Genomic DNA, 53,678 nt, shown 5'->3' with positions numbered 1-53,678 from the left:
TCATCCACTTCTGCTACACTTAGGAACTCCTTAATTTCAATCCTATCAATTATATTTATTTTCCTGCTTTTGAGGAAATTGCTTAGTATTAGTAAGTTTGTTGCAACTATCTCCATCGTTGATGCGGTCGCACTTCTATTCCTGACATTGGTTGTAAGATAGAGATTTTGATAATAAACAGGCAACTGTGTTTCTTTATCGAGAACCAAACATCCTCGTTCGCCATTGCTCATCACAAATTTTTTTATTTGATATGACATTATAATAACCCTCCGAAAACTTTACATTTAGTAATCACTACGGCTTATCTTTATTTTATCAATTTAAATTTTGCAAATTTTTTTGTTATATATGGCTTTATTTATAATGAATTTAAATATTTAAAAAAATTTCTTTCACGTGAAAGAAACAGGTACGGCTAGTAAAAGGTATCCATACCCGATATTAAGAAACCACCTTTGAATACCTATGGCGTAAGCTCTGCCTGAAAAAACGTAAAGAATTACGTTAAATATAGGTTTTGTTAAGATATAAACTTTACTAATTTGAGAATTAATCTTCAAAAAATAAGAAGGCTGTAATTTTATTTCAGGAGACATGCTTTCTTGAATTTTCGATAGTTAATTGAATCCACTCTTCCACTTCACTTTCAACGAAAGCAACTGCACGAGATCCAATTTTTACTGGTGATGGGAAACATCCTTTGCTGATTAGATGATAGATCCAGGCTTTACCATAACCGGTTCGATTGAGAACTTCAGGGAGGCGAATAAGACGGGTGTTGTGCTGATTCATAGTCGTTTCCTCTTCTTTCATTTTGATGGAAACGACTATACGAATGAATCAGCGGGAAAGAGACCGAAGCTGGGAATTCCAGAGCTAATGGAGGTTGGCCTTAGTCAGAATCAGCGATTTTCATCACGTCTGAAACTCTGATGTTTTTGAGATGGCTGTTTTTGTTGATGAACAGATGAAACTGTCGGATGAAAGGTATACTCGCGGCCTTCAGAGCAAGGGGTCTGTCTGTGTCCCGAATTTGGTGATTAAGGCGGGTCTGTTCTTCATCATCATCGTCTGTGTAAAGGAGGCGTGAAAGACGGTCTTCTGATATCCGAACATTGTGCAGCGTTGACCATACAAGGATGTCGATCATGGGAATGAGTCTGTAGTTGATGATTTTCTTAATCGTTCCATAACCAAAGCGGATCGAGTCAGTAGTGTCAGCCTCAATGCCTCTGACCTTACGCCACTGAGGTAGTGCGGCTTTCAGGGATTCAGCTATTTCCTCGTCAGTTCCATTCGCCAAGTCGATTTCGACCATGACAGTATCTCTGAACAGGCGAGGTAGGGACTCTGATACAGGGCTTTCGAGGAATTCACGGTTAACCGAGTACTCATCCCCTCCCTCCCAGAAGAAAAGTGAATTTCGTAGTCCCACAATACTGAGTTGCGCCAGTCTTTCAGTTGTTGTCAGAAAGAAGTGTGGTGGCTGGTAAAGAGTATCCTCTCTTGTGAGATAGCCGAGATGCTTTTCTGTGATGAGAAAGGGCTTTCCAGTGAAGATCCTGTCGATGTAGAGCCTTACGGCTTCTGCTTCAAATTCTTCATGATATGGTTTGAAGAACAATGTCCTTGCCAGTAATTCATGGTAGAGGTGTATAAGCGGAAGCTCTTCGAATCCGCGATATGTATCAATATCCAGCCACTTCTTCACCTCTCTCGTCTGCTCAACTGACCAGTTTTTCATAACGATCTCCAACATGCATTAGACTTAATGTATGTAGCTAACGTAATCGACATGTTAAAGGAAGACCAATGAAATGAGTTCAGATGCCATCAGGAAGTTGAACCAAGAGGTTTGTTATTTTTTGATACAGTCTGCTAACGGACTATTTTCAGGGGATTATGCCGTTACGATTTATGGTTCCTTTATAGAACCAAAGGTAAAGTCAGAAACAACAGTTATCTAGAAAATTCAATTAAATAGATATCTAGTTACAGGGACGCCAGCCCACCAAATACGTCGCCAGTGAACCAGATAGACCCGGCGATAATAGCGAAAAAGCCCACAACTTCGGTTGCGGGCTTTTTTGTTTTTGTCACATTCAGGGGGAAACCCCTTGGCCCGGGCTCCCCCGGGCCGATGCAGGCTAGTGATCCAAATAGAGGTAGTGCAGCCAGCTGGTCATGCGCAGCAGCACTTTGCGCATCACGGAGACGTGCTCGAAGTGCCCGGTATAGACCGCCGCCTGGGCGCTCACGCCGTCGGGCAGATGATCCAGATCCGGGTTGGCCGCCAGATCGATCATCACGTACACGCCTTCCCGGCCCGGCGTGGCGCTCAGGCCCTGCAGTGCGCCGCTGGCCTGGTAGCTGCCGTCCGGTATCGCCGGCAACACCCGGCTCACGGTGCCGCCATAAACCTGCCCCGGCAAGCCGTTGAACACCACTTCAGCCTGGTCCCCCTGCGCCAAGCGCAGGATGGCGTTCTGGCGGAACACTGCCACCACCTGGCGCTTTTGCTGCGGGATAAAGATCATCACCGGTTTGAACGGCAGGCGAACCGCCGCCGTGCCCGGCCGCGCCAGCACCTGCGTGACATAGCCATCGCTCGGCGCACGCACCACCGTTTGTTCCAGGTTGTAACGCGCTTCGGCTATTTGCGATTTCAGGCTGGCTATCGTGGCGTCTTCGCCGTCATAGCGCCCGGACAACCGCGCCTGTTCCTGTTGGAACTGGGCTTTCGCCGCCTGCAGCGCGGCGGATTGCGCCTGATACTGCTGCTGCGCATGGCTGACGTCCTGCTCCGAGAACGGGTTGACTGGCATCGCCGCCCCTTTCGCGTAGCGCTGGTAATCTTTACGGGCGCGCTCAAACTCCACGTTCGCCCGCTGCACGTTGGCGGCGGACTCGCTGAGTGCCGCCCGACGCGTTCTGATCTCCGCCTCTGCCCCGGCCAGATCCGCCTCCAGCTTGGTGAGCCGCGCGCGGTAGCGGCTGTCGTCGAGACGGAACAGCACCTCGCCTTTGCGCAGCAGCACGTTGGTTTTCTCCGTCACCTCAACGATCATGCCCGAGACCTGCGGCACCATCGGCACCGACACGGCAATTTTCTGCGCACGATCGCTGTACGGATGGTTGTAGTTCATCGTCAGAATCAACGCGCCGACGATAAATATTCCGCCAAGCACCGCAGTCGGCACGGTCCATTTGTTGACCGGAATGCGGAACAGTTTAAATACGCCGTAGCTCAGCGCCACGTAGCTGAGAATAATGAGCAAATCCATAGGCTACGCTCAACTTACCGTGGAGCCGGGAACCGCCGACGGCTTTTCCTGCAGACGTTGTAATTCCGCTTCGAGCAGCGCAATGCGCGCCTGCAGATCCGTTGAGGGTTCCGGCCTTTCACTCATGCCCCAGCCGCGTTCCGGCCGATAGAGCGTCGCCCAGATCCACAGCAGCGGCCAAATGGCGTGCAGCGTAAACAGGCTGACCCAGCCGGCGACGTGAATCGCATCCTGATGCGGGTGCTGGCGTTTTTTCGCCAGCAAATAGGGAATGTCATGAATAATAATGACGCCGTAGAATAATATCAGGAATACCGCGATCAGTACGCCTAAAGCAAAATAGTTAAGAAACATGTAAAGTCCTGGTTGAGAATAATGAAAATAAATAATCTCTATAGCGTGTTATATTGTCTAATGTCGTTGGCGATAGTATCGATGGCGTTCTTCACGTCGGTGACTTTCAGCTGTGCTTTCTCATTATTAAGATTTTCTCCCGAAGCCTTACGCACCACTTTAATGACCGGCTGATTGGTCGCGGCATCGATAAACTCGCCTTCCATATAGACCGCGCTCTCCATAGTACGGTGCCCGGTTACGCTTTGCGTCGCGGCGATCAGCAGCGTGATTGGCAAGACTTCATAGACCTGCAGCCCTTTCTTCTGCGTGTCGATCGCCGTGATGGCGCCGCGGAAAATCAGGGTATGCTCGCGCGGCATGTCCACCAGCGTAAAATGGGTGCCCATCGCCTGCTTAAACTGCTGGTTGGTGTAATTCAGGATATTGTCGAGCGCGCGCTGGCTCACCATCTCGCTCGGTTTCGGCCGCGGGAAATAGATCATCGGTTGATACACCAGATATTGATAACGGGAAAAATCGACGTTCTTATCCTTCCAATATAAAACGTCTTTACCGGACGCGGATTGACCTTTATTGATATCGTTATAATTGGTCAGAAAGGTCGAGTATTTTTCTTTTTCGGTCACGGCGGAAGAGCACGCGGCCAGTAATAACAGCGCGGGTAAAATAACCGCTCTTGTCACTTTCATTGACGGATTTCTCTTTATTCTTGTGGATAGCAAATAATCAAATCGAATGATACCCACCCACCCGTGATAAGTCATATGACAATGCCGCCAAAGGTGTATATCATTTTTGATATAAAAACTCATACGAGCCGGCCTGTGAAAGAGAAAGACTTCCGCATTGAAGAACTCAGGATTGTCCGCGTCATTGCCGAAACGGCGAGCGTCAGCAAAGCGGCGCAGCTATTGGATATGCCGCAGTCTAACGTGTCGCGCGCCCTCACCGCGCTGGAGCGGCGGCTCGGACTGGAGCTGTTCCTGCGCGGCCCGCGCACTCTGTCACTGACCGAGTTCGGCGAACAATTCTTGCGGCGCGCCTCGCAGTTGCTGGACGAACACAGCGATCTGCTCGATATGGCCGGCACCTATAAACGCAGCCTGAACGGCATGGTCACGCTCGGCGCGCCGATCGGCATCCACGCTTTCCTGGCCCGTTATTTACTGCCGCCGCTGCTGCATGCCGCGCCGGAATTGACGATCGATCTGGTAACCCGCAACCCCGACGAACGTGAGAAAAAGCACGGTGCGGTATTCGACAGCGACTGCGATTTGCTGATCAGCTTTTTCCAGCCGCAAAACGAAAACCTGATCGCCAGGCCGCTCACCCGTTTTCGCGTCGGGCTGTTCGCCGCACCGGATTACATCGCCCGCTCGCCGCTGGCAGCGCTGGATGAACTGCCGCAGCATCGCTGCATCACCTTGCGCATGCTGGGCGGCATCCGCAATACCTGGAGCGGCTACAGTGCACAGGGGGAGTTGGTGCAGGTCGAGATCAACGGCGCCAGCGTCTGCGATAACATTCTGCCGGCGATCGAGCTGGCCAAACAGGGCCTGGGCATCGTCTACGCCCCGTATTATTCCGTCGCCGCCGAGCTCGATGCCGGCACGCTGCTGCCCTGCCTGGCGCGCGAGCGCGGCATCGATATGCAGGCCTACCTGATCTACCGCCGGCGCGGCGTGTTGCCGCACCGCGTGCAGGTGACGATGGACAGCATCATGGAAAGCGTCAAACTGCACGCGCACCGGCTGATATAGCCAGGAAAAACCCCGCCGCAGCGGGGTTGAACGCTTCACGTCAGCGAAAAATACCTCACCGCCCCTCTTTCTCCCCCAGGAAGAAATACCACAGCGGAATGGAAAGCAGCAGGGTGAACACCAGCGTATACAGCAGCACCATCAGGCTCTGCATGATCACCATCTGGGCGCTCCAGTCACCGATCGGCAGCTGAAACTGTTCGACGGTGCCGCCGAGGATCGCCCGGCCCATCACGCAGCCGACCGCCACCGCCACGGTCGCCACCGCCGCGCGGAACTTGCGCACCTCGGCGCGGCGGGCGGTCGCTTCCGGCGTTTCGTCCCGGTGGCTTTGCCGTTGGCCGCGCCAGCGCCACACGTCCACCAGCAGCAACGCCACGAGGCTCACGCCCATTACCGGCAGGCAATAACCCAGCACCGCTGCTACCAGCAGCGTGACGGCGCGGGCAGGCAGGGAAAGCGCCAGCCAGGCGGCAACCAGCGTCTGCACCGGATGCTGCGCCCCCGCCGCCGGGCGGCGCATCCACCACATGCGGTAACCCAGCACGATCGTCAAGCACAGCCCGAGGCCAAACGCCGCCAGCAGCAGCTGATTCGGCAAGCCGAACAGAATGCCCATGTGGGCGTCGATGCCCCAGCGGGTCAGCTTGGCGATGAACGGGAAGGTGTCGAACCGCACCTGATCGATGACGGCGAAGCTTTGCGGCGCGATGGCAACCGCGTCCACCTGCGTCGGCCAGCTGCGATCCACTTCGGTCACCGTCCAGGCTTTGCCCTCGCCTTTCGGCTGGCGCAGCTCGACCTTAGCGGCGTCTATTCCGGCGGCGCGCGCGGCATGCAGCGCCCGATCCCAATCGCCGTTCAGCGCATTGCTTTGCGCGGCAGGGCCCATCTTCATGCCCGGCATCATCCCGCGGTGCTCGGCGTGCGGATCGGCCGGCGTCTGCGGCGCATCGGCCTGCAGACTGGTGTTGACCTGCGGCGTCAGCCAGCCCAGGTTGGCCCGCAGCGCGTCGATGTTGCCGCCGGCCCACTGCGACCAGGTCAGCCCGGTGGCCGAGAAGAACAGCAGCCCGGCCAGCAGCGCCACACCCAGCGTGATATGCCAATGGCGGTTAGCGGCGAAGCCCCCTTTCACCCTTTTCAGCTTGCGCTTCGGCCGCGTCGCCAACCACAGCGCCACGCCGCCCAGCGCGGCCACCCACAGCCAGGAGGCCGCCAGCTCGCTGTAGTTGCGGCCCAGATCGCCAAGCAGCAGGCTGCTGTGCAGCTTGTCCAGCCAGGTGCGCAGCGGCAACACGCCGGAGGTGCCGTACACCGTCATATCGCCCTTGATCGCCAGGGTATAGGGATCGACAAACAGCGCACGTGACTCGGAAGCGCCCAGATCGGCACTCGCGAACTGTACGCGAGTGGTGTCCATTGCGCCGGGTGCCGGACGCACGGCGTAAATGCGCGCCTCGTCACCCGCCGCACGGCGGGCAGCGGCGATCTGGTCAGCCAGCGATCTCGCCTGCCCGTGCGGCTCGGTGAAAAGCGCATCGCGATACAGCGCCTCTTCAAGTTGCGGCGTCAACACATACAGCGTGCCGGTCAGTGCAGCGACCAGAATAAAAGGAGCGACCAGCAGGCCGATATAGAAATGCAGCCGTCTGATCAGGTTCAGCATCGCGCCACGCGGCGATGCGGCAGGTGGAGTTTTGGTTATTGAAGACATGGCTTTTCTCGTTTTTCAAACTGTGCGCGCAGGCAAACCGTCCGCAGCGATACGGACGGCGTTACCCATGATCAAGCAATAGGGAAAAACGGTTGGCCGGGCGGCCCGCGCGGGCTCGGCCGCAGAGTAAGGCGCCGAAGGGGCGGAGAAACGATGCGCGGCGCGCAAGGCAGGCGCGCGATACGCGCCATCAGCCACAGCAGCGGGACGAATGCCCACAGCAGCAGCGGCACGTGGATCAGCAGCTCGCAATAGCCGCAGAAAATCATCTCCGCCGGATCCAGGCCGTGGTGGCCGGCATGTCCGGCGGCGGGCATCGCCATCGCGTGCATGTCGTGCGGCATGGCGGCTGCCGACTGCGTCATGCCGCCCATCATCGGGTGGTGCGTCAGCGATTTCGACACCACCGGCGCCACAAACAGCAACAGCACCGCCATAATGGCGATGCAGGCGGTAAAGCGTTGTTGTAGCTGGCGTGGCACTCTCATCGCGGCGGCGAATTAACCCGATCGGTGGCGAACAAGCGGCCAGTGTAACCCGCGATGCGCGATGAGGTGAACGAAAAGAAAAGTCAGGTTTGTCTTACGCGCCCCCGGCGAGGGCGATCACAGCACCCGCGTGTAAACCCGCGAGGCTTCGCCCCAGGGGTGATACCCAAGCCCGTTATAAACGAAGCCGCTGCGTTCGTAGTACCCTTCCAGATCGGTGCACAGGTGCAGCTGCGGGAAGCCCAGCCGGCGGGTTTCCTTCGCCACATGCTCAATCAGTTTGGCACCGTAGCCCCGGCCGCGCTGCGTCTCTTCTACGTAGAGCGCACACAGCCAGGGATACAATTCCCCACGGCTGATAAAGTCGTTGGTAATCAGCCCCGCACAGCCGAGGATCCGGTCATTTTCCATCAGCAGGTACCACTGCGGCAGCGGGTTGGCGGCGCCGAGGCTGCGGTTGATGGCGTCTTCATACATCATCAGCGTCTCTGCCGTGGCCCAGTGCCGCTGAAAATACGCAATGGCGCGCGGCGCCAGCTCGGGCGCTTGCCGCACCGAAATCATGTCCATCGTCATTCCCGTTATTCATGTTGTCAGCGTAGAATTATGCAGCAATATGCACGGTATGGCAGCGGCATTCCGCCGCCGTCATTCACCCCAAGGAGTCATCATGACGCAAAATATCTATGACAATCAGGCCTTCTTCGACGGCTATGCGCAGCTCAGCCGCTCGCAGCACGGCCTGGACGGCGCGCCGGAATGGCCCGCCATCCGCCGCATCCTGCCGGATTTACAGGGCAAAAGCGTGGTCGATCTCGGCTGCGGCTACGGCTGGTTCTGCCGCAGCGCGCGCGAACAGGGCGCAGCCAGCGTGCTGGGGCTGGACGTTTCGGAAAAAATGCTGGCCAAGGCGCGGGAGATGACCGCCGACGCGGGTATCGAGTACCGTCGGCAAGATTTGGCGCAGCTGCAGCTGCCAGTAAAGCGTTACGATCTGGTCTACAGCTCGCTGACGCTGCACTACCTCGAGGATCTGGCCGCGCTGTTCGCCACGGTTTACGCCACGCTGAAGCCAGGCGGGCAGTTCATCTTCACCGCCGAGCACCCGATCTACACCGCCCCGGCGCAGCAGGGCTGGCTGACCGACGGCAACGGGCAGAAATCCTGGCCGGTCAACGGCTACCAACGGGAAGGCCGGCGCGTCTCCAACTGGCTGGCGGAAGGCGTCATCAAGCAGCACCGCACGCTCGGCAGCTATATCAACCCGCTGGCGCAGCAAGGGTTTATCATCCAGCATTTGAACGAATGGGGCCCCAGCGCGCAGCAAATCGCCGCTACCCCGGCGCTGGACGAAGAGCAGGAACGCCCGATGATCTTCATTCTCGCCGCCCGCAAACCCGCCTGATTTATCCGCAGTAAACCGTTCACACCACCACAGTTGGGGAGGCCGCCTCCCCCCAACGGCTATTGTACCGGCAGCGCCGCCCCGTGCGCCGCGAAGTGCGTCAGCGCCTCGCCCTCCATGCGATAACGCACCCACTCGCCCTGCGGCTGCGCGCCGATGCTAAGGTAGAAATCGATAGCCGGCTGATTCCAGTCCAGCACGCTCCACTCCAGGCGGCCGCACTGCCGCTCGCACGCCAGTTGGGCGATGTGCCGCAGCAGCGTTTTACCGGCGCCCGCGCCGCGATGCTTCGGCGCCACGTACAGGTCTTCCAGATAGATGCCGTTTTTACCCAGCCAGGTGGAGTAACTCATAAAGAACACCGCATAACCCGCCGGCTCGCCGTTTACCGTGCAAATCAGCGCTTCGGAACAGGCGCCCGGCCCAAACAGGCTGCGTTCGATGTCCTCCACGCTGGCCCGCACCTGCTCGCGCGCCTTTTCGTACACCGCCAGCTCGATAATCATATCCAGAATCAGTTTGGCGTCGCTTTTTTGCGCCGGGTAAATCTCAATGGTCATGGCAAGTCCTGTGTGAGTTGATGGCTGTGCTTGCCAGCATACAGCGCCTCTCATGCTGCATGAACGGCATTTTCATCAACAGGCAATGAATATCATGCATCTGGATTGGAAACGCCTCGCTCTCAACCTGCCACAGGTGTTCGAAGCGGCGTTATAACGCGGGTTCGCCGATCGGCAGATACCCCTGCCACAGCGGCCGGGCCGGTTCGCCGTGCGGGTTGGCGCGCAGATGAACGTGGTAGCCCTGCAACGCCTGCAGCAGCAGGCAGTCGTCCACCTCAGCCAGATCATCTTTGTGCTGCTGCGCGCTGTCCGTCAGCAGCGCCCGTTTGGCTTTGTCTTTCGCCTCGTCGGCGGAGCGCGCCACGAACAGGCCGAACTGGTGCAGTTCCGCCAGCTCATCGCTGCGGTAGCCGCCCACGTTGACGAAAAACAGCCTCTCTTCACCGGCAAACGGCGCAGGCTCCAGACTCACGTCGTAACCGTCCGCCCAGTCGATGCGCGCATAGCCGTCGACATGCACCTTGCGCTTATCGCCGAACCACTTTTCACGCAGCAGCGGATACGCTTCTTCCGGCCGATCCGCCGCCGCGAACTGCACGTCGTGCAACTCAATATTGGCGCCCGGCGCCGTACCGCCCACATAAAACATCAATAATCCCGGCATGTTAGTTTGCTCTCTCTGGTAATAATCGCTGTATAATTTAATACATAACGAAACACCTGCCAACGGCGGCGCCATTCTGTGTTATCAATAGATGAGGTTTAATCTGTTGTGGAGGAACGCATGGCATTCAATATCGGTGATTTTGTACAACGCACCACCGGCGGCCCGAAGATGACCGTGGTGGCGATCGACGGCGAAACCCTGGTTTGCAGCTGGAATGAACTGGGTAAAGAGCAGCGCACGGAAGTGCAGGCCAACGAGGTGGCGCTGTACCACGAAGACGGCGATTTCGGCGTCTGCTGAATGACCGGGGCGCGCCGCGCCCCGTTATCGCCTCAGGCGCGAATGTCCTGATAGGCTGGGGTGGTATCGAACTCATGCTTGGCGAACGGGCACAGCGGAATGATTTTGCGCTGCTCCGCGCGCATTTTCTCCACCACCAGCGCCACCAGCTTTTTGCCGACGCCCTGCCCCTTCAATGACTCATCCACCCAGGTGTGATCGATAATGGTCAGCTTGTCGCCGCTCGGCACGAAAGAGATCTCGGCGATCAACTTGCCGTGCTCGTCATTGATATAAAAACGCTTCTCGTCCGCCAGTATTTTATGATCCATATTATTTCTCCCTATATTTCAGTGCGCCGCTGGGGCAAGTATCGATAACGCATTTCACTTCGGCCGCGTCGGCATTGTCCGGCATAATCCACGGCCTGCGGTTCAGGGTAAAAATAGCCGCGTTGCCACGCACGCAGTTGGCGGAATGGCGGCATATCGCGCTGTTAAAATAAACGTCAATCTTGTCGCCGGAATAACGGCGGTAACCGGCGGCGGTCAATTCCTCATCCATCATGGCCTCACATTGCCCGTTTTATTGTTTTTGCTCCAGGCTCAAGTATAGGCAATGCCGCCGGCTTCACCACGCCTCTCTTCCGCTGAAAAAAGTGGCGCAACCGCCCGCCGCAGCTAGAAAAAACCGTAAATTGTTCTAATCTTTAATCAGCAAGACAACATAATTCCGACAGTGGCTAAGGAGTTCGAAATGGGTGATAGCTCAAAAGACGGCGTAATTCTGCTGTCCCGCATTCTACTGATGGTTCTGTTTATCATTTTCGGCTGGATGAAACTGGTCAACTTCGGTGCGACCGTCACGGCGATGGAAGGCTATGGCACACCGATGCCTTATTTGGCGGCGATTGTCGCCGTGGTGGTGGAGTTTATTTTCGGCATCGCGCTTATTCTCGGCCTGTTTACTCGCCCTATCGCGGTCATTTTCGCCCTGTATGTGTTGGGCACCGCGTTTATCGGCCATCCGTTCTGGAAAATGACCGGCATGGAAATGATGGGCAACGAAATCAACTTCTTTAAAAACATCAGCATCATTGGCGGTTTGCTGTTGCTGGCGGTGACCGGCGCCGGCCGTTATTCGCTGGACTATAAAATATTTAATAAATAATTCATCGATGGCCGGCAATATGCGCCGGCCATTTTATTTCGATGATCCTTTCACCGGCTGCGCTTGGCGTGGCGCTCAAAGTTTTCCGCCTTGGCCTGCGCTGATTTACGCAGCGTGACATAGCAGGCGCCCTCGCCGCCGTCGCGCGGTAAGGCGCGGCAAAACGCCTGCACCTGTTCAAACTGTGCCAGCCATTTGGCGACGTAACTGCGCACGATATTCGGATGGCTTTCGTTCTGCCGCCCGCGGCCGTGCACGATCAGCAGCGAACGCAGATTTTGTGCCTCCGCCTGCATAATGAAGCGGAACAGCGCCTGCCGGCTGGCTTCAACCGGCTGACGCAGCAGGTTCAGCGACGCCTGCGGCGGGTAACGCCCGTGGCGCAGCTTGTCCAGCACGCCCTGTTGAATGCCTTCCCCTTTGAACTCCAGCGGCCGATCGCAGGGGATCACCTCGAGGAAATCGGTGCTGAGGAAGTTTTCCTGCCGTAGCCGCTGCGCTTCGCGCCGCGCGCTTTTGTCCACCGTCTCCTGCGGCTTGAGGTACAGCGTCTGCCGCCCGCTCGCCAGCGGCACCACGTCCGCCATCGCCTGTTCAAAAAAGTCTTTTTCCTGCTCGCTCATCTTCCACCTCTCTTGAACGGCAGCCTTTACGGCCGGGGATGGGGACGATTGTAAGACGCCTTGGCGCGGTTGCAAGCCGGGAATTGTCAGCGGCATTTGTCTCAATTGTCGTCAACGGGTGAGCTTGCGAGCAGTTTTCGCTATACTGCTAAGCCATCATTGAGTGCCGCAAAGGATCGAGCCCATGACAATGCGCGAGCTGGAAATCCAGTTTCAAAATGCGATGAATGAGTTGCAGAGCAGCTTCGAACGGCAACACCGCGAATGGCAGCAAAGCTACCAGGCGCTGCAGCAACTGCTGGAAGAAGCCAAACAGCGCGAAGCCGCGCTGCGGGCGCAGAATGAACAACTGGTGCGCAAGCTGAGCACCGCCAGTTCGGTGCCGGAACAGCATGCGCTGGTGAAGCAGATCAAAATGCTCGGCGCCCATCTGGACGCGCTGGCCAAAGACGCGGCCACCTTCAATCACCACCTGCGCCAACAGAGCGCGGTCGGTAATTTCAGCGGCGAACAGCATTGATAGCGGGCGCTGTCGCACAGCGCCTCCCGCCCCTCTTCTGGCGTATTGAGAGTGTAATAAAGCCTAAATGACCTGGATCATCCTCGCCGCCCTGATCGTCGTATTCATCATCGGTTACCGCATTTTGACGTCCGATACCCGTAAAGCCATCGATTCGCTGGCCCATCTGCTGAGGGTCAAACCGATGCTGATCGAATCGATGATCCAGGAAATGGGCGGCCGCCAAAGCCAGACCTTTATCCGCATGCTGAACAACGGCTATACCGAAGAGATGCACCAGGCCGCTTACCTGCTGTTCATCTACCTGACGTTCATCAAACAGGCGGACGACGAGCAGATTGGCCATTGGCGCGACGTGCTGCTGCGCGCCGGGCTGTCGCCGGAGCTGCACGCCGAGCACACCGAAGCGGCGCTGTTTTACTTCGCCGAGTTGGATATCGATGCGTTTGAACTGGCGCAGTTCCGCCGCGCCTACAACGAGCGTTTCAACCGCGAAGCGTTGGCCCACGGCTGATAGCGTCCCCCTGGCGGGGGACCGTTTACAGGAACATGCTGTAGAGGTAACGCGACAGCGCTTCGCGCGAGCTGAAGCCGTGTGCGATGCCGTAACGCTGATTCGGCGCGTCGCTGCTTAAATCCAGGGGAAATTCCAGATATTGCTCGCTGGTGCGCACCGGCGAGGTCGGCGTGGCGAAATGCACGCTTCTCTCTTTCAACGCCGGGTGGATCACCAACGCGGTTCTGCCCATCCGCGCTTCGCGATTCACATACACGTAGTGTGCGCCCTTGCGGTAACCATAGGCCTGATCGGTGACATAATCACGCTCAAAGCCGGTATTCTCCAACACTTTAGCCACTTCATCCGGCCGTAAATACATCGATTCCTCCTCTCATTCTGGACCGCTGAGCGACCTTACCGTAATCATTCACCGAAACAATGATTTTCTGGGGAGGAATCCGGGTTTCGGACTATTCCTGAATCAGACCCGGCTGCGCTGCAACAGGCGCAGAGTGAGCAGCACGCCGAACGCCACCAGCAGCGCCGCCGCCAGATAGATCGACGGCACGCCCGCTTGCCCAATCAACAGCCCGGCCAGCGGGCCGGTGATGCCCAACGCCAGGTCGAGGAACGCCGAATAGGTGCCGAGCGCCGTGCCCTGATTCTGCGGCGGCACCTGTTTCACCGCCTCAACGCCCAACGCCGGGAACACCAGCGAGAAACCGGCGCCGGCCAGCAACGCGCCGGTTTGCACCATCCAGGGCTCACCGGCCAGCCAGATCAACAGCAGCCCGACGATCTCGACCAGAAACGACGCCAGCGTCACCTTCAACCCGCCGTGGCGGTTGATGACATTGCTGAAGATCAGGCGAATGCCGACGAAGGCGCAGCTGAACAGCGTCAGCGAAAACGCCGCGCCGCTCCAGCCTTTGTCGGCGTAGTAAAGGGTGATGAACGTGGCGATCACGCCGAAGCCGACGGTGCCCATCGCCAGCCCGAGACCATAGGCCCAAATGCGGCCGAACACCGCGCGAAAGGCGATGCGTTGCCCGGCGGCGATCGAGACGTCCGGCTTACCGCTCGCCAACAGCAGCGCCACCGCGACCGCCAGCACGATCAGCGCCGCCACCCCGGCCAAGCCCCATTGCTGATTCAGATACACGCCGAGCGGCGCGCCGGCCGCCATCGCGCCGTAGGTGGCGACGCCGTTCCAGGAGATCACCCGCGCGGTATGCATCGCCCCAACCCGGCCGATGCCCCACAGCGTGGAACCGGTGCTGGCGAAGCTTTCGCCGACGCCGAGAAACACCCGCCCCACGCACAGCAGCAGCAGGCTGAACCACGGCCAACCGTCGACGCCGAATGCCAGCGCGTAAAACAGGCCGCTGGCGCCGCAGCACGCCAGGCCGAACAGCACCACCTTCTTCGGCCCCAGCTGATCGGCGTAACGCCCGGCATGCGGGCGGCTGAACAGCGTGGCGAAGTACTGCGCGCTGATGATAAGGCCCGCCAGCACCGAGTTGTAGCCCAGGTGGTCATGCACAAACCCCGGCAACACCGCCAGCGGCAGGCCGATGGTCAGGTAGCAGACGAAGGTGAACATCACCACGGACAAAATACGTCGGTTCAGTTGGAGGCTATTTTCTGCGGTCATCGAAGGCGGCTCGCATCGGACGAGGTAGACGAAGCCCTCCAGCATACCCCGACGAGATTTGATGATAAATGAGAGAGTGATAACGAATTATTATTTCGCTAACGGTTTGCCGCCACCCGTGCACGCAGAAAATCGATAAACGCCCGCACCTTCTCCGGCACGTGGCGGGTGTTCGGGTAGAGCGCATAGATGCTCTGCTCGGGGAAACGGTGATCCGGCAGCAACCGTTGCAGCCTGCCGGCGTCGATGTCGGGTTGCGCCAGCCACGCCGGCAGCAGTGCCACCCCGGCGCCATGCAGGGCGAACGCCAGCAATGCGGCGGCGCTGTCGCCGGTGAGCGTCGCGGCATCCGCGACCTTGAACAGCACCGCTTCGCGCTGCGGCGTGACCACCTGCCAGCTGAGGGGCGAACTGAGCCGGCTGTGGGCGATCCACTGCGCCTGCGCCAGATCCGTCAGCGAATGAATCGGCCGCTCGGCCAGATAATTCGGCGCCGCCACCGGAAAGATGGCGAAGCTGTCGATCAGCGCCGCGCGGTGGCTGGAATCCGCCAGCTGGCCCAGGCGGATCGCCACGTCGAAGCGCTCAGAAATCAGATCGGCATGATAAGAGGAAGACACATGCTGGATGCGCAGCCGCGGATGCTGCCGCGAAAACGCCGCCAGCGCCGGCACCACCACCTGCGCGCCATACTCAGGCGTGCTGGTGATACGCAGCACGCCGCTCAGCCCGTGATGATCGCGTCGCACGTCGTCGAGCACGTTCTCGGCCTCCTGCAACAGCTGCAGGCTGCGCTGGTAGAAGCGTTCGCCGGCATCGGTCAGCGACAACCGGCGGGTGCTGCGCGCCAGCAGTGACACCCCCAGCTCATTCTCCAGCTGCTTGACGTTAAAGCTCACCACCGCCTTGGTTTGCCCCAGCGCCGCCGCCGCCGCGGTAAAGCTGCCCGCTTCCACCACCGCCGCGAAGATCGCCAGACGCTGCAAATTCAGCATTTCATCGCCCTTATTGTCAAAATAATTTTGACAGTGTAATCGCCCGCCGCCGATTTATCCGCACTTTTCCCCCCGATACACTGCTCGCCTTCAACCGGAGGCACCATGTCTTATCGCAGCAAAGTGGCAATCGTCTATCTGCTCGGCTTTTTCGTCGATCTGAGCAATATGTTTATCGCCAACGTCGCCTACCCCGCCATCGGCCAGGCGATGGGGGCATCGGTCAGCCAGCTGGCGTGGATCAGCAACGGCTATATTCTCGGCCTGACGCTGGTGATCCCGCTCAGCGCCTGGCTGGCGCAGCGCATCGGCGGGCGGCGGGTGTTCCTGCTCTCGCTGGCGCTGTTCATGCTGGCCACCCTCGGCGCGGGCAACGCCGACAGCATCGGCGCGCTGATCGGCTGGCGCACCCTGCAAGGCATGGGCGGCGGTTTGCTGATCCCCATCGGCCAGACCCTGACCTATCAGCTGTACCGCAGCCATGAACGCGCCGGGCTGTCGGCCGCCATCATGTTGGTGGGGCTGCTGGCGCCGGCGCTGTCACCGGCGCTGGGCGGCTGGCTCGTCGATCGGTTGGACTGGCGCTGGGTGTTTTTCGCCAACCTGCCGCTGGCGGCCCTGGCCCTGGCGCTGGCGGCGTTGTGGCTGCGTGCGGAAGCGCCGACGGCGGCGCGCAAACCGCTCGACGCGACAGGATTACTGAGCGCCTGCGCGGCGCTGACGCTGCTGCTGCTCGGCCTGACCCGGCTGAGCGAAGCCGGTCATCAGGTTTCCGGCGCGGCGCTGCTGGCCGCCGGCCTGCTGGTGCTGGTCTATTATCTGCGCCATAGCCTGCGCACCCCGCAGCCGCTGCTGAACCTGCGGCTGGTCGGCGATCCGCTGCTGCGCAACGCCATGGCGATTTATTTGTGCATTCCCGGCCTGTTCATCGGCGTCAGCCTGGTGGCGATGCTGTATTTGCAAAACCAGTTGGGGATGCCCGCCGCGCAGGTCGGCGGCCTGATGCTGCCCTGGGCGCTGGCGTCGTTCCTGGCCATCACGTTGACCGGCAAAAGCTTTAATCGCCTCGGCCCACGGCCGCTACTGATCGCCGGCTGCCTGTTGCAAGGCGCCGGCATGCTGACACTGGCGCAGATCGATCAGGTCGGGCAGCACGCGTTGCAGATCGCCGCCTTCGCCCTGATGGGGTTCGGCGGCAGCCTGTGTAGCAGCACCGCGCAGAGCAGCGCGTTTCTGCAGATCCCCGACGGCCAATTGGCGGACGCCAGCGCACTGTGGAATATCAACCGCCAGCTCAGTTTTTGCCTTGGCGTGGCGCTGCTCAGCCTGCTGCTGAATCTGCTGCTGGCCGTGTTGCCGCCCGCGGCGGCTTACCGAACCTGCTTCATTCTGGCGGGCGCCAGCGCACTTATCCCGCTGTTGCTGTGTCTGCGCCTTGCCAACCGCGCCATCGTGCGCCAACTCAACGCTCAACAGGATGCTTTATGAACCCGTATTTTACCGAAGTGATCGACGCCCACATCGCCATTGAACGCTGGCTGGGCAAAGGCGCCGGAGAGGAGCAAGCGCTGCTGGCGCGCTTTACGCCGGATTTCAGCATGATCGCGCTGAACGGCGCCCCGCTGGATTTCACCGCGCTGTGCGCTTTTTTCCGCTCGCATCGCGCCGCCAAACCGGGACTGGAAATCGAGATAGAAGAGATGAAGCTGGTGGCCGAATGGCCGACGGGCGCGGTAGTCAGCTACCGGGAAAAACAGAGTCTGCCGGGGCAAAGCGCCACGCTGCGCTACTCCACGGTGGTGTTTGAACGCCTGCCCGACGCGCTCGGCTGGCGGCATTTGCACGAAACCGCCGCGGCGCAATAATTACAGGAAGCTGCCGGCCAGAAACAGTTCCCAACCGACGATCACCCCGCACAGGGTTACCGCGCTGAAAATGACTTCAAACAGATAGCGATGGATCATCGTGAGTAGCCTCAAAAGAAGACACCCGGAAAGACCGGGTGTCTGGAATACGGGCTGTAGAGCGCGGAACCTTGTCGGTTCCGCAAACATCACTTAATTAAGCTTTTTTACCGGCTTTTTTGTGGTGTTTTTTAGCGGCCTGAGCTTTCTGCACTGGCGCTTTTTTGTGGTGTTTTTTAGCAGCCTGGGCTTTCTGAGCTGGCGCTTTTTTGTGGTGCTTTTTAGCGGCCTGAGCTTTCTGGGCTGGCGCTTTTTTGTGGTGCTTGGCTTTCTTGTGGTGCGTTGCTTTAGCTGGCGCTTTTTCAGCAGCAGCCGCTGGCGCAGCGGTAGTGGTGGTCGCAGCTGGCGCGGTGGTGGTAGCCGGAGCAGTAGCTGCAGTATCAGCAGCGAAAGCAACAGAAGACAGACCCATAGTGGCAGCAACGATCAGCGCTAATACTTTTTTCATCTTTAAATCCTCAGAGTGTTGTTTCGGTAAGCTCCGGTGGAGCCGTTGAAACAGATACTAGTGGAATCAAACGGCCGTTTCCGTGAGTGATTGGTTTCGCCGAGTAACCAAATGTACAAAGCCCAGGTGCCGGCAAACACCTGCGTGACGGCGGTTTTTTTCCGTGATCGGCCACACAAATCTCGGCATGGTCTACACTTAAAAGACATGTGTCGAAATGGAGAGCTGAATGTTTAAGAAAGCGGAAAGAACAGAACGCGATATCGATCAGGATGTGACTCTGTTGGCCGATACGCTGGATGAAGTGTTGCGCGAGTCCGGTGACAAGACCAAAGAGGAACTGAAAGAGCTGCACAGCAAGGCGAAAGGCGTGCTGCGCGACGCGCGAGCGCGATTCAACGGCTCCACCAGTCTGACACAGCATGCGCGCGACGCGGTCGATCAAGCCGACAGCTATGTGCGTGACAAACCTTGGCAGGGCGTAGGGATCGGTGCCGCCGTCGGCATCGTGCTCGGCGTGCTGCTGGCCCGGCGTTAACACCCCTGCAGTCATAAAGATAAAACAGATGTGCGTCTGGCCCGCGGAAATCGCGGGCCGTTTAATTTTAGCGAAACAGCTGCGCCAGCCCCTGTACCGCCCGCTCCGCCTCCTCTCGCCGGCTGAAATTGGCGAACCCCAGCAGTAACCCTTGCCCCGCCGGATGGTCGATTTGCCAGTCAGACAACGCCTGCACCGCCAGCCCCTGCTGCCAGGCTTGCGCCGCCAACGGCGCATCCGCCAAGCCGTCGCGCAGCCGGGCCAACAGCTGAATGCCGCCCTGTTGTGGCACCGTCGTCAGCCACGCCCCCAGCTGCCGCTCCAACGCCTGCGTCAACCACTCGCGCCGCTGGCGGTACAACGGCCGCATGCGTTTCAGGTGGCGATAGAAATGCCCTTGCCGGATAAAATCCGCCACGCCGGCCTGCAGCAGCGGCGGGCAACCGCAGCCGCGCAGCCGGCTGCTGCGCGCAAAGGCCTCCGTGAGGCCGACGGGCACCACTAAATAAGCCATGCGCAGCGCCGGGAACAGCGTTTTGCTGAAGGTGCCGGCGTACAGCACCCGCCCCTGAACATCGAGGCTTTTCAGCGGCGGCAGCGGCCGCCCGTGATAGCGAAACTCGCTGTCGTAGTCATCCTCGAGGATCCAGGCCCCGCGCTGCTGCGCCCAGTCGAGCAGCGCCACCCGCCGCGCCAGACTGAGCGAGACGCCGAGCGGGCTTTGATGGGTCGGCGTCACCACCGCCAGCCGCGCCTCAGGCTCCGTCAGAATACCGGCGGCCACGTCCATGCCCTGTTCATCCACCGGCACGGCGACCGGCCTGACGCCGGCGGCCCGCAACAGCGGGCGCGTGACCGGATAACCGGGATCTTCGATCCATACCGCGTCGCCGGCGTGCAACAGCGTCTCCGTCACCCAGTCCAGCAACGCCGGATAACCGGCGCAGAGGAAAATTTGCTCCGGCCGACAGCTGATGCCGCGCGACAAATGCAGATAATGGGCGATCGCCTCACGCAGTTCAGGCAGGCCGCCGGCCGGCGGCAGCGCCAGGGAAGCCGTCGTGGAACCGCGCAGCTGGCGGGCGACAATGCGCTGCCACAGCGCCCGAGGAAACGCATCCAGCGCCGGCACGCCCAGTTGGAAAGGCTGCAGCATGCCCTGCGGCTGCAGCGGATCGGGCGCTATCGTCGCCAGCGGCGGCGCAGCGGGCATCGCGCCCGGCGGCATGTGCGGCAACTGCGGCGAGACATAGGTGCCCGCCTGCCCCCGGCTCTGCAAGAAACCTTCGGCAATAAGTTGCGCGTAGGCGCTTTCCACCGTGGCGCGCGCCACGCCCAAATCGCTCGCCAACCCGCGCACTGAGGGCAACCGGCTGCCCGCCGCCAGGCTGCCCTGGGCGATGGCGTCTTTAATCCGCTGGTAAATCTGCCGGTACAGCGGCTCGGCGAGCCGGCTGTCCAGCCGCAATGAAGTCAGGAACGGCGGCATCATGGCCCGGTTAAATAATCATTTTATGGCCCTATAGCATAGACCATAAGGCCGCTAAAGTAGCGCCATGATTTCGTTACTATCGATTGAGGTTGACCATGATTAAGCCACGTTTGAACTATGCCGAGCTGGCGCCCGCCCCGTACAAAAATATGGTGAGCGCGCTGATGGCGCTGGAGAAAGGCGCCCTGGACAAAGCGACCATCGAGTTGATGTTTATGCGCGTTTCGCAGATCAACGGCTGCGCCTACTGCCTGGACATGCACGGCAAAGCGCTGCGCGAAAGCGGCTTCAGCCATGCCAAGCTGGATACGTTGGCGGGCTGGCGCGCCAGCCATGAATTCAGCGAGCGTGAACGCGCGGCGCTGGAGTGGGCCGAGTCGGTTACGCTGATCGCCGCCACCGGCGCGCCGGACAGCGCTTTCGAGGCGCTGAAGGCGCACTTCAGCGACGCCGAGATCGCCGATCTGACCTTCGCCATCAGCATCATGAACGCCTTCAATCGGCTGGCCGTCAGCATGCGCCAGTAATGCGCTCGCCTCCCCCTCTTCACCGAGAGGGGGGATTTCTCACTCGCAAAAATTTTTCCCCTCGCCTTTTCCAGCCCCGGCGCGGCCTGCGCGCAAAACGCGACAAAACACCATATATAGCGTGGTTGATAAAACAAATATCAACATATAGTATTTTATCTATCAGCCGCAGGGAATATTGTTCGGCTGATAACGCCGTCAGAAACGCCAGGAACAATGCTCCGTTCTCTGACTTGTCCGCCTTTCCTTCAGCCTAAAGGTAAATGCGAATCATGAGCATTATTATTTACAGTAAGCCGGACTGTGTCCAGTGCAACGCCACCTATCGCGCATTTGATAAACAGGGGATTGATTATCAGGTGATCGACCTCACTCAAGATCCGCAGGCGCTGGACCACGTTAAATCCTTAGGTTATCAGCAAGTTCCGGTGATTATCGCCGGTGACGATCACTGGGCCGGTTTCCGGCCGGACAAAATCGGCGCGCTGGCGCTCACCTGCTGAGGCCCGACGATGAATCCGCTGGTCTATTTCTCCAGCAGCTCGGAGAACACCCACCGATTCGTTGAGAAACTGGGCCTGCCGGCGATCCGCATTCCGATCGCCGGCGCCCGCAGCAAATTGCTGATGGAACAGCCCTATATCTTGATCGTGCCCAGCTATGGCGGCGGCAGCGCCGTCGGCGCGGTGCCGATCCAGGTGATCCGCTTTCTCAACGTTCCGCAAAACCGTTCATACCTGCGCGGCGTCATCGCCGCCGGGAACACCAACTTCGGCGCAGCGTACGGCATCGCCGGCGACATCATCGCCAAAAAATGCCAGGTGCCTTTCTTGTACCGCTTCGAGCTGCTCGGCACTACGCAAGACGTTGAAAACGTTAGACAGGGAGTAACCGCATTTTGGCAACGACAGAACTGACCAGGCCCGAGACGGGCGCGCTGGATTACCATTCGCTCAACGCGATGCTCAATCTTTACGATGCGGAAGGCCGGATCCAGTTCGATAAAGATCGGCTGGCGGCGCGGCACTACTTCCTGCAGCACGTCAACCAAAACACCGTGTTCTTCCATAACCTAGAGGAAAAGCTGCGCTATCTGGTGGAAGAAGGCTACTACGAGCCGCAGGTGCTGGCGCAGTACGAATTCCCGTTTATCAAGCAGCTGTTCCAGCAGGCCTACGCCAAAAAATTCCGCTTCGAGACTTTCCTCGGGGCCTTCAAGTACTACACCAGCTATACGCTCAAAACCTTCGACGGCAAGCGCTATCTGGAACGCTACGAAGACCGGGTGTGCATGGTGGCGCTGACGCTGGCGGCGGGCGACACCGCCCTGGCGCAGGATCTGGTGGAAGAGATGATTTCGGGCCGCTTCCAGCCGGCCACGCCGACCTTCCTCAACTGCGGCAAACGCCAGCGCGGTGAGCTGGTCTCCTGCTTCCTGCTGCGCATCGAAGACAATATGGAATCGATCGGCCGGGCGGTGAACTCCGCGCTGCAGCTGTCGAAACGCGGCGGCGGCGTGGCCTTCATGCTGAGCAACATTCGCGAGGTGGGCGCGCCGATCAAACGCATCGAGAACCAGTCCTCCGGCGTCATTCCGATCATGAAAATGCTCGAAGACGCCTTCTCCTACGCCAACCAGCTCGGCGCGCGCCAGGGGGCGGGCGCGGTGTATCTCAACGCCCACCACCCAGATATCCTGCGTTTTCTCGACACCAAGCGGGAAAACGCCGACGAGAAGATCCGCATCAAAACGCTGTCGCTGGGGGTGGTGATCCCGGATATCACCTTCGAACTGGCGAAGAACAACGAAGAAATGTACCTGTTCTCGCCCTACGACGTCGAACGGGTGTATGGCACGCCGCTGTCTGAAATCAGCGTCAGTGAAAAATACCGCGAGATGGTTGACGACAAGCGCATCCGCAAGTCGCGCATCAACGCGCGCGAATTCTTCCAGGTGCTGGCGGAGATCCAGTTCGAATCCGGCTATCCCTACGTCATGTTCGAGGACACGGTCAACCGAGAGAATCCGATCGCCGGGCGCATCAACATGAGCAACCTGTGTTCGGAAATCCTGCAGGTCAACCGCGCCAGCATCTATCACGAGGATCTGAGCTACGATCGCATCGGCAAGGATATCTCCTGCAACCTCGGCTCGCTGAACATCGCCAAAACCATGGACGCGCCGGACTTCGGCAAGGCGATCGAGACCGCGATCCGCGCGCTGACCGCGGTGGCCGACATGAGCGATATCCGCTCGGTGCCGTCGATCGCCGAAGGCAACCGCAGCGCCCGCGCCATCGGTCTGGGCCAGATGAACCTGCACGGTTACCTGGCGCGCGAGCGCATCTTCTACGGCTCGGAAGAAGGCATCGATTTCACCAATCTCTATTTCTATACCGTGGCCTATCACGCCATCCGCGCCTCGAACCGGCTGGCGATCGAACGCGGCGGCGCGTTCGACGGCTTTGAGCACTCGCGCTATGCCAGCGGCGAGTACTTCGACAAATACACCGAACGCGACTGGCTGCCGCAGACCGAGCGGGTGCGCGAGCTGTTCGCCGCCGCCGGCATCGCCATTCCGGGCCGCGATGAGTGGCGCGCGCTGCGCCAGTCGGTGATGATGCACGGGCTGTACAACCAGAACCTGCAGGCGGTGCCGCCGACCGGTTCCATCTCGTACATCAACAACGCCACCTCCAGCATCCATCCGATCGTCTCGCGCATCGAGATCCGCAAGGAAGGCAAGATCGGCCGCGTTTACTATCCGGCGCCGTACATGACCAACGACAACCTGGCGTATTACCAGGATGCCTACGAGATTGGCCCGGAAAAAATCATCGATACCTATGCCGCCGCGACGCAACACGTCGATCAGGGGCTGTCGCTGACGTTGTTCTTCCGCGATACCGCCACCACCCGCGACATCAACCGCGCGCAGATCTACGCCTGGCGCAAAGGCATCAAAACCATTTACTACATCCGCCTGCGCCAGATGGCGCTGGAAGGCACCGAGGTGCAGGGCTGCGTGTCCTGCGCGCTGTGAGGCAACTTATGACGACCGTAACATCGGCGCCGCTGGTGCGCGCCATCAACTGGAACATCATCGAAGACGACAAGGATCTGGAGGTGTGGAACCGCCTGACCTCCAACTTCTGGCTGCCGGAGAAGGTGCCGCTGTCCAACGATATCCCCTCCTGGGCCACGCTGACGCCGAAGGAGCAGCAGCTGACCATTCGAGTGTTCACCGGGTTGACGCTACTGGACACCATCCAGAACACCGTCGGCGCGCCGGCCCTGATCGCCGATGCGCTGACGCCGCACGAAGAGGCGGTGTACTCCAACATCAGCTTTATGGAGGCGGTGCACGCCCGCTCTTACAGCTCAATCTTCTCTACCCTGTGCCAAACGCCGGACGTGGATGACGCCTATCGCTGGAGCGAGGAAAACCGCGCGCTGCAGAAGAAAGCCGGCATCATTCTGGCGCACTACCGCAGCGACGATCCGCTGCTGAAAAAAGTCGCCAGCGTGTTCCTCGAGTCGTTCCTGTTCTATTCGGGCTTTTACCTGCCGATGTACTGGTCCAGCCGCGCCAAGCTGACCAACACCGCCGATCTGATCCGCCTGATCATTCGCGACGAGGCGGTGCACGGCTACTATATCGGCTATAAGTTCCAGAAAGGGCTGGAGAAAGTGGACGCCGCACGGCGCCAACAGGTGAAAAATTTCGCCTTCGATCTGATGCAGGACCTGTACGACAACGAGGTGCGCTACACCGAGGAACTGTACGACGGCGTCGGCTGGACGGAAGACGTGAAGACCTTCCTGCACTATAACGCCAACAAGGCGCTGATGAACCTGGGGTATGAAGCGCTGTTCCCACCGGCGATGGCGGAGGTCAACCCGGCGATCCTGTCGGCGCTGTCGCCGAACGCCGACGAAAACCACGACTTCTTCTCCGGTTCAGGGTCGTCCTACGTCATCGGCAAGGCGGTCAACACCGAGGATGAGGACTGGGACTTCTGAGGACATGACAGCGATACCGGTCTTTCAGGCCGGTATCGTGCATTCAATACCCTTGTTCTTTCTGACTGCGGATCGCCAGAACAAACGCCGTATCGATATCAGGAATGTATTTGTAGAGCGCCAAATAACCGCGAGCTTGCTGCCCAATCATCAATTCACGCAGCCCTGCGCCAAGGGACCGTCCGATCAATGGATTATGTTCCAATACCGCAATTGCCTGGATGATTTCCTGAATGCGCCGCCCTGAATCCGCAGCGCCATACTGAGCCAAATGAGCGAGAATACGTTCGATATCATCCCTGACCTCTGGCGCCAACTCGACATTTGCCATCAGCGCCCCAATTTTTTAACCGGAGGTTTGACAGCGGCAGTATCACCCGCTGCGTAATTTTCCAAATAACCGCGCATCTCTTTCCAAGAGACCGTCTCTCCCGTCGCAATTATCTTGGCATAGCGTTTTTCCGCTTCATTCTCAAAGTCGCGGCGCAACTCTTCCTGCTGCGTTTTCTCCGCTATTGCCTGCAAAATAAAGCTGTGAGACGTTACGCCAACCTGCTCGGCGACGGCAGCGACTCGGGCTTTAAGCTCATCTGGAATACGAATGGTCGTCGTCGACATAATCGCTCCTCACGTCGGTCAATCACATGTAGCTCAATTGTGCTACATGCAGTCTGGCAGCGCAATAATGCAGAGGATTATTTCACCGATTGACGCAGCTCTAGCCGCCGCCAGATAGCGCGTTTCTCCGCGTCGCTGGCGGTCGGCCAGGCGGCGATCTCCGCCCGCGTGCGCCGGCATCCGCGGCACTGCTGGGTTTCGTCGTCGATCCGACACAGGCTGACGCAGGGCGACCTGACGCCGGGATGAAACTGCTGATTGTCGCCCGTCATACGCTGCCCTTGATGTGATGAGTTCCGCCACAGGATACCCGATCCTGCGGCGGCGCGTCGTCAATCAGATGATGCCGCCGTTGGCGCGCAGGGTTTGGCCGTTGATCCAGCCGCCGTCGGCCCCCGCGAGGAAGGCCACCGCTGCAGCGATATCGTCCGGCGTGCCCAGGCGCTCCAGCGGTGCCATCTTCGCCAGCCGCTCGATAAGCTCCGGGGTTTTGCCGTCGAGGAACAAGCCGGTGGCGGTCGGTCCCGGCGCGACGGCGTTCACCGTGATATTGCGGCCGCGCAGCTCTTTCGCCAGCACGCTGGTCAGCGCTTCGATCGCCGCCTTACTGGCGGCATACATGCCGTACCCCGGCTGCAGCAACCCCACCACGCTGGAGGAGAAGTTGATGATGCGGCCATTGTCGCGCAGGCGCTTCGCCGCCTCGCGCATCGCATTGAAGCTGCCTTTCAGATTGATGTCGAGCAGGCGATCCACGTCTTCGTCACGCATGTCCGCCACCGGCGCCAGCGCGATCACTCCGGCGTTATTGACCAGCACGTCGACGCCGCCAAACGCCTGTTCGGCGCTATCGAACAGGCGGGCGACCGCAGATGCATCGCTGACGTCGGCTTTGACGCTCAAGGCGCGGCCGCCGCCCTGTTCAATCTTGCGCACCAGCTCATCGGCCGGCGCCGGGTTGCCCGAATAGTTGATGATGACGGTGAAGCCATCGGCGGCCAGACGCTCGGCGATGGCCGCGCCGATGCCGCGCGATGCGCCGGTAACGATGGCGACGGGGGGAGTTTTCTGATTCATCGGGAGATCCTTAAAGAAAACGACGAGGGTAACGTTAATCATGCACTCTTTATCACGGCGAATAAGCCCCGATTCTCTGGCATCATCATCCCAAATTATCGAACAATGTCCCCAAGGCGCTTACGATGGCCGCCCGTTGGGCGGCCATCTCCATTACAGCGCGCCGTAGTTCAATGGCACCCAGGCGTAACCGTCGCCCTGGCGGTTCAAATACCCCAACCCCGGGAACGACAGGTGTGCGCCCCCCACCAGCTCGCTCTGCCGCGCGCTGTCGCCAAATATCCGCAGCCGCTGAGCGACCGCCGCCTTGGCGTCATTATCAAAGCTGATAGCCACCTTCGGATGCGGCATCTGCACCGCCGCCACGTGGATCAGATCCCCCAACAGCAACAGCTTCTGGCCCTGGCTGGTCACCTGATAGACGCTGTGGCCCGGCGTATGCCCGTGGGCGGCAAAGGCGGCGATGCCCGGCGAAAGCTCGCCGTCGCCGTTGAATGGCTTAAAGTGCCCTGCCGCCTGATAAGGCTTGATCGCCGCCTGGGCTCTTTCGAAGTTGCTTTTATTTTCCGCGTTGGCCCGTTTCAGCTGGTCGGCGCTCAGCCAGAAGTCCGCGTCCTGGCTGGCGGCGCGCACCACCGCATTGGGGAATACCGCCTTGCCGTCGTGCGTCAGGCCGCCGAGGTGATCCGGGTGCATGTGGGTCAGGTAGATCTCATCCACCTGCTCCGGCTGGTAGCCCGCCGCGTGCAGGTTATCCACCAGCTTGCCCAGGCCGTCGCCCAGCAGCTGGCCGGCGCCGCTGTCGATCATCACCAGCTTGTCGCCGGTATTGATCAGATAGGCATTGACCGAGGTGACCACCGGCAGGCTTTGATGCCGCTCGGCCAACCCGGCGGCGATCTGCTGCGGCGTGGTGTTCAGCAACAGCTTGTCCGCCGGCAGGCGAATGACGCCGTCGGACAACGCGGTCACTTCAACGCTGCCCAGCATGATGCGGTAAAATCCCGGCGTCGGGGTTTTGGCCTGCGGCGCGGCGGCGCCGGCCTGTAACGACATAACGGCCAGCGCCGCGCCCAGCAGATAACGTTTCCAGAACATGATGACTCCTTGTAAGAATTGAACAGCGCTAAGTATTGACGCAAAAAGCCCGATGCGCCTGTTTAATGGATTCCTTTGATAAATATATAAATAATATATTCATCATGAATAATTTTGTTTGCCGATCCACACAACCCCAATCCATATTTTCTCGTGCGCCGCTTCGTTATTTTTCTTACTCCCTAAACCACGAGTAAGGAAATATGATGAGCTATCAATTCGAAAACCTGGTCTTTGAAGGCGGCGGCGTAAAAGGCATCGCCTATGGCGGCGCACTGGAATTGCTGGAGGCCAAAGGCATCATGCCGCAGATCAAGCAAACCTCCGGCGCCTCGGCGGGCGCCATCGCCGCGCTGCTGGTCGGGCTGGGCTGCAGCTCGGCCGACGTGACCAAGATTCTGTCGGCGATGGATTTTAAAAAATTCCTCGATTATAACGGCGGTTTTTTCGGCACGCTCCAGGACGCCTATCGCCTGTTCAATCAATACGGCATTGCGCCCGGCGATTATTTCTATCAATGGTCGCGCGATATTATCAAGCAATATACCGGCAACCCGGATATCACCTTCGAACAGTTCGAAGCGATGAAAACGGCGAAAGGGTTCAAGTCGATTTACTTTATCGGCGCCAACCTCAACAGCGGCCAGCGCGAAGTCTATTCGCATCGCACCACGCCGCGCATGAAAGTGGCGGACGGCCTGCGCATTTCGATGTCGTTCCCGTTTGCCTTCGTGGCGAAGAAAAATGCCCTGGGCGACCTGTGCATCGACGGGGGCATGATCGACAACTACCCGGTGCGGCTGTTCGACTATGACTTCTCCGCCACGCCGCCTTACATCGACAGCGCCAGCCAGCGCATCAACACCCGCACGCTGGGCCTTCGCCTGGACTCCGCCGGCGAAATCGCCCAGGCCGCCGGGCAGGCCGGCCCGCGCACGCCGGTCAACAACCTGTTTGATTTCACCCTGGCGGTGGCCAACGTGATGCTGGACATCCAAACCAAGGTGCACCTGGACAGCGACGACTGGAAACGCACCGTGTATGTCGACACGCTCGACGTCGGCACGCTGGAGTTCGGCATCAGCGAGGAGAAGAAACGTGCGCTGATCGAATCCGGCCGCCGCGGCGTAGAGCGCTACTTCGCCTGGTACGACGCCGCCATGAAACAGGCAGCGTAACCGGTATTATCCCTGCCCGCGCGTACGGGCGGCGCGCGGGCAAAAAAATCCCCGCGGGGGCGGGGAAAGGCAAAGTAACGCTAAGGATTTATAGGAGTTATACGAAGAACTTGGCCAACACCAGCAGCGACAGCGAGACGTTGATAGCGCCGCCGATACGGGTGGCGATCTGGGCGAACGGCATCAGCGACATGCGGTTGCCGGCGGTGAGGATCGCGACATCGCCGGTGCCGCCCTGCCCGCTCTGGCAGCAGGAGACGATCGCCACGTCGATAGGATGCATGCCGATTTTCTTGCCGACGAAGAAGCCGGTCGCCACCAGCGCGCTGACGGTGGTGACGATCACGATCAGATTCTGTACGGTGAACGCGTCCACCAGTTCCTGCCACGGCGTGATGGCCACGCCGACCGCGAACAGGATCGGATAAGTCACGGCGGTGCGGAAGAATTTGTACACCACCTGCGAGCCTTCCTGAATGCGCGGCGACACCCCGTGCGCCAACTTCACCGCCACGGCGGCGAAGAGCATGCCCACCGGCGCCGGCAGGCCGATCAGACGGTGCAGCAGCATGCCCACCATATACAGCAGAATGGCCAACAGCGCGCCGCAGGCGATGGTGCTGACGTCCACCTTGCCGCTGATTTTTTCCACCGCGTTCATGTCGCTTTCACCCTGCTTGCTCGGCATCAGGCTGCCTTCGCCGGTCAGGTGCGGATAACGCTTGCCCAGTTGATTGAGCAGGCCGGCGATGACGATAGCGGTCAGGCTGCCGAGCATTACGATAGGCAGAATGCGCCCTAACGCCACGCCCTGCTCCATGTGCAGGATCGCCGCGTAGCCCATCGACAGCGGGATCGCCCCTTCACCTACGCCGCCGGCCATGATCGGCAGGATCAGGAAGAAGAAGATCTGGAACGGTTCCAGGCCCAGCGCCATGCCGACGCCCATCCCCACCAGCATGCCGACGATCTCGCCGCACAGCATGGGGATGAAGATGCGCAGGAAGCCCTGGATCAGCACCTGGCGGTTCATGCTCATGATGCTGCCGACGATGATGCAGCAGATGTAGAGGTAAAGAATGTTGGTCGATTTGTAGAACTTGGTGGTCGACTCCACCACCACGTCCGGCAGCAGGCCATAGTGCACCAGCGCGGAAGGAATGAAGGTGGCGCAGATCGCCGCCGCGCCCATTTTGCCGATCAGCGGCAGGCGCTTGCCGAATTCGCCGCAGGCGAAACCGAAGAACGCCAGGGTGGCCACCATCACCACGATATCGCTCGGCAACTTGCCTTCCAGGCAGTCGAGCAGAATCAACACGCCGGCCAGAATAAAGAACGGTAACGGAATAATCCCTACTTTATAATTGTCCAGTATCCGCCACCATTTCTCACGCAGAGGAATATCGGCGGCCTTGTCTTTGGCTACGAGGTAAGAATCATCTGTTGTGCTCATAATCTGGCCTCTTATTAGTTTGTTCAGCCATCATAGAGAAGCGCACGGATTATCTGCTGTGATTATGTTCAAAATTAAAAAGGGTTTTTAATGGTGGTTATGGTTTCTATGGGGTTAATTAAGATTATGTAAAAATCAGCGTGGTTTTAATGGCGTTAATACCGTTTTTATTTTAAAGCTTATCAACTTTATCGCAGACGAACAATTCTCGTCCGGTTCACTCTAATCCCGTGTGAGGGATCACAAGTTGATCGGGCGCAATATTACAGACCCCGCTTCTCGTGATAGGGTAAGGCTTCAGGATCTCTTTACGGTGAAGCCCCGCCATGCGCCTTAAACTCTCATTTCAAATCAAGCTGTTTCTGTGCCTGGTGGCCTTCTCCTGCCTGCTGCTGACCTGCATCGGCGCCTACACCTATTACCAGTTGGATGCGCAGCTGCACCGCGACCTCGGTGCCCGCGCCCAGGTGCAGGCGCGTGAAATCGCCCTTATCCCTTCGTTGGTGGATGCCGTAGAAAAAAACGACGCCGCCAGGATCGCCGCGTTGATGAAAAAAATCCGCGCCAGCAGCGACGCCAGCTATATCGTCATCGGCGATAATCATGCCCGTCATCTTTATCATTCCGAATATGAAGGCCGCCTGGGCACGCCGATGATCGGCGGTGATAATAAAGAGGTGTTGGAAGGCAAAAGCATTATTTCCATTCGCAAGGGCGGCATCGGCGTATCATTACGCAGCAAGGCGCCGATCCTGGATGAAAATAATCACGTCATCGGCATCGTTTCCGTCGGCTATTTGAAATCGCATATCGATAATTTAAATGCCAGGACATTAACGCAAATTATCGGTTCCATCGTCCTGCTGCTGATCGCCCTGTTCGTTTTTTCCTGGCTGCTGTCGAAAAACCTCAAACGCCAGATGTTCTGGCTGGAGCCGAAAGAGATCGCGCTGCTGGTGCGCCAGCAAAAAGCGCTGCTGGAAGCCATCTATGAGGGCGTGATCGCCATCGATCCACAGCTGCGGATCATCACCATCAACCATGCGGCGCGTGAGCTGTTGGATCTGCATCAGCCCGCCACCGGCCTGCTGGGCCGGCCGATCGGCGATGTGATCCAGGCCCAGCCGGACTTTTTCGCCGTCGCGCACTTGGAGCAGGACACCCATGACGAGGTGTGCCGCTTCAACCACGTGCGGGTGATCGCCAGCCGGGTGCGCATCATGCAGGAGCAAGAGCTGCAAGGCTGGGTGATCAGCTTCCGCGACAAGAACGATATCAATACCCTGAGCAGCCAGCTCAGCCAGGTAAAACGCTATGCCGACAACCTGCGCATCATGCGCCACGAGCAGCTGAACTGGACCGCCACGCTGGCCGGGCTGCTGCACATGCAGCGCTACGACGAGGCCATCCGCTATGTGGAAGCCCAGTCGGAGGGGGCGCAGGAGATCCTCGATTTCATCTCGCAGCGCTTCAGTTCGGCGGCGCTGTGCGGGCTGCTGCTGGGCAAATACTCCAGCGCCAGAGAGAAAGGCATCGAACTGCGTTTCGATCCGGCCTGCCAGCTGCGGCAGATCCCGGCGGCGCTGAATGAAACCGAACTGATGTCGATCGTCGGCAACCTGCTGGATAATGCAGTGGAGGCGACGCTGCACTGCCCGGCTCCGCACGACGCGATCGAACTCTATATCAGCGACGGCAGCGACGAGCTGGTGATCGAGGTGGCGGATCGCGGCACCGGCATCGCCGAGGAGATTCGTGATACGCTGTTTGAACAGGGCGTGACCACCAAAGCGGATAAAAGCGACCACGGCATCGGCCTGCATCTGGTCGCCAGCCACGTGGCGCAGGCGCACGGCAGCATAGAAGTGTCGGACAACGAGCCGCACGGCGCGATATTCTCTATATTTATCCCTAAATAAAACCCATAACCCGATTTTTTTTTGAGCACCCGATTATGTCACACCAAACACTGGACGTTCTGATCGTGGAAGATGAGCCGCAACTGGCGACGCTGCACGCAGAGTTCATCGAGAAAAATTTCAACCTGCGGGTGGTGGCCTACGCCGCCACGCTGGCCGAAGCGCGGGCCAAAGCCAACGAGCATCAGCCGCGGCTGATCCTGCTGGACAACTTTCTGCCGGACGGCCAGGGCATTGAGCTGATGGAAGAGCCGGCGGTAAAGAATCCCGCCTGTTCGGTGATTTTCATCACCGCCGCCAGCGACATGCATACCTGCAGCCAGGCGATCCGCAACGGCGCCTTCGACTACATCATCAAGCCGGTGTCTTACAAACGGCTGCGCAACTCGCTCGAGCGCTTCATGCAGTTCGTGCAGACCCAGCGCACCTTCAAAATCATCGATCAGGACAATGTCGATGCGCTGTACAACCTGCAGTCGAAGCAGTTCTCCAGCGAGCCGAGCGCCAAAGGCATAGAAACCAACACGCTGGAGCTGGTGCAGGCGCTGTTTATCGCCCAGCCGGCGGTGGCGCATGCGGTGGAAGACGTGGTCGAACAGGTCGGCATCAGCAAAACCACCGCTCGCCGTTATCTGGAATATTGCGTCGCCACCCAGTTCGTGCGGGTGGAGATGCTGTACGGCAATATCGGCCATCCGCGCAGGCTGTATCGCAAGGCCTGAGGCTGCCATCTGGCTGTCATACTAAGGCGATAATATGACGCCCGACGATATCCCCCTCGATATCGGCACCTGTCGTTAAAACTGATGAAATACTGATGACTTTTGCCCGACCTCTGGTCGGGTTTTTTATTATCCGAACGGCAGGCGCGGCGCCAAAATATCTCTCTGCACCACACCGAATTATTTCCCCAAAAACCAAACCATTACAGCGAATAATGGCCGTCAATTTTGAGTCACGGGCCAAATTACCATAACTAATTAAAACCTTGATGTAAACCACTAATATCCCATTTAAATGACATTGAGGGTTGTCTCAGATATTCACTGTGTTAGGGTAAAAAGCTCTTTTATTTTGCTAAGGACAGCTCATATCGTTTTAATTAAACCAGAGGAAACAGCAAATTGCATGGCAATTAAACTCGAAGTAAAGAACCTGTATAAGATATTTGGCGAGCACCCGGAACGCGCATTCAAACTGCTGGATAAAGGTCTGACAAAAGATCGGCTGTTTGAAAAAACCGGCTTATCGCTCGGCGTAAAAGACGCCACTCTGGCCATTGAAGAAGGCGAGATATTTGTCATCATGGGGCTCTCCGGTTCCGGCAAGTCCACCCTGGTACGCCTTCTCAATCGTCTGATAGAACCCACCCGCGGTCAGGTGCTGATCGACAGTGAGGACATCGCCAAAATATCCGACACCGCGCTGCGCACCGTGCGGCGAAATAAGATCAGCATGGTATTTCAGTCATTCGCGCTAATGCCGCACATGAATGTTCTGAATAATACCGCCTTTGGCATGGAATTAGCCGGAATACCGCTACAGGAGCGCCAGGAAAAAGCGCTGGACGCCCTGCGTCAGGTCGGGCTGGAGAATTATGCGCTGTCTTATCCGGATGAATTATCCGGCGGCATGCGTCAGCGCGTGGGATTAGCCCGCGCGATGGCCAATAACCCGGATATATTATTGATGGACGAAGCCTTCTCGGCGCTCGATCCGTTAATTCGCACCGAAATGCAGGATGAGCTGGTGAAATTACAGGCTCAGCATCAGCGCACCATCGTGTTTATTTCCCACGATCTGGACGAAGCGATGCGCATTGGCGATCGCATCGCCATCATGCAGGGCGGCGAGGTGATCCAGGTCGGCACGCCGGACGAGATCCTCAATAATCCGGCCAACGACTACGTGCGCACCTTCTTCCGCGGCGTGGACATCAGTCATGTGTTCAGCGCCAAGGATATCGCCCAGCGGCGCCCGGTGACGCTGATCCGCAAAACCCCCGGTTTTGGCCCCCGCTCGGCGCTGCAGCTGCTGCGCGATGAGGACCGTGATTATGGTTATGTTGTTGAACGCGGGAAGAAATTTATCGGCGTGGTGTCGATAGAGTCGCTGAAAAAGGCGCTGTCCGCCAATCAAACGCTGGACGATGCCCTGCTTGAGGCCCCCGCCGCCGTGCCGGCCGACACGCCGCTCAGCGATCTGATCTCCCTGGTCGCCCAGGCGCCGTGCGCGGTGCCGGTAGTGGGCGAAGAACATAACTATCTCGGCATCATCTCCAAGGCCATGCTGCTGCAGGCGTTGGACAAGGAGGGCTCAGCCAATGAGTGACACCACGCAAACCCAAGATCCCTGGGCTACCGCACCGGCCGATGCCGGCGCCGCCCCCGCTCACGATGCCGCCGCCCCCGCTCACGATGCCACCGCCAACGCCGGCGACGCCTGGTCCAGCGCGCCGCCGCCGGCCGCTCATGACGCCGCCGGGCAAGGCGCCGATTGGCTCAGCAGCGCCCCGGCGCAGCCTGAGCACTTCAGCCTGCTTGATCCGTTCCACAAAGCCTGGGTGCCGTTTGATTCCTGGGTCACGCAAGGCATCGACTGGCTGGTGCTGCACTTCCGCCCGCTATTCCAGGGCATCCGCGTGCCGGTAGACGTGATCCTGAGCGGCTTCCAGCAATTGCTGTTGGGCATGCCGGCGCCGATCGCCATTCTGGTGTTCTCGCTGGTCGCCTGGCAGATCGCGGGCCTCGGCATGGGCGCCGCGACGCTGCTCTCTCTGGTCGCCATCGGCGCCATCGGCGCCTGGTCGCAGGCGATGGTTACGCTGGCGCTGGTGCTGACCGCGCTGTTCTTCTGCATCCTTATCGGCCTGCCGCTCGGCATCTGGCTGGCGCGCAGCAAGCATGCCGCCAAAGTGATTAGGCCGCTGCTCGACGCCATGCAAACCACCCCGGCCTTCGTCTATCTGGTGCCGATCGTCATGCTGTTCGGCATCGGCAACGTGCCGGGCGTGGTGGTGACCATTATCTTCGCGCTGCCGCCGATCGTGCGTCTGACCATTCTTGGCATCAAGCAGGTGCCGGAGGATCTGATCGAGGCCGCCGAATCCTTTGGCGCCAGCCCGCGCCAGCTGCTGTTCAAGGTGCAGCTGCCGCTGGCGATGCCGACCATCATGGCCGGCGTGAACCAGACGCTGATGTTGGCGCTGTCGATGGTCGTCATCGCCTCAATGATCGCCGTCGGCGGTCTGGGCCAGATGGTGCTGCGCGGCATCGGCCGGCTGGATATGGGCCTGGCCGCCATCGGCGGGGTCGGCATCGTGATCCTGGCGATCATTCTCGATCGCCTCACCCAATCGCTGGGGCGCGATCGCCGCAGCAAGGGCATCGGCCGCTGGTACCGTCGCGGCCCCATCGGGCTGTTTACCCGCCCGTTCATCAAACAAGCCTGACGCTTTTCCCGCCGGCGGCTGCGGCCCCGGCGGGCCAGAGCACCACCACATCAAAAGAGGGGAAACACTATGCGCACCACGGGCATCTGGGCTCTCGCCCTGACGACACTGATTGGCTCACAGAGCGCCATCGCGGCGGATTTACCCGGCAAGGGAATAGCGGTACAGCCGGTGCAAAGCACCATTTCCGAAGAGACATTCCAGACGCTGCTGGTCAGCAAGGCGCTGGAAAAACTGGGTTACGACGTGAAGGAACCGCGCGAAGTGGATTACAACGTCGCCTACACCTCCATCGCCTCCGGCGACGCCACCTTTATCGCGGTCAATTGGGATCCGCTGCACGCCGATCAGTACAAGGCCGCCGGCGGCGACGCCAAGTTCTACCGCGAAGGCGTCTACGTCAACGGCGCCGCGCAGGGCTACCTGATCGACAAGAAAACCGCCGAGCAGTACCACATCACCAACGTCGAGCAGCTCAAGGATCCCAAGATCGCCAAGCTGTTCGACACCAACGGCGACGGCAAGGCCGATCTGACAGGCTGCACACCGGGCTGGGGCTGTGAGGCGGTGATCAACCACCACATCAAGGCCTACGGCCTCAGCAACACCGTCGAACACAATCAGGGCAACTACGCGGCGATGATCGCCGACACCATCACCCGCTATAAAGAGGGCAAACCGGTGCTGTATTACACCTGGACGCCGTACTGGGTCAGCGATGTGATGGTGCCGGGCCGCGACGTGGTCTGGCTGCAAGTACCGTTCTCTTCCCTGCCGGGCGAGCAGAAGAACGTCGACACCAAGCTGCCTAACGGCGCCAACTACGGATTCCCGGTCAACACCATGCGCATCGCCGCCAACAAGCAGTGGGCCGAAGCCAATCCGGCGGCCGCCAAGCTGTTCGCCATCATGAAGCTGCCGATCGCCGACATCAACGCGCAAAACCTGCGCATGCATGAAGGCCAGGCTTCGGAAGCCGACATCCAAAACCACGTCAACGGCTGGATCAAGGCGCACCAGGCGACCTTCGACGGCTGGGTGAAAACCGCCGCCGAGGCGGCGAAGCCGTAACCGCTCAGGGGCGCCGCCTTTGCCGCGCCCCTACCCCGCCATATCGATGCCGCTGAAATGCAAAAAACGTTCGGCGATAGTCGACATGGGCTGCGGCCAAATGCAATACACCTGGCGCCGCGGCCCGTCTTCAATCGGAATCGACACCAGCGCGCTTAAACGCTGCGCGGTCGAAATCGGTACGATGCCCGCCGCCAACCCGCGCCGCACCAAATTCTCCAGCCATTCGATATGATCGATTTCAAAACTGACGTGCCGACGGATGCCCGCCGCCTGAAAGGCGCGATCGGTTTGGCGCCGCGCGCCGGTGCCGCTGTAAAAATCCACCAGCGGCACTTCCGCCAGCGCCTGCAGGTTCACCCGCTCTCGACCGGCCAGCGGATGCTGCGGCGCCACCAACGCCACCAGCGGCTCATCGGCCAACTGCCGGTGCGACATCGGCAGCAGATCAGCATCGCCCGGCCAGATGCCGACGAACGCCATATCGCATTTTTGCTGGCGTACGTCTTCCAGCAACGCTTCGCTCATACCGACGTACAGACGGATATTCACCGCCGGATAGTGGCGGTGAAACTTGTCGAGCCTTTCGGTCAGAGCCATCACGTTTATCGTTGAAATGGTGCCGATGGTCAGGGTGCCGGACACCGCGCCATCGGCCGCCGTCACCTCTTCCACCAGCGCCTGCTGCGCCGCCAGCAGCCGCTGCGCAGGGGCCACGAAAGCCTGGCCGGCGGGGGTCAACCGCACCCGGCGCGAAGTGCGCTCAAACAGCGTACAGCCCAGCTCTTCTTCCAGTTTGGCGATCTGGTGGCTAAGCGCCGACTGCACCGTATGGCAGCGCTGCGCCGCCCGGGTAAAGTTCAGCTCTTCCGCCACCGCCAGCGCATAGCGGATCTGCTTCAGGTTCATAACATCTATCTTGAAATGAGATAAATAAAATGAAAATTATACATTGGTTTCCGGACTCGCGTTGCCGGATACTGCGCGCCATCTTCTTTCCGTGATGAATAAACCATGAGCCAACAAAACGCCCATCCGGGCCTCAGCCCGGCGCTGACCGTGCTGATCGCCATCGCTACCGGCCTGGCGGTCGCCAGCAACTATTACGCGCAACCGCTGCTGGAAACCATCGCCACCGGTTTCAACCTGTCGGTCAATCAGGCCGGCTTTATCGTCACCGCCGCGCAGCTCGGTTACGCCACCGGCCTGCTGCTGCTGGTGCCGCTCGGCGACATGTTCGAGCGCCGCGGGCTGATCGTGTTCATGACGCTGCTGGCCGCCGGCGGCATGCTGATCACCGCCACTTCCGCCACCCTGCCGATGATGATCCTCGGCACCGCGCTCACCGGGCTGTTCTCGGTGGTGGCGCAGATCCTGGTGCCGCTGGCCGCCACGCTGGCCCACCCGGAAAAGCGCGGCAAGACCGTTGGCATCATCATGAGCGGTCTGCTGCTCGGCATCCTGCTGGCGCGCACCGTCGCGGGCGCCTTGGCGTCGTTCGGCGGCTGGCGCACCATCTACTGGGTCGCCAGCGTGCTGATGATCCTGATGGCGCTGATCCTGTGGCGCGCGCTGCCGCGCTATAAGCAACACTCCGGGCTGAACTACCCGCAGCTGCTGGCCTCGATCTTCAGCCTGTTCTGCCGCACGCCGCTGCTGCGCACCCGCGCCATCCTCGGCGCCCTGTCGTTCGCCAACTTCAGCGTGCTCTGGACCTCAATGGCCTTTCTGCTCGCCGCGCCGCCGTTCAACTATTCCGAAGGGGTGATCGGACTGTTCGGTCTGGTGGGCGCCGCCGGAGCACTGGCCGCTTCGCGCGCCGGGCATCTGGCGGACAAAGGCAAGGCCGGGTTGACCACCACCGTCGGCCTGGTATTGCTGCTGCTGTCCTGGATACCTATCGCGCTGGCTAAACAATCGCTGTGGGCGCTGATCGCCGGCATCCTGATCCTCGATCTGGCGGTGCAGGCGGTACACGTCACCAACCAGAGCGTGATGTATCGCATCATGCCGGAGGCGCGCAACCGCCTGACCGCCGGCTACATGACCAGCTACTTTATCGGCGGCGCCCTCGGTTCGCTGCTCTCCGCTTCCGCCTATCAGCATGCCGGCTGGTACGGCGTGGCCGCCGTCGGAGGGGTGTTATGCCTGCTCAACCTGCTGACCTGGTGGCTCGGCAAGCATCACGATCCGCAGGGTCCGGCGGCAATCTGATTATCGTGCAAATAGTCACTAAAGAAATTTATTAGCGGTGCAGGGTATAAACATTACTTACTCTCTGGTAATGTTCTGGGCATAAACTATTGACGACCTATCTACCCTGCGACCCACAACCATGCAAAGCCAAGCTGCAGACAGCCTTACTCCGCCCGCCGTCAGCGCCACCTTCGCCAACGGCGTCGTCGACAGTTTGCCGATCGTCATCGGGTACGTGCCGGTGGCGTTCGCTTTCGGCCTCAGCGCCGTCAAACTGGGCTTTTCCCCGTTGGAAAGCATTTTCTTCTCCTGCATCATCTACGCCGGCGCCAGCCAGTTCGTGATCACCGCCCTGCTGAGCGCCGGCATGTCGCTGTGGGTCTCCGCGCTGACGGTAATGGCGATGGACGTGCGCCATCTGTTGTATGGCCCGGCGCTGCGTCACCGCATCGTCTCGCGCCTGTCGCCCGGCAAAACGGCGCTGTGGGCCTTTGGCCTGACCGATGAGGTCTTCGCCGCCGCCACCGCCAGGCTGATGCGCAATAACCGCAGCTGGAGCGAAAACTGGATGCTGGGCATCGCGCTCTGTTCCTGGCTCTCCTGGGTGGCCGGCACCGCGCTCGGCGCGCTGTTCGGCAACGGCCCGCTGGAACAGTTCCCGGTGATCGAGGCCTCGCTGGCCTTCATGCTGCCGGCGCTGTTTCTCAGTTTCCTGCTGGCCGCTTTCCGGCGCCCGCAGAGCCTGACCATCGCCGCCGCGCTGGCCGGCGCGCTGCTCGGCGTGGTGCTGTTCTCCATTCCGGTCGCCATTTTGGCCGGCATCGGCTCCGGCTGCGCCGCCGCCCTGTTCCAACCCCCGCACGCGGAGGCCAGCCATGAACACTGATGTGCTGGTGATCGGCCTGGTGGTGGGCTGCGCCAACTACCTGTTCCGTTATCTGCCGCTGCGGCTGGCGCCGGCGCGCGCTCAGCCCGGCATCAAACGCGGCAAAGCCGCCCTGCTGCTCGACAGCATCGGCATCGCCTCCATCTGCGCCCTGCTGGTGGTCTCCAGCACGCCGGTGGTGATGCGCGAACCGGACAAGCTGCTGCCGACGTTAGCGGGGTTCGCCGCGCTGGCGCTGTGCTTCTACCGCAGTAAAAGCATCATTCTGTCGACGCTGCTCGGCGCGACGGCCTTTGGCGTCACATTAAAATTGTTAATGTTTTTCGGCCCTGGCTGACGCCGCCTCCGACCGTTTGGCTTCACACTGGCGTTTTCAGGCGTCACATCTTTACAAACACTGACAAATGACACGAATTGCTAAATTATCCGCACGGCTGAACATTTACATTATTTGTCACCGTCGTTACTATCTCGAACGAAATTAATGAGGCCCTAAATTATGGAAAGCTCGTTTGCCCCCATAGAACAAATGCTGAATTTCCGCGCCACGCGGCAGAAAGATTTCCCTTATCAGGAAATCCTGCTGACCCGTCTGTGCATGCACATGCAAGGCAAGCTGCTGGAAAATCGCAATAAGATGCTGAAAGCGCAGGGGATTAACGAAACACTGTTTATGGCGCTGATTACCCTGGATGCGCAGGAAAGCCACAGCATCCAACCTTCTGAGCTAAGCTCTGCCCTGGGCTCCTCGCGCACCAATGCGACCCGCATCGCCGACGAGCTGGAGAAGCGCGGCTGGATCGAGCGCCGGGAAAGCGACAACGATCGCCGCTGCCTGCATCTGCATCTGACGCCGCAGGGGGAAGAATTTCTCAGTCAACTGCTGCCGCCGCAGCACCAATGTCTGCATTTCCTGTGGTCCACGCTGACCGACGATGAGCAAAAACAGCTGGAACAGCTGACGCGCAAATTGCTGGCACGTCTGGATCAAATGGAAATCACAGAACAGTTACCCTAATTCACAATTTCTGTTCAGGTACCTACTTATGCGATCCCCATTTCACTGGAGATTCACCCCGCTGTTCGCCGTGTTGCTGCTGGCCGGGTGTGCTTCTACCGATAATATTGCCCCGCAATCCACGCTGATGGATCCGCAGAGCCTGCAGTTGGCTCAGCCGAAAGTCAGTTCGCTGGCCGTCAGCCCGCAGTGGTGGCGCGCCCTCAAGGATCCGCAGCTGGACGCCTTGATGACGCAAACGCTGCAAAGTTCGCCGACCCTGCGTCAGGCCGCCGCCCGCGTGCGCGAAGCGCAGAGCGTGGTAGGCGAAGCCAACGCCGCCAACGGGCCGAACCTGGATCTGAACGCCAGCACCCAGCGTCAGCGCGTGCCGCAGAACGTCAATATGGGGCTGGGGTATCCGCATAAGCCGATCTATTCAAGCTCCAACTCGCTGGGGTTGAACCTGGCGTACGAGTTCGACTGGTGGGGCAAATACCGCAACCAGGTGAACGCCGCCAAGGCGCAAGTGAACGCAGCGCGCGCCGAGCAGGAACAGGCGGCGCTGACGCTGACCAGCTCGGTGGCGTCCGCCTACTATCAGCTGCAGAGCAATCTCGCGCTCGAGAAGCTGCTGCAGCAGGAAGTGAACAACAACGAGCGCCTGACCGCGCTGCGCCAACAGCGCTATCAGGCCGGCCTGACCGGCGTCGACGTGCCGCAACAAACCCAGGCGCAGTCCGACGTCGCCAAACAGCAGATTCTGCAGCTGCAGTCGCAAATCGAACAGCTCAGACACCAGCTCGCCGCGCTGGCGGGCCAGGGGCCGAACGCCATGCAGCACCTGCGTCAGGTGCCGCTGCCTGCAGACAACCTGATGGCGCCGCAGGGCGAACTGACGGCGGATCTGCTGGGCAAACGCCCGGACATCGCCGCGCAACGCCAGCTGGTGGAGTCTTACAGCCAGCGCGTCAGCGCCGCGCGTAAAGAGTTTTACCCCAGCCTGACCATTTCAGCCTTCGCCGGCCTGATGACCACCAATACCAGTGGCACCAGCCCGAATCTGTTTGAAGCGGCCAGCCAGGCCTGGAACGTGATGCCGGCGATCTCGCTGCCGATCTTCCACGCCGGGGCCCTGCGCAGCAAGCTGGGCGAGGAATCCGCGCTGTATGACGAAGCGGTGGAATCCTACAACCAAACCATCCTGAATGCGGTACAGGAAACCGCCGACGCCATCACCATCCAGCAGAGCTCTGCACAACAGCAGCTGCAGGCGGCGTCCGCGGCCCAGTCGATGCAACAGGTGTATCAGGTCGCCAACGCCCGTTACCAGGCAGGGATTATCGGGCGCGACGATCTGTTGACCAGCCAGACGCAGCTATTGCAGCAGCAACAGGCGGAGTTGAATGCCAGCAGCAATTTACTGCAGGCGAAGATAGGACTGATCCGCGCGTTGGGCGGTGGCTATCAGGCCCCGGCCGCAGCGGATTCGAAAGCATAATAATATAAGGCTTGGAGAACACCATGAGCGCAAGCGCGGAAACCCAAAACCCGCAGCAGCCGAGCGGCAAAAAGAAGCAGCGCAAATTTTGGCTGCTGTTGCTGACGGTTATTTTCATTGTTATAGGGGTGGCTTATTTAGTGTATTGGTTCCTGGTGCTGCGTCATCACCAGGAAACCGACGACGCCTACGTCTCCGGCAACCAGGTGCAGATCATGGCCCAGGTGTCCGGCAGCGTGAACAGCGTCAACTTCGACAACACCGACTACGTCAAGCAGGGCGACGTGCTGCTGACGCTCGATCCGACCGATGCCGAGCAGGCGTTTGAACGCGCCAAAACCGGCCTGGCCAACAGCGTGCGTCAGACCCACCAGCTGATCATCAACAGCAAGCAGTATCAGGCCAACATCGCCTTGCGCAAGACCGATCTGAGCAAGGCCGAGAACGATCTGAAACGCCGCGTGGTGCTGGGCAGCGTTGACGCCATCGGCCGCGAAGAGCTGCAACACGCTCGCGATGCGGTCGACAGCGCCAAAGCCGCGCTGGAAGTGGCGGTGCAGCAATACAACGCCAACCAGGCGATGGTGCTGAACACTCCGCTGGAACAGCAACCGGCGATCCAGCAAGCCGCCGCGCAGATGCGCGACGCCTGGCTGGCGCTGCAGCGTACCAAAGTGATCAGCCCGATTACCGGCTATGTCTCGCGCCGCAGCGTGCAGGTCGGCGCGCAGATCGCCGCCGGTTCGCCGCTGATGGCGGTGGTGCCGGCCGATCACATCTGGGTTGACGCCAACTTCAAGGAAACGCAGATCGCCAATATGCGCATCGGCCAGCCGGCGACGGTGGTCAGCGACGTCTACGGCGACGACGTGGTGTATCAAGGTAAAGTGGTCGGTATCGACATGGGCACCGGCAGCGCCTTCTCGCTGCTGCCGGCGCAAAACGCCACCGGTAACTGGATCAAGGTAGTGCAACGTCTGCCGGTGCGTATTGAGCTCGACGCCAAACAGGTGGCCGATCATCCGCTGCGCATCGGTCTTTCGACGTTGGTGACCGTCGACACCGCCAACCTGGACGGCCGCGTGCTGTCTGACGTGGTGCGCGACAAACCGCTGTACCAGAGCGACGCGCTGGCGTTGAATCTGGCGCCGGTTAACCAGCTGATCGCCGACGTGATCCATGCGAACGCCGGCTAAGCGCGCGGGAGGCCATCTTGCCACAGAAACCGCTTGAAGGCGCCCAGCTTGCCTGGATGACGGTCGCGCTCGCCATGGCGACCTTCATGCAGGTGCTGGACTCCACCATCGCCAACGTGGCGATCCCCACCATTGCCGGTAACCTCGGGTCTTCCAACTCGCAGGGCACCTGGGTGATCACCTCGTTCGGCGTGGCGAATGCCATCTCGATCCCGATCACCGGCTGGCTGGCGAAGCGCATCGGCGAAGTGCGGCTGTTCCTCTGGTCCACCGCGCTGTTCGTTCTCGCCTCCTGGCTGTGCGGCATCTCCAACAGCCTCGGCATGCTGATCTTCTTCCGCGTAATCCAGGGCGTGGTGGCCGGGCCGCTGATCCCGCTGTCGCAGAGCCTGTTGCTGAACAACTACCCGCCCGCCAAGCGGGCGATGGCCCTGGCGCTCTGGTCAATGACCGTGATCGTCGCGCCGATCTTCGGGCCAATTCTCGGCGGTTACATCAGCGACAACTACCACTGGGGTTGGATCTTCTTCATCAACATCCCGATCGGCGCCTTCGTTATCATGGCGGCGATGGCGACGCTGAAGGGGCGAGAGACCAAAACCGAGATCAAACCGATCGACACCGTCGGCCTGGTGCTGCTGATCGTCGGCATCGGTTCGCTGCAGGTGATGCTCGATCAGGGCAAGGAGCTGGACTGGTTCAACTCGACCGAGATCATCACTCTGACCGTCGTGGCGGTCGTGGCGCTGCTGTTCCTGGTGGTCTGGGAACTGACGGACGATCATCCGGTGGTGGATTTATCGCTGTTCAAGTCGCGCAACTTTACCATCGGCTGTCTGTGCATCAGCCTGGCGTACATGCTGTATTTCGGCGCCATCGTTCTGCTGCCGCAGCTGCTGCAAGAGGTGTACGGCTATACCGCTACCTGGGCGGGGCTGGCGTCGGCGCCGGTCGGGCTGATCCCGGTGCTGCTGTCGCCGATCATCGGTAAGTTCGGCAACCGGCTCGACATGCGCAAGCTGGTGACTTTCAGCTTCATCATGTATGCCGTGTGCTTCTATTGGCGCGCCTATACGTTTGAACCGGGCATGGACTTCGGCGCTTCGGCCTGGCCGCAGTTCGTTCAAGGTTTCGCCATCGCCTGCTTCTTCATGCCGTTGACCACCATCACGCTGTCCGGCCTGCCGCCGGAACGCATGGCGGCGGCATCGAGCCTGTCGAACTTTACGCGAACCCTGGCGGGGTCGATCGGCACCTCTATCACCACCACCCTGTGGACGCAGCGCGAATCGCAGCATCACGCGCAGCTGACGGAGTTCGTCAACCCGTACAATCCGCAGTCGCAGGAGATGTACCGGCAGCTCGAGCAGCTCGGCATGAGCAAGCAGCAGGCGTCGGCCTACATCGCCAACGAGATCACGGCACAGGGGCTGATCATCTCCGCCAACGAGATCTTCTGGCTGTCGGCCGGGGTATTCCTGGTGCTGCTGGCGCTGGTGTGGGTAGCGAAACCGCCATTCAGCTCCGGCGGCGGCGGGGGCGGTGGCGCTCACTAAGCTTCAAACGAAACGGGCGCCCTGAGGCGCCCGTTTTTTTATTCGACGTGAAAATCACGCCTGATTCTGACGCCACCAGTCCGCCAGCAGAATGCCGGTCGCCACGGAAACGTTCAGGCTTTCTACCTTGCCGGTGCCGCCGATAGACACGTTCATATCCCCCTGCTGCCAGGCGCTGTCGCTGAGGCCGTCGCGCTCCTGGCCCAGCACCAGCACCATCTTGGCCGGCAGCTTGGCCTGCGCCAGCGCGGTGCCTTTGTGGCTCGAGGTGGTGACGATGGTGTAACCCGCCTTGCGGAAGGTATCCAGCACCGACAGGAAATCATCGGCGTTGATCGCCTTGATGTGCTCCGCGCCGCCTTCTGCGGTACGCACCGCCGCGCCGGATTCCAGCAACGCCGGATCCTGCAGCAGCACGCCGTTGACGCCGAAGTGGGCGCACGAACGGACGATGGCGCCCAGGTTATGCGGGTTGCCGACTTCTTCCAGCGCCAATACGCAGTCGGTCGCCGGCGCAGTTTTCAGGTAGGTCTGCGCATCCAGGCCCTGACGCTTTTTGATCAGGAAGCAGACGCCGCCGTGGTGCTCGGTGCCGGAAGCCTTGGCCAGCTCTTCCTCATCCACCACGTGGTAGGCTTTGCGGTTAGCCGCCATCCAGCGCAGCGCTTCACGGAAGCGCGGCGTGACCGACTGCACGAACCAGGCGCGCACGATCGCTTCCGGGCGGCTGGCGAACAGCGCCTGACAGGCATTTTCACCGTAAACGCGGGTTTCTTCCGCGCGCTGGCGGCGCAGCTGTTCCGGATCAATAAAGCTTTTGCCGCTGATGCCGCCGTGATCGAACGCCGGCTCTTCATTCGGCGCGCGCGACACGGTTCTCCACGGCGACTCGTTGCCGCCGCGATCTTCAGAGCGCGCCGGACGGCGAGGACGATCGCTTTCACTGCGGCGGGAATCGGCTCCGCGACGATCGTTGCCGCCGCGCGCCTTGTCTTGACCGGTGCGGCCCGAGCGCGCACCGTCAGCCGGACGGCCTTTGCCGGCCGGACGTTTATTCTTGTTGCGGTCGTCGCCGTTGTCGTCGTCGCTGCGGACGTACATCACTTTGACCTTACCGTTTTTGCCACTAAATGAATCGTTCATTGTCTTCTCCACCAACGCGCAGGGCGCGAAGATTACCTGATGTTGGTGCATGAAGCCACCAACTTGCGCTAAAAGCTCCCAACTATCACATCCATTGAACAAACCTCATTGTTCATGCGCCGGGTTTTGCCGATAATCGTCAGCATTAAAGAAACATCTCCGCAACCGCGTTGCGGGGACCCGGCTTTCTCAGTACCCGAGGTCAACATGAATACAGTTTGTGCAGCTTGCAATGCCACCAACCGTGTGCCGGAAGAACGTCTGGCGGACAACGCGAAATGCGGCCGCTGCGGCCATGAGCTCTTCGACGGTGAAGTGATCAACGCCACCGCCGCCACGCTGGACCAGTTGCTGCAGGACGATCTGCCGGTCGTGGTCGATTTTTGGGCGCCGTGGTGCGGCCCGTGCCGCAGCTTTGCGCCGATCTTTGAAGACGTGGCCGAAGAGCGCGCCGGCAAAGTGCGCTTCGTGAAAGTGAACACCGAAGCCGAGCCGGAACTGAGCGCCCGTTTCCGCATCCGCAGCATCCCGACCATCATGGTGTTCCGTCAGGGCAAGATGGTCGACATGCTCAACGGCGCGATGCCGAAGGCGCCGTTTGACAACTGGCTCAACGAGTTAGTGTGATTCGGCAAGTATAGGCCGTATCCCGCCATCGCGCGCGAACGCGCCCCGATCGAGCCCGCCCCTCCCGGCGGGCTTTTTTCTGCGTTACAATAGCGGTTTTTCCCCAGGATCGTTATGACCGACAACGCCGTACTTCGCCTGCGCCAATTCCGTTTAGACCGCGCCACCCGCCCCTTTCTGGCGCGCGGTTGCCGAGTGGCGCGTTGTCAGGGGTGCCTGCTGCCGCATAAGAACTGCCTGTGCGACACCATTCGCCCGCAGCAGGCCGGCAGCCGTTTCTGCCTGATCATGTTCGGCGCCGAGCCGCTCAAGCCCAGCAACACCGGGCGCCTGATCGCAGATATCCTGCCGGACACCCAGGCGTTCCTCTGGTCGCGTACCGAGGTCGATCCCGCCCTTCTGGCGGCCATCAACGATCCGACACGGCAGCCTTACGTGGTGTTCCCCGCGTCCTACGCCGACGCCGAGCGGCCGGTGTTCAGCGAACTGCCCGTCGGCGGCAAACCGCCGCTGTTCATCATGCTGGACGGCACCTGGGCGGAAGCGCGCAAAATGTTCCGTAAAAGCCCGTATCTCAATCAATTCCCGGTGTTTTCACTCAACGTCGACGCCGCATCGGCCTACCAGCTGCGCGAAGCCAGCCGCGCCGAGCAACACTGCACGGCGGAAGTGGCCGCCGCCCTGCTGCAACAGGCGGGCGATATGCCGGCCGCCGACGGATTGAATCAGCACTTCCGCTATTTCCGTCAACAGTATCTGGCGGGAAAACCGACCCGACCGGAGGCACCGGTCACAGCAATGTAGCCATAAAGCGCCTAAAATCAGGTGTAACGTTGCCAAAAGGAGCCGTGCATGAGCCAGCGAGGGTTAGAAGCGCTACTACGTCCCAAATCGATCGCCGTGCTGGGCGCTTCGCAGCAGCCGGGCCGCGCCGGCAACCTGATGATGAGCAACCTGCTGGCCGGCGGTTTCGGCGGGCCCATCTTGCCGGTGACGCCGCGTTACAAGGCGGTATGCGGCGTCATGGCCTATCCCGACGTCGCCAGCCTGCCGCTGACGCCGGATCTGGCGATCATCTGCACCCACGCCAGCCGTAATCTGGCGCTGATTGAAGCGCTGGGCCAACGCGGCTGCAAAACCGCCATCGTGCTCTCTTCGCCGCCGGAACAGTTCGCCGAGCTCAAAGCCTGCGCGCAGCGTTACGCCATGCGGCTGCTGGGCCCCAACAGTCTGGGGCTGCTGGCGCCATGGCAAGGCATCAACGCCAGCTTCTCGCCGGTGCCGATCCAAAAGGGCAAGCTGGCGTTTATCTCGCAGTCCGCCGCCGTCGCCAATACCATTCTCGACTGGGCGCAGCAGCGCGAAGTCGGCTTCTCCTATTTCATCGCGCTGGGCGACAGCCTGGATATCGACGTCGACGACCTGCTCGACTTTTTGGCGCGCGACAGCAAGACCAGCGCCATCCTGCTGTATCTGGAAAACATCAGCGATGCGCGGCGCTTTCTCTCCGCCTCGCGCAGCGCCTCGCGCAACAAGCCCATTCTGGTGATCAAAAGCGGCCGCAGCCAACAGGCGCAATTACTGCTCAACAGCCAACTGGGGCTGGACGCCGCCTATGACGCCGCCATCCAGCGCGCCGGCCTGCTGCGCGTCCAGGATACCCATGAGCTGTTCTCGGCGGTGGAAACCCTCAGCCATATGCATCCGCTGCGCGGCGAACGGCTGATGATCGTCAGCAACGGGGCGGCGCCGGCGGCGATGGCCTTGGACGAACTGCTCGGCCGCAACGGCAAGCTGGCGACGCTGAGCGAGGAGAGCCTGGCGACGCTGAGCGACGCGCTGCCGGACTTCATTCGCGCCGGCAACCCGCTCGACCTGCGCGACGACGCCACGCCGCAGCGTTATCTGGCGGCTCTCGAAGCGCTGCTCGACAGCCACGACTATGACGCGCTGCTGCTGATCCACGCGCCGAGCGCCGCTGCGCCCGGCACCACCACGGCGCAGCGGCTGATCGACGCGCTGCATCGCCATGCGCGCGGCAAGCGCATCACGCTGCTGACCAACTGGTGCGGCGAATACTCTTCGCAAGAGGCGCGCCGGCTGTTTACCGAAGCCGCCATTCCGACTTACCGCACGCCGGAAGGCGCTGTGACCGCTTTTATGCATATGGTGGAATACCGCCGCAACCAGAAGCAGCTGAAGGAGACGCCGGCGCTGCCGGTCGGCCTGACCGCCAATACCGCCGATGCCCACCACCTGATCCATCAGGCGCTGGCCGAAGGCGCCACCCAGTTGGATACCCACGAGGTGCAATCCATTCTGCAGGCCTACGATCTGAGCACCCTGCCGACCTGGATCGCCGAAGACAGCGCCGAAGCGGTGCACATCGCCGAGCAGATCGGCTACCCGGTGGCGCTGAAGCTGCGCTCGCCGGATATCCCGCACAAATCGGAAGTTCAGGGCGTGATGCTCTACCTGCGCACCGCGACCGAAGTGCAACGCGCGGCGGAGGCGATCCTCGACCGCGTGAAGCGCACCTATCCTCAGGCGCGCATCCACGGCCTGTTGGTGCAGAGCATGGCCAACCGCGCCGGCGCCCAGGAGCTGCGCATCGCCGTGGAGCAGGATGCCATTTTCGGCCCGTTGATCATGCTGGGAGAAGGCGGCGTAGAGTGGCGCCAGGAAAATCAGGTCGCGGTCGCGCTGCCGCCGTTGAATATGGCGCTGGCGCGTTATCTGGTGCTGCAGGCGGTGAAAGGCGGCAAGATCCGCGGGCGCAGCGCACTGCGGCCTTTAGATATCCCCGGGCTGAGCCGCTTGCTGGTGCAGGTTTCCAACCTGATCCTTGACTGCCCTGAGATCGCCCGGCTGGATATTCACCCGGTGCTGGCTTCCGGCAGCGAGTTCACCCTGCTGGACGTTTCGATGCAGCTCGCACCGTTCAGCGGCGATCCGCAGGCGCGGCTGGCGATTCGGCCTTATCCGCATGAGCTGGAAGAGACCATCGCGCTGAAAGACGGCAGCCAATGCCTGTTCCGCCCTATCCTGCCGGAAGACGAGCCGGCGCTGAAGCATTTCATCGACCGGGTGACCAAGGAAGATCTCTATTACCGCTACTTCAGCGAGATCAACGAGTTTACCCATGACGATTTGGCCAACATGACGCAGATCGACTACGATCGGGAAATGGCCTTTGTGGCGGTGCGCGCAGACGAGATCATCGGCGTGACCCGCGCGCTGTCCGATCCGGACAACACCGATGCCGAGTTCGCCGTGCTGGTACGTTCCGACCTGAAAGGCCTGGGCCTGGGCCGCCAGCTGCTGGAGAAAATGATCGCCTATGCGCGCGCGCATGGCCTGACCCGCCTGAGCGGTATCACCATGCCGAATAACCGCGGCATGATCGCGCTGGCGCAGCGGTTGGGCTTTGGCATCGAGGTGCAGCTTGAGGACGGCATCGTCAATCTGACGCTGCCGCTGCAGGCCGACGACGCGCAGTGACCTGCGTCGCAATGCGCTACGAATCCACCACTTAACGCCAAAACATACGCACAATCGAGGCAACTAATGGTATTATCGCCCGATTATTCGGTTTATTGTTTTTAAGTCTGTGGCGTTCCGGCCATCAATCATGAGAGAAGAAGCGCACTGTGATGTTGTCAAAATTTAAACGTAGCAAACATCAACAACACCTTGCACAACTGCCCAAACTCCCCCAGACGGTTGCTGATGTTCGTACTCTGTACGCGCCGTCCGACTTTCGCGCCACGCTGCTGGATTCCATCGCCAACGCCACCCAACGTATCTATCTGGTGGCTCTGTATCTGGAGCATGACGACGCCGGGCGTGAGATCCTCAACGCGCTGTATCAAGCCAAGCAGCGGCGGCCCGAGCTGGAAATCTGCGTGCTGGTCGACTGGCACCGTGCACAGCGCGGGCGCATCGGCGCCGCCGCCGCCAATACCAACGCCGACTGGTACTGCGCCATGGCCAGCCAGCATCCGGAACAATCGGTGCCGATCTACGGCGTGCCGGTCAATACTCGCGAAGCGCTGGGCGTATTGCATTTAAAAGGTTTTGTGGTCGACGATACCGTTATCTACAGCGGCGCCAGCATCAACGACGTCTATCTGCATCAGCATGAGAAATACCGTTACGATCGCTACCAGTTGATCACCAACGGCGTGCTGGCCGATACTCTGATCGATTACATCAAGCAGCATCTGCTCACCGCCGGCGCCGTACAACGCCTGGATCGCAGCGATCGGCCGAAAAGCCCGGAGATCAAAAACGAAACCCGTCTGTTCCGTTTCGCCCTACGCCGCGCCGGTTACCACTTCCGCGGCAAAGCCGGCAACGATGAGCTGGCGGTGACGCCGATGGTTGGGCTAGGCAAACAAAGCGTGCTGAATAAAACCATTCATCACCTGATGTCATGCACCGACCAGAAACTGACGCTGTGCACCCCCTATTTCAACCTGCCGGCGCTGCTGGTGCGCAACATCATTTATCTGCTGCGACAGGGCAAGCAGGTGGAAATCATCGTCGGCGATAAAACCGCCAACGATTTCTATATTCCGGAAGACCAGCCGTTCAAAATCATCGGCGCGCTGCCCTACCTGTATGAGATCAACCTGCGCCGCTTCCTGAGCCGGTTGCAGCGTTACATCGACACCGGCCAACTGATCGTTCGTTTGTGGAAGGATGGCGATAACAGCTATCACCTGAAAGGCATGTGGGTAGACGAAGAGTGGCAGCTGATTACCGGCAATAACCTAAACCCGCGCGCCTGGCGGCTGGATCTGGAAAACGCCATTCTGATCCACGATCCCAAGCAAGAGCTGCGCGAGCAACGGCAGAAAGAGCTGGAATGCATCCGTACTCATACCACTGTAGTCGGCCATTATCAGGAACTGCAAAGCATCCAGCAGTATCCGATCAAGGTGCGTAAGCTGATTCGGCGTCTGCGCCGTATCCGCATCGATCGGCTGATCAGCCGTATCCTGTAAGCGGTATGCTGACCCCGGCCAAGGCCGGGGTTTTTATTACAGCTGTATCTCCTTGCCTTTGCGATGCAACCGGAGCGAGACCAGCAGCGCCAGCAGGCACATGCCGGAGACATACCAGAAGAAGGCGTTCTCCACGCCAAACGATTTAAGCGACAGCGCCACATATTCCGCCGAGCCGCCGAACATGGCGTTCGCCACCGCATAAGACAAGCCCACCCCTAAAGCACGTACCTCCGGCGGGAACATTTCGGCTTTAAGCAGCCCGCTGATCGCGGTGTAAAAACTGATGATGAACAGCGCCAGCACGATCAGGCCAAACGCCATATAAGGATTACTCACCTCTTTCAGAGCGAACAGGATCGGCACCGTCAACACCGTGGCAAAGGCCGAGAAGATCAACATCGAGCTGCGACGGCCGATTTTGTCCGAAAACGCGCCTACCGCAGGCTGCAGCAGCATAAAGACGAACAGCGCGACGGTCATGATGGCGCTGGCCAGCTTGGCGTCCATACCGGCGGTATTCACCAGATATTTCTGCATGTAGGTGGTGAAGGTGTAGAAGGTCAGCGAACCGGCGGCGGTAAAGCCCAGCACCATCAGGAACGCCTTGCGATTCTTCCACAGCCCCGTCAGCGAACCGGCATCTTTGTGGTTACGCGTCTTCGCATCGGAGGTTTCATTCAGCGAGCGGCGCAGGTACAGCGCAACTACCGCCAACACGGCCCCCAGGGCAAACGGAATGCGCCATCCCCAGGCTTTCAGCTCTTCGGCGGGCAATATCTGCTGCAGGATCACCAGGACCAGCAACGCCAACAGTTGCCCGCCGATCAGCGTCACGTACTGGAACGAAGCGTAAAAACCGCGTCGCCCCTTGATCGCCACCTCGCTCATGTAGGTCGCGCTGGTGCCGTATTCTCCCCCTACCGACAGCCCCTGGAACAGGCGGGCGATCAGCAGCAACGCCGGCGCCCAGCTGCCGATCGATTCATACGTCGGCAGGCAGGCGATCACCAGCGATCCGGCGCACATCATACAGACCGAAAGCAGCATGGAATTTTTTCGACCATGCTTGTCGGCAATATAGCCGAATAGCCAACCGCCAATCGGCCGCATAAAGAAGCCGGCGGCGAATACCCCGGCGGTTTGCAGCAGCTGCGTGGTGCTGTTGCCCGCAGGGAAGAACGAGGCGGCAAAGTAAATGGAACAAAAGGAGTAAACGTAAAAATCAAACCACTCCACCAGATTGCCTGATGAAGCCCCGACGATAGCGAAAATGCGTTTCTTGTTATCCAGCGCCCCCTGTTCGACGCCGTGCTCATCCCCAAGAGCCGAGGTTGTTTCTGTCATGATGTATTCTCCGAGCCATAACAATGGTGAAATTTGGCTTCCTGCCGCCCTGGTTGTTACTTTATTGTTGCTTATAAGTTAACAGCCAAACTTAATAGCGGACGAAGAATATCTGACATTCAGAGAAACAATGCGTTGGTTTTGTGATGAATATTAAACAGTACGATGAAAGCTGAAGCGGATTACAACGGGGATTTTCCATTTTACGCACAGCAAAAAGCCCTGAACGTCAGTTCAGGGCTTTCGGCTTTATTTGATGCCTGGCAGTGTCCTACTCTCGCATGGGGAGACCCCACACTACCATCGGCGCTACGGCGTTTCACTTCTGAGTTCGGCATGGGGTCAGGTGGGACCACCGCGCTATTGCCGCCAGGCAAAT

At 59.8% G+C, this 53,678-nt stretch carries 59 protein-coding genes and 1 rRNA gene (1 of these 60 running past the window's edge); 31 read left to right on the top strand and 29 right to left on the bottom strand.

Annotation, left to right across the window (positions count from 1 at the left end):
• The 6 genes from ACSBQV_RS17965 to ACSBQV_RS17940 form a co-directional block, all read right to left on the bottom strand.
• Positions 1–260, bottom strand: partial view of a tyrosine-type recombinase/integrase gene (locus ACSBQV_RS17965; RefSeq protein ID WP_080213940.1) — the start only. It extends 946 nt beyond the left edge of the window; 260 of the gene's 1,206 nt are visible here — the first part of the coding sequence; it begins with the start codon at positions 258–260; its stop codon lies off the left edge, out of view.
• A gap of 328 nt (positions 261–588) precedes the next feature.
• Positions 589–795: a helix-turn-helix transcriptional regulator gene (locus tag ACSBQV_RS17960; protein ID WP_063268343.1), complete on the bottom strand. Its 207-nt coding sequence runs from the start codon at positions 793–795 to the stop codon at positions 589–591.
• A gap of 100 nt (positions 796–895) precedes the next feature.
• Positions 896–1,747: a DUF6387 family protein gene (locus ACSBQV_RS17955; RefSeq protein ID WP_029884399.1), complete on the bottom strand. Its 852-nt coding sequence runs from the start codon at positions 1,745–1,747 to the stop codon at positions 896–898.
• 403 nt (positions 1,748–2,150) lie between these two features.
• Positions 2,151–3,287, bottom strand: a complete 1,137-nt coding sequence (locus ACSBQV_RS17950) for an HlyD family secretion protein (RefSeq protein WP_033651593.1) — start codon at positions 3,285–3,287, stop codon at positions 2,151–2,153.
• A 9-nt stretch (positions 3,288–3,296) separates the two neighbouring features.
• Positions 3,297–3,641 carry a DUF3302 domain-containing protein gene (locus tag ACSBQV_RS17945; protein WP_099784269.1) on the bottom strand — a complete coding sequence of 115 codons (345 nt, stop codon included), beginning with the start codon at positions 3,639–3,641 and terminating at the stop codon, positions 3,297–3,299.
• 38 nt (positions 3,642–3,679) lie between these two features.
• Complete coding sequence (locus ACSBQV_RS17940; protein ID WP_025303964.1) at positions 3,680–4,333, bottom strand: DUF3313 domain-containing protein; 654 nt, start codon at positions 4,331–4,333, stop codon at positions 3,680–3,682.
• 135 nt (positions 4,334–4,468) lie between these two features.
• Between ACSBQV_RS17940 and ACSBQV_RS17935 the strand changes: the two genes are divergently transcribed.
• Positions 4,469–5,404 (top strand): LysR family transcriptional regulator, encoded by a 936-nt coding sequence (locus ACSBQV_RS17935; RefSeq protein ID WP_099784275.1) that lies wholly within the window; start codon positions 4,469–4,471, stop codon positions 5,402–5,404.
• Positions 5,405–5,459: 55 nt separating this feature from the next.
• Here the strand turns inward: ACSBQV_RS17935 and ACSBQV_RS17930 are convergent, their stop codons facing one another.
• The 3 genes from ACSBQV_RS17930 to ACSBQV_RS17920 all read right to left on the bottom strand — a co-directional run bounded on the left by ACSBQV_RS17930 (position 5,460) and on the right by ACSBQV_RS17920 (position 8,179).
• Positions 5,460–7,121 (bottom strand): DUF2534 family protein, encoded by a 1,662-nt coding sequence (locus ACSBQV_RS17930; protein ID WP_193160480.1) that lies wholly within the window; start codon positions 7,119–7,121, stop codon positions 5,460–5,462.
• A 71-nt stretch (positions 7,122–7,192) separates the two neighbouring features.
• Positions 7,193–7,609, bottom strand: coding sequence for a DUF2946 domain-containing protein (locus ACSBQV_RS17925; protein ID WP_226886107.1), 417 nt, complete (start codon positions 7,607–7,609; stop codon positions 7,193–7,195).
• A gap of 117 nt (positions 7,610–7,726) precedes the next feature.
• Entirely contained in the window at positions 7,727–8,179 is a 453-nt protein-coding gene (locus tag ACSBQV_RS17920) for a GNAT family N-acetyltransferase (protein ID WP_099784273.1), read from the bottom strand.
• A 100-nt stretch (positions 8,180–8,279) separates the two neighbouring features.
• On the opposite strand from ACSBQV_RS17920, the gene ACSBQV_RS17915 reads away from it, so the two are divergent.
• Complete coding sequence (locus tag ACSBQV_RS17915) at positions 8,280–9,014, top strand: class I SAM-dependent methyltransferase (protein WP_099784263.1); 735 nt, start codon at positions 8,280–8,282, stop codon at positions 9,012–9,014.
• Positions 9,015–9,073: 59 nt separating this feature from the next.
• Here the strand turns inward: ACSBQV_RS17915 and ACSBQV_RS17910 are convergent, their stop codons facing one another.
• Both ACSBQV_RS17910 and ACSBQV_RS17905 read right to left on the bottom strand, forming a co-directional pair.
• The gene (locus ACSBQV_RS17910) at positions 9,074–9,574 is read right to left on the bottom strand and encodes a GNAT family N-acetyltransferase (RefSeq protein ID WP_033651602.1); all 501 of its coding nucleotides are present in this window, start codon (positions 9,572–9,574) and stop codon (positions 9,074–9,076) included.
• Between the two features lie 151 nt (positions 9,575–9,725).
• A complete protein-coding gene (locus ACSBQV_RS17905) occupies positions 9,726–10,241 on the bottom strand; it encodes a DUF1543 domain-containing protein (RefSeq protein WP_099784261.1) in 516 nt (171 codons plus the stop codon).
• Between the two features lie 120 nt (positions 10,242–10,361).
• Between ACSBQV_RS17905 and ACSBQV_RS17900 the strand changes: the two genes are divergently transcribed.
• Positions 10,362–10,544 (top strand): YodC family protein, encoded by a 183-nt coding sequence (locus ACSBQV_RS17900; protein ID WP_016929823.1) that lies wholly within the window; start codon positions 10,362–10,364, stop codon positions 10,542–10,544.
• Positions 10,545–10,576: 32 nt separating this feature from the next.
• Here the strand turns inward: ACSBQV_RS17900 and ACSBQV_RS17895 are convergent, their stop codons facing one another.
• Both ACSBQV_RS17895 and ACSBQV_RS17890 read right to left on the bottom strand, forming a co-directional pair.
• Positions 10,577–10,855: a GNAT family N-acetyltransferase gene (locus ACSBQV_RS17895; protein WP_033644139.1), complete on the bottom strand. Its 279-nt coding sequence runs from the start codon at positions 10,853–10,855 to the stop codon at positions 10,577–10,579.
• 1 nt (position 10,856) lies between these two features.
• The gene (locus tag ACSBQV_RS17890; protein ID WP_099784271.1) at positions 10,857–11,087 is read right to left on the bottom strand and encodes a (4Fe-4S)-binding protein; all 231 of its coding nucleotides are present in this window, start codon (positions 11,085–11,087) and stop codon (positions 10,857–10,859) included.
• A gap of 192 nt (positions 11,088–11,279) precedes the next feature.
• Between ACSBQV_RS17890 and ACSBQV_RS17885 the strand changes: the two genes are divergently transcribed.
• Positions 11,280–11,693 carry a DoxX family protein gene (locus ACSBQV_RS17885; RefSeq protein ID WP_016929826.1) on the top strand — a complete coding sequence of 138 codons (414 nt, stop codon included), beginning with the start codon at positions 11,280–11,282 and terminating at the stop codon, positions 11,691–11,693.
• A 50-nt stretch (positions 11,694–11,743) separates the two neighbouring features.
• On the opposite strand, the gene smrA is transcribed toward ACSBQV_RS17885, so the two are convergent.
• Positions 11,744–12,316 carry a DNA endonuclease SmrA gene (smrA, locus tag ACSBQV_RS17880; RefSeq protein WP_099784259.1) on the bottom strand — a complete coding sequence of 191 codons (573 nt, stop codon included), beginning with the start codon at positions 12,314–12,316 and terminating at the stop codon, positions 11,744–11,746.
• 184 nt (positions 12,317–12,500) lie between these two features.
• Between smrA and ACSBQV_RS17875 the strand changes: the two genes are divergently transcribed.
• Positions 12,501–12,836 carry an MbeD/MobD family mobilization/exclusion protein gene (locus tag ACSBQV_RS17875; RefSeq protein WP_099784257.1) on the top strand — a complete coding sequence of 112 codons (336 nt, stop codon included), beginning with the start codon at positions 12,501–12,503 and terminating at the stop codon, positions 12,834–12,836.
• Between the two features lie 67 nt (positions 12,837–12,903).
• Positions 12,904–13,350, top strand: a complete 447-nt coding sequence (locus ACSBQV_RS17870) for a DUF1198 family protein (protein ID WP_033644142.1) — start codon at positions 12,904–12,906, stop codon at positions 13,348–13,350.
• 25 nt (positions 13,351–13,375) lie between these two features.
• Here ACSBQV_RS17870 and ACSBQV_RS17865 read toward each other — a convergent pair whose 3' ends face one another.
• The 3 genes from ACSBQV_RS17865 to ACSBQV_RS17855 form a co-directional block, all read right to left on the bottom strand.
• Positions 13,376–13,714: a DUF2002 family protein gene (locus tag ACSBQV_RS17865; RefSeq protein ID WP_042785237.1), complete on the bottom strand. Its 339-nt coding sequence runs from the start codon at positions 13,712–13,714 to the stop codon at positions 13,376–13,378.
• A gap of 102 nt (positions 13,715–13,816) precedes the next feature.
• Positions 13,817–14,989 carry an MFS transporter gene (locus ACSBQV_RS17860; protein WP_099784255.1) on the bottom strand — a complete coding sequence of 391 codons (1,173 nt, stop codon included), beginning with the start codon at positions 14,987–14,989 and terminating at the stop codon, positions 13,817–13,819.
• Between the two features lie 98 nt (positions 14,990–15,087).
• Positions 15,088–15,984, bottom strand: a complete 897-nt coding sequence (locus ACSBQV_RS17855) for a LysR family transcriptional regulator (protein ID WP_099784253.1) — start codon at positions 15,982–15,984, stop codon at positions 15,088–15,090.
• 105 nt (positions 15,985–16,089) lie between these two features.
• On the opposite strand from ACSBQV_RS17855, the gene ACSBQV_RS17850 reads away from it, so the two are divergent.
• Positions 16,090–17,472: an MFS transporter gene (locus tag ACSBQV_RS17850; protein ID WP_099784251.1), complete on the top strand. Its 1,383-nt coding sequence runs from the start codon at positions 16,090–16,092 to the stop codon at positions 17,470–17,472.
• Positions 17,469–17,849, top strand: a complete 381-nt coding sequence (locus tag ACSBQV_RS17845) for a DUF4440 domain-containing protein (RefSeq protein ID WP_099784249.1) — start codon at positions 17,469–17,471, stop codon at positions 17,847–17,849. The genes ACSBQV_RS17850 and ACSBQV_RS17845 overlap by 4 nt, the downstream gene beginning before the upstream one ends.
• Before the next feature lie 196 nt (positions 17,850–18,045).
• Here ACSBQV_RS17845 and asr read toward each other — a convergent pair whose 3' ends face one another.
• Positions 18,046–18,396, bottom strand: coding sequence for an acid resistance repetitive basic protein Asr (gene asr, locus ACSBQV_RS17840; protein WP_004928953.1), 351 nt, complete (start codon positions 18,394–18,396; stop codon positions 18,046–18,048).
• Positions 18,397–18,625: 229 nt separating this feature from the next.
• On the opposite strand from asr, the gene ACSBQV_RS17835 reads away from it, so the two are divergent.
• Positions 18,626–18,934: a DUF883 family protein gene (locus tag ACSBQV_RS17835; protein ID WP_004928950.1), complete on the top strand. Its 309-nt coding sequence runs from the start codon at positions 18,626–18,628 to the stop codon at positions 18,932–18,934.
• A gap of 67 nt (positions 18,935–19,001) precedes the next feature.
• Here ACSBQV_RS17835 and ACSBQV_RS17830 read toward each other — a convergent pair whose 3' ends face one another.
• A complete protein-coding gene (locus ACSBQV_RS17830; protein WP_193160481.1) occupies positions 19,002–20,426 on the bottom strand; it encodes a PLP-dependent aminotransferase family protein in 1,425 nt (474 codons plus the stop codon).
• A 95-nt stretch (positions 20,427–20,521) separates the two neighbouring features.
• On the opposite strand from ACSBQV_RS17830, the gene ACSBQV_RS17825 reads away from it, so the two are divergent.
• The 5 genes from ACSBQV_RS17825 to nrdF all read left to right on the top strand — a co-directional run bounded on the left by ACSBQV_RS17825 (position 20,522) and on the right by nrdF (position 24,976).
• On the top strand, positions 20,522–20,953 hold the full coding sequence (locus ACSBQV_RS17825) for a carboxymuconolactone decarboxylase family protein (RefSeq protein ID WP_099784245.1): 432 nt from the start codon (positions 20,522–20,524) through the stop codon (positions 20,951–20,953).
• Between the two features lie 272 nt (positions 20,954–21,225).
• Positions 21,226–21,456, top strand: a complete 231-nt coding sequence (locus ACSBQV_RS17820) for a redoxin NrdH (RefSeq protein WP_033644148.1) — start codon at positions 21,226–21,228, stop codon at positions 21,454–21,456.
• Positions 21,457–21,465: 9 nt separating this feature from the next.
• Positions 21,466–21,870, top strand: coding sequence for a class Ib ribonucleoside-diphosphate reductase assembly flavoprotein NrdI (gene nrdI / locus ACSBQV_RS17815; RefSeq protein ID WP_004928930.1), 405 nt, complete (start codon positions 21,466–21,468; stop codon positions 21,868–21,870).
• The gene (gene nrdE / locus ACSBQV_RS17810; protein ID WP_099784243.1) at positions 21,852–23,996 is read left to right on the top strand and encodes a class 1b ribonucleoside-diphosphate reductase subunit alpha; all 2,145 of its coding nucleotides are present in this window, start codon (positions 21,852–21,854) and stop codon (positions 23,994–23,996) included. The genes nrdI and nrdE overlap by 19 nt, the downstream gene beginning before the upstream one ends.
• Positions 23,997–24,004: 8 nt before the next feature.
• Positions 24,005–24,976 (top strand): class 1b ribonucleoside-diphosphate reductase subunit beta, encoded by a 972-nt coding sequence (gene nrdF / locus ACSBQV_RS17805; protein WP_033639549.1) that lies wholly within the window; start codon positions 24,005–24,007, stop codon positions 24,974–24,976.
• 43 nt (positions 24,977–25,019) lie between these two features.
• Here the strand turns inward: nrdF and ACSBQV_RS17800 are convergent, their stop codons facing one another.
• The 5 genes from ACSBQV_RS17800 to ACSBQV_RS17780 form a co-directional block, all read right to left on the bottom strand.
• Positions 25,020–25,307, bottom strand: a complete 288-nt coding sequence (locus ACSBQV_RS17800; RefSeq protein ID WP_099784241.1) for a type II toxin-antitoxin system RelE/ParE family toxin — start codon at positions 25,305–25,307, stop codon at positions 25,020–25,022.
• Positions 25,307–25,594, bottom strand: a complete 288-nt coding sequence (locus ACSBQV_RS17795) for a CopG family ribbon-helix-helix protein (RefSeq protein WP_033639547.1) — start codon at positions 25,592–25,594, stop codon at positions 25,307–25,309. Before ACSBQV_RS17795 ends, ACSBQV_RS17800 begins: the two co-directional genes overlap by 1 nt.
• A gap of 77 nt (positions 25,595–25,671) precedes the next feature.
• On the bottom strand, positions 25,672–25,866 hold the full coding sequence (locus ACSBQV_RS17790; RefSeq protein WP_099784239.1) for a DUF1289 domain-containing protein: 195 nt from the start codon (positions 25,864–25,866) through the stop codon (positions 25,672–25,674).
• 64 nt (positions 25,867–25,930) lie between these two features.
• On the bottom strand, positions 25,931–26,671 hold the full coding sequence (locus ACSBQV_RS17785) for an SDR family oxidoreductase (protein ID WP_047025555.1): 741 nt from the start codon (positions 26,669–26,671) through the stop codon (positions 25,931–25,933).
• Between the two features lie 153 nt (positions 26,672–26,824).
• Complete coding sequence (locus tag ACSBQV_RS17780) at positions 26,825–27,769, bottom strand: MBL fold metallo-hydrolase (RefSeq protein WP_099784237.1); 945 nt, start codon at positions 27,767–27,769, stop codon at positions 26,825–26,827.
• 206 nt (positions 27,770–27,975) lie between these two features.
• Between ACSBQV_RS17780 and ACSBQV_RS17775 the strand changes: the two genes are divergently transcribed.
• Positions 27,976–28,947 carry a patatin-like phospholipase family protein gene (locus tag ACSBQV_RS17775; RefSeq protein WP_099784235.1) on the top strand — a complete coding sequence of 324 codons (972 nt, stop codon included), beginning with the start codon at positions 27,976–27,978 and terminating at the stop codon, positions 28,945–28,947.
• Between the two features lie 97 nt (positions 28,948–29,044).
• On the opposite strand, the gene ACSBQV_RS17770 is transcribed toward ACSBQV_RS17775, so the two are convergent.
• Entirely contained in the window at positions 29,045–30,400 is a 1,356-nt protein-coding gene (locus ACSBQV_RS17770; protein WP_099789739.1) for a 2-hydroxycarboxylate transporter family protein, read from the bottom strand.
• A gap of 326 nt (positions 30,401–30,726) precedes the next feature.
• Between ACSBQV_RS17770 and ACSBQV_RS17765 the strand changes: the two genes are divergently transcribed.
• From ACSBQV_RS17765 to proX, 5 genes are all read left to right on the top strand, one after another.
• Positions 30,727–32,319 (top strand): ATP-binding protein, encoded by a 1,593-nt coding sequence (locus tag ACSBQV_RS17765; protein ID WP_099784231.1) that lies wholly within the window; start codon positions 30,727–30,729, stop codon positions 32,317–32,319.
• Between the two features lie 35 nt (positions 32,320–32,354).
• Positions 32,355–33,041, top strand: coding sequence for a response regulator (locus ACSBQV_RS17760; RefSeq protein ID WP_033644157.1), 687 nt, complete (start codon positions 32,355–32,357; stop codon positions 33,039–33,041).
• 406 nt (positions 33,042–33,447) lie between these two features.
• A complete protein-coding gene (gene proV, locus ACSBQV_RS17755) occupies positions 33,448–34,650 on the top strand; it encodes a glycine betaine/L-proline ABC transporter ATP-binding protein ProV (protein ID WP_099784229.1) in 1,203 nt (400 codons plus the stop codon).
• Complete coding sequence (gene proW, locus ACSBQV_RS17750; RefSeq protein WP_434991476.1) at positions 34,643–35,770, top strand: glycine betaine/L-proline ABC transporter permease ProW; 1,128 nt, start codon at positions 34,643–34,645, stop codon at positions 35,768–35,770. The genes proV and proW overlap by 8 nt, the downstream gene beginning before the upstream one ends.
• Before the next feature lie 69 nt (positions 35,771–35,839).
• Positions 35,840–36,841, top strand: a complete 1,002-nt coding sequence (proX, locus tag ACSBQV_RS17745; protein WP_033644160.1) for a glycine betaine/L-proline ABC transporter substrate-binding protein ProX — start codon at positions 35,840–35,842, stop codon at positions 36,839–36,841.
• A 30-nt stretch (positions 36,842–36,871) separates the two neighbouring features.
• On the opposite strand, the gene ACSBQV_RS17740 is transcribed toward proX, so the two are convergent.
• The gene (locus ACSBQV_RS17740; protein ID WP_038872847.1) at positions 36,872–37,750 is read right to left on the bottom strand and encodes a LysR family transcriptional regulator; all 879 of its coding nucleotides are present in this window, start codon (positions 37,748–37,750) and stop codon (positions 36,872–36,874) included.
• A 105-nt stretch (positions 37,751–37,855) separates the two neighbouring features.
• Between ACSBQV_RS17740 and ACSBQV_RS17735 the strand changes: the two genes are divergently transcribed.
• From ACSBQV_RS17735 to emrB, 7 genes are all read left to right on the top strand, one after another.
• Positions 37,856–39,055 (top strand): MFS transporter, encoded by a 1,200-nt coding sequence (locus ACSBQV_RS17735; RefSeq protein ID WP_047025549.1) that lies wholly within the window; start codon positions 37,856–37,858, stop codon positions 39,053–39,055.
• A 121-nt stretch (positions 39,056–39,176) separates the two neighbouring features.
• Positions 39,177–39,923, top strand: a complete 747-nt coding sequence (locus tag ACSBQV_RS17730) for an AzlC family ABC transporter permease (protein ID WP_099784225.1) — start codon at positions 39,177–39,179, stop codon at positions 39,921–39,923.
• Positions 39,913–40,260, top strand: coding sequence for an L-valine transporter subunit YgaH (gene ygaH / locus ACSBQV_RS17725; protein WP_033644164.1), 348 nt, complete (start codon positions 39,913–39,915; stop codon positions 40,258–40,260). The genes ACSBQV_RS17730 and ygaH overlap by 11 nt, the downstream gene beginning before the upstream one ends.
• A gap of 162 nt (positions 40,261–40,422) precedes the next feature.
• The gene (gene mprA / locus ACSBQV_RS17720) at positions 40,423–40,941 is read left to right on the top strand and encodes a transcriptional repressor MprA (protein ID WP_004928879.1); all 519 of its coding nucleotides are present in this window, start codon (positions 40,423–40,425) and stop codon (positions 40,939–40,941) included.
• A gap of 28 nt (positions 40,942–40,969) precedes the next feature.
• The gene (locus ACSBQV_RS17715) at positions 40,970–42,421 is read left to right on the top strand and encodes an efflux transporter outer membrane subunit (protein WP_033644165.1); all 1,452 of its coding nucleotides are present in this window, start codon (positions 40,970–40,972) and stop codon (positions 42,419–42,421) included.
• A 23-nt stretch (positions 42,422–42,444) separates the two neighbouring features.
• Entirely contained in the window at positions 42,445–43,617 is a 1,173-nt protein-coding gene (emrA, locus tag ACSBQV_RS17710) for a multidrug efflux MFS transporter periplasmic adaptor subunit EmrA (RefSeq protein WP_016929855.1), read from the top strand.
• Between the two features lie 17 nt (positions 43,618–43,634).
• Complete coding sequence (gene emrB / locus ACSBQV_RS17705) at positions 43,635–45,173, top strand: multidrug efflux MFS transporter permease subunit EmrB (protein WP_019455596.1); 1,539 nt, start codon at positions 43,635–43,637, stop codon at positions 45,171–45,173.
• A 54-nt stretch (positions 45,174–45,227) separates the two neighbouring features.
• Here emrB and ACSBQV_RS17700 read toward each other — a convergent pair whose 3' ends face one another.
• Entirely contained in the window at positions 45,228–46,316 is a 1,089-nt protein-coding gene (locus ACSBQV_RS17700; protein WP_004928870.1) for a tRNA/rRNA methyltransferase, read from the bottom strand.
• A gap of 207 nt (positions 46,317–46,523) precedes the next feature.
• Here ACSBQV_RS17700 and trxC point away from each other — a divergent pair, with 207 nt between their 5' ends.
• The 4 genes from trxC to pssA all read left to right on the top strand — a co-directional run bounded on the left by trxC (position 46,524) and on the right by pssA (position 51,952).
• On the top strand, positions 46,524–46,943 hold the full coding sequence (trxC, locus tag ACSBQV_RS17695) for a thioredoxin TrxC (protein ID WP_004928868.1): 420 nt from the start codon (positions 46,524–46,526) through the stop codon (positions 46,941–46,943).
• 114 nt (positions 46,944–47,057) lie between these two features.
• The gene (locus ACSBQV_RS17690; RefSeq protein ID WP_047573925.1) at positions 47,058–47,747 is read left to right on the top strand and encodes a tRNA-uridine aminocarboxypropyltransferase; all 690 of its coding nucleotides are present in this window, start codon (positions 47,058–47,060) and stop codon (positions 47,745–47,747) included.
• A gap of 48 nt (positions 47,748–47,795) precedes the next feature.
• Positions 47,796–50,444, top strand: a complete 2,649-nt coding sequence (locus ACSBQV_RS17685) for a bifunctional acetate--CoA ligase family protein/GNAT family N-acetyltransferase (protein ID WP_099784221.1) — start codon at positions 47,796–47,798, stop codon at positions 50,442–50,444.
• A gap of 152 nt (positions 50,445–50,596) precedes the next feature.
• The gene (gene pssA / locus ACSBQV_RS17680) at positions 50,597–51,952 is read left to right on the top strand and encodes a CDP-diacylglycerol--serine O-phosphatidyltransferase (protein ID WP_033644170.1); all 1,356 of its coding nucleotides are present in this window, start codon (positions 50,597–50,599) and stop codon (positions 51,950–51,952) included.
• 36 nt (positions 51,953–51,988) lie between these two features.
• Here pssA and ACSBQV_RS17675 read toward each other — a convergent pair whose 3' ends face one another.
• The gene (locus ACSBQV_RS17675) at positions 51,989–53,299 is read right to left on the bottom strand and encodes an MFS family transporter (RefSeq protein ID WP_033644171.1); all 1,311 of its coding nucleotides are present in this window, start codon (positions 53,297–53,299) and stop codon (positions 51,989–51,991) included.
• 258 nt (positions 53,300–53,557) lie between these two features.
• A 5S ribosomal RNA gene (rrf, locus tag ACSBQV_RS17670) occupies positions 53,558–53,673 on the bottom strand.
• Positions 53,674–53,678: the final 5 nt, after the last annotated feature.

The sequence above is a fragment of the Serratia sp. B501 genome, from assembly GCF_051172315.1.
GTDB classification, from domain to species: Bacteria; Pseudomonadota; Gammaproteobacteria; order Enterobacterales; family Enterobacteriaceae; genus Serratia; species Serratia ureilytica.
Note: the sequence above shows the minus strand (reverse complement) of the source record. Positions and strands in the feature narration are given on the sequence as shown.

What these genes read in the sequence shown, in the direction of transcription:
- mprA (WP_004928879.1), top strand. Translation starts at nt 40,423, where the DNA reads ATGGAAAGCTCGTTTGCCCCCATAGAACAAATGCTGAATTTCCGCGCC.
- ACSBQV_RS17855 (WP_099784253.1), bottom strand. Translation starts at nt 15,984, where the DNA reads ATGCTGAATTTGCAGCGTCTGGCGATCTTCGCGGCGGTGGTGGAAGCG.
- ACSBQV_RS17800 (WP_099784241.1), bottom strand. Translation starts at nt 25,307, where the DNA reads ATGGCAAATGTCGAGTTGGCGCCAGAGGTCAGGGATGATATCGAACGT.
- ACSBQV_RS17830 (WP_193160481.1), bottom strand. Translation starts at nt 20,426, where the DNA reads ATGATGCCGCCGTTCCTGACTTCATTGCGGCTGGACAGCCGGCTCGCC.
- ACSBQV_RS17950 (WP_033651593.1), bottom strand. Translation starts at nt 3,287, where the DNA reads ATGGATTTGCTCATTATTCTCAGCTACGTGGCGCTGAGCTACGGCGTA.
- ACSBQV_RS17760 (WP_033644157.1), top strand. Translation starts at nt 32,355, where the DNA reads ATGTCACACCAAACACTGGACGTTCTGATCGTGGAAGATGAGCCGCAA.
- ACSBQV_RS17910 (WP_033651602.1), bottom strand. Translation starts at nt 9,574, where the DNA reads ATGACCATTGAGATTTACCCGGCGCAAAAAAGCGACGCCAAACTGATT.
- ACSBQV_RS17740 (WP_038872847.1), bottom strand. Translation starts at nt 37,750, where the DNA reads ATGAACCTGAAGCAGATCCGCTATGCGCTGGCGGTGGCGGAAGAGCTG.
- ACSBQV_RS17685 (WP_099784221.1), top strand. Translation starts at nt 47,796, where the DNA reads ATGAGCCAGCGAGGGTTAGAAGCGCTACTACGTCCCAAATCGATCGCC.
- ACSBQV_RS17775 (WP_099784235.1), top strand. Translation starts at nt 27,976, where the DNA reads ATGAGCTATCAATTCGAAAACCTGGTCTTTGAAGGCGGCGGCGTAAAA.
- ACSBQV_RS17915 (WP_099784263.1), top strand. Translation starts at nt 8,280, where the DNA reads ATGACGCAAAATATCTATGACAATCAGGCCTTCTTCGACGGCTATGCG.
- ACSBQV_RS17675 (WP_033644171.1), bottom strand. Translation starts at nt 53,299, where the DNA reads ATGACAGAAACAACCTCGGCTCTTGGGGATGAGCACGGCGTCGAACAG.
- ACSBQV_RS17870 (WP_033644142.1), top strand. Translation starts at nt 12,904, where the DNA reads ATGACCTGGATCATCCTCGCCGCCCTGATCGTCGTATTCATCATCGGT.
- ACSBQV_RS17875 (WP_099784257.1), top strand. Translation starts at nt 12,501, where the DNA reads ATGACAATGCGCGAGCTGGAAATCCAGTTTCAAAATGCGATGAATGAG.
- nrdI (WP_004928930.1), top strand. Translation starts at nt 21,466, where the DNA reads ATGAATCCGCTGGTCTATTTCTCCAGCAGCTCGGAGAACACCCACCGA.
- trxC (WP_004928868.1), top strand. Translation starts at nt 46,524, where the DNA reads ATGAATACAGTTTGTGCAGCTTGCAATGCCACCAACCGTGTGCCGGAA.
- proX (WP_033644160.1), top strand. Translation starts at nt 35,840, where the DNA reads ATGCGCACCACGGGCATCTGGGCTCTCGCCCTGACGACACTGATTGGC.
- ACSBQV_RS17770 (WP_099789739.1), bottom strand. Translation starts at nt 30,400, where the DNA reads ATGAGCACAACAGATGATTCTTACCTCGTAGCCAAAGACAAGGCCGCC.
- ACSBQV_RS17825 (WP_099784245.1), top strand. Translation starts at nt 20,522, where the DNA reads ATGATTAAGCCACGTTTGAACTATGCCGAGCTGGCGCCCGCCCCGTAC.
- ACSBQV_RS17865 (WP_042785237.1), bottom strand. Translation starts at nt 13,714, where the DNA reads ATGTATTTACGGCCGGATGAAGTGGCTAAAGTGTTGGAGAATACCGGC.
- ACSBQV_RS17795 (WP_033639547.1), bottom strand. Translation starts at nt 25,594, where the DNA reads ATGTCGACGACGACCATTCGTATTCCAGATGAGCTTAAAGCCCGAGTC.
- ACSBQV_RS17920 (WP_099784273.1), bottom strand. Translation starts at nt 8,179, where the DNA reads ATGGACATGATTTCGGTGCGGCAAGCGCCCGAGCTGGCGCCGCGCGCC.
- ACSBQV_RS17765 (WP_099784231.1), top strand. Translation starts at nt 30,727, where the DNA reads ATGCGCCTTAAACTCTCATTTCAAATCAAGCTGTTTCTGTGCCTGGTG.
- ACSBQV_RS17730 (WP_099784225.1), top strand. Translation starts at nt 39,177, where the DNA reads ATGCAAAGCCAAGCTGCAGACAGCCTTACTCCGCCCGCCGTCAGCGCC.
- smrA (WP_099784259.1), bottom strand. Translation starts at nt 12,316, where the DNA reads ATGAGCGAGCAGGAAAAAGACTTTTTTGAACAGGCGATGGCGGACGTG.
- ACSBQV_RS17700 (WP_004928870.1), bottom strand. Translation starts at nt 46,316, where the DNA reads ATGAACGATTCATTTAGTGGCAAAAACGGTAAGGTCAAAGTGATGTAC.
- ygaH (WP_033644164.1), top strand. Translation starts at nt 39,913, where the DNA reads ATGAACACTGATGTGCTGGTGATCGGCCTGGTGGTGGGCTGCGCCAAC.
- ACSBQV_RS17850 (WP_099784251.1), top strand. Translation starts at nt 16,090, where the DNA reads ATGTCTTATCGCAGCAAAGTGGCAATCGTCTATCTGCTCGGCTTTTTC.
- ACSBQV_RS17780 (WP_099784237.1), bottom strand. Translation starts at nt 27,769, where the DNA reads ATGTTCTGGAAACGTTATCTGCTGGGCGCGGCGCTGGCCGTTATGTCG.
- ACSBQV_RS17940 (WP_025303964.1), bottom strand. Translation starts at nt 4,333, where the DNA reads ATGAAAGTGACAAGAGCGGTTATTTTACCCGCGCTGTTATTACTGGCC.
- ACSBQV_RS17735 (WP_047025549.1), top strand. Translation starts at nt 37,856, where the DNA reads ATGAGCCAACAAAACGCCCATCCGGGCCTCAGCCCGGCGCTGACCGTG.
- ACSBQV_RS17820 (WP_033644148.1), top strand. Translation starts at nt 21,226, where the DNA reads ATGAGCATTATTATTTACAGTAAGCCGGACTGTGTCCAGTGCAACGCC.
- emrA (WP_016929855.1), top strand. Translation starts at nt 42,445, where the DNA reads ATGAGCGCAAGCGCGGAAACCCAAAACCCGCAGCAGCCGAGCGGCAAA.
- proW (WP_434991476.1), top strand. Translation starts at nt 34,643, where the DNA reads ATGAGTGACACCACGCAAACCCAAGATCCCTGGGCTACCGCACCGGCC.
- ACSBQV_RS17900 (WP_016929823.1), top strand. Translation starts at nt 10,362, where the DNA reads ATGGCATTCAATATCGGTGATTTTGTACAACGCACCACCGGCGGCCCG.
- ACSBQV_RS17930 (WP_193160480.1), bottom strand. Translation starts at nt 7,121, where the DNA reads ATGTCTTCAATAACCAAAACTCCACCTGCCGCATCGCCGCGTGGCGCG.
- asr (WP_004928953.1), bottom strand. Translation starts at nt 18,396, where the DNA reads ATGAAAAAAGTATTAGCGCTGATCGTTGCTGCCACTATGGGTCTGTCT.
- ACSBQV_RS17845 (WP_099784249.1), top strand. Translation starts at nt 17,469, where the DNA reads ATGAACCCGTATTTTACCGAAGTGATCGACGCCCACATCGCCATTGAA.
- ACSBQV_RS17835 (WP_004928950.1), top strand. Translation starts at nt 18,626, where the DNA reads ATGTTTAAGAAAGCGGAAAGAACAGAACGCGATATCGATCAGGATGTG.
- ACSBQV_RS17895 (WP_033644139.1), bottom strand. Translation starts at nt 10,855, where the DNA reads ATGGATCATAAAATACTGGCGGACGAGAAGCGTTTTTATATCAATGAC.
- ACSBQV_RS17885 (WP_016929826.1), top strand. Translation starts at nt 11,280, where the DNA reads ATGGGTGATAGCTCAAAAGACGGCGTAATTCTGCTGTCCCGCATTCTA.
- ACSBQV_RS17890 (WP_099784271.1), bottom strand. Translation starts at nt 11,087, where the DNA reads ATGGATGAGGAATTGACCGCCGCCGGTTACCGCCGTTATTCCGGCGAC.
- ACSBQV_RS17785 (WP_047025555.1), bottom strand. Translation starts at nt 26,671, where the DNA reads ATGAATCAGAAAACTCCCCCCGTCGCCATCGTTACCGGCGCATCGCGC.
- ACSBQV_RS17790 (WP_099784239.1), bottom strand. Translation starts at nt 25,866, where the DNA reads ATGACGGGCGACAATCAGCAGTTTCATCCCGGCGTCAGGTCGCCCTGC.
- ACSBQV_RS17925 (WP_226886107.1), bottom strand. Translation starts at nt 7,609, where the DNA reads ATGAGAGTGCCACGCCAGCTACAACAACGCTTTACCGCCTGCATCGCC.
- ACSBQV_RS17860 (WP_099784255.1), bottom strand. Translation starts at nt 14,989, where the DNA reads ATGACCGCAGAAAATAGCCTCCAACTGAACCGACGTATTTTGTCCGTG.
- ACSBQV_RS17690 (WP_047573925.1), top strand. Translation starts at nt 47,058, where the DNA reads ATGACCGACAACGCCGTACTTCGCCTGCGCCAATTCCGTTTAGACCGC.
- ACSBQV_RS17715 (WP_033644165.1), top strand. Translation starts at nt 40,970, where the DNA reads ATGCGATCCCCATTTCACTGGAGATTCACCCCGCTGTTCGCCGTGTTG.
- proV (WP_099784229.1), top strand. Translation starts at nt 33,448, where the DNA reads ATGGCAATTAAACTCGAAGTAAAGAACCTGTATAAGATATTTGGCGAG.
- nrdF (WP_033639549.1), top strand. Translation starts at nt 24,005, where the DNA reads ATGACGACCGTAACATCGGCGCCGCTGGTGCGCGCCATCAACTGGAAC.
- ACSBQV_RS17960 (WP_063268343.1), bottom strand. Translation starts at nt 795, where the DNA reads ATGAATCAGCACAACACCCGTCTTATTCGCCTCCCTGAAGTTCTCAAT.
- ACSBQV_RS17955 (WP_029884399.1), bottom strand. Translation starts at nt 1,747, where the DNA reads ATGAAAAACTGGTCAGTTGAGCAGACGAGAGAGGTGAAGAAGTGGCTG.
- ACSBQV_RS17945 (WP_099784269.1), bottom strand. Translation starts at nt 3,641, where the DNA reads ATGTTTCTTAACTATTTTGCTTTAGGCGTACTGATCGCGGTATTCCTG.
- pssA (WP_033644170.1), top strand. Translation starts at nt 50,597, where the DNA reads ATGTTGTCAAAATTTAAACGTAGCAAACATCAACAACACCTTGCACAA.
- ACSBQV_RS17905 (WP_099784261.1), bottom strand. Translation starts at nt 10,241, where the DNA reads ATGCCGGGATTATTGATGTTTTATGTGGGCGGTACGGCGCCGGGCGCC.